Source organism: Limosilactobacillus ingluviei DSM 15946 (assembly GCF_001435775.1).
Taxonomy (GTDB): domain Bacteria; phylum Bacillota; class Bacilli; order Lactobacillales; family Lactobacillaceae; genus Limosilactobacillus; species Limosilactobacillus ingluviei.
Window position 1 is genome coordinate 1 of record NZ_AZFK01000052.1, and the last position, 53665, is coordinate 53665.

Annotated in this window: 55 protein-coding genes and 1 tRNA gene; 44 read left to right on the forward strand and 12 right to left on the reverse strand. The window is 54.2% G+C overall.

Going from position 1 to position 53665, the window contains the following annotated elements; translation table 11 throughout:
* Nucleotides 1-211: 211 nt before the first annotated feature.
* Nucleotides 212-592: a large-conductance mechanosensitive channel protein MscL gene (gene mscL, locus FC43_RS06655; RefSeq protein WP_056955075.1), complete on the reverse strand. Its 381-nt coding sequence runs from the start codon at nt 590-592 to the stop codon at nt 212-214.
* Between the two features lie 179 nt (nt 593-771).
* A complete protein-coding gene (locus FC43_RS06660; protein WP_019205776.1) occupies nt 772-1725 on the reverse strand; it encodes an L-lactate dehydrogenase in 954 nt (317 codons plus the stop codon).
* 550 nt (nt 1726-2275) lie between these two features.
* Between FC43_RS06660 and FC43_RS06670 the strand changes: the two genes are divergently transcribed.
* The 6 genes from FC43_RS06670 (at nt 2276) to dtd (ending at nt 7495) form a co-directional block, all read left to right on the forward strand.
* Nucleotides 2276-2596 (forward strand): hypothetical protein, encoded by a 321-nt coding sequence (locus FC43_RS06670; RefSeq protein ID WP_040469900.1) that lies wholly within the window; start codon nt 2276-2278, stop codon nt 2594-2596.
* Nucleotides 2597-2686: 90 nt separating this feature from the next.
* Complete coding sequence (gene prmA / locus FC43_RS06675; RefSeq protein WP_056955077.1) at nt 2687-3646, forward strand: 50S ribosomal protein L11 methyltransferase; 960 nt, start codon at nt 2687-2689, stop codon at nt 3644-3646.
* Nucleotides 3646-4395 (forward strand): 16S rRNA (uracil(1498)-N(3))-methyltransferase, encoded by a 750-nt coding sequence (locus FC43_RS06680; RefSeq protein WP_056955078.1) that lies wholly within the window; start codon nt 3646-3648, stop codon nt 4393-4395. Before prmA ends, FC43_RS06680 begins: the two co-directional genes overlap by 1 nt.
* A 65-nt stretch (nt 4396-4460) precedes the next feature.
* The gene (locus FC43_RS06685) at nt 4461-4790 is read left to right on the forward strand and encodes a diguanylate cyclase family protein (protein ID WP_019205771.1); all 330 of its coding nucleotides are present in this window, start codon (nt 4461-4463) and stop codon (nt 4788-4790) included.
* 12 nt (nt 4791-4802) lie between these two features.
* Nucleotides 4803-7034 (forward strand): RelA/SpoT family protein, encoded by a 2232-nt coding sequence (locus tag FC43_RS06690; RefSeq protein ID WP_056955080.1) that lies wholly within the window; start codon nt 4803-4805, stop codon nt 7032-7034.
* Nucleotides 7035-7057: 23 nt separating this feature from the next.
* On the forward strand, nt 7058-7495 hold the full coding sequence (gene dtd / locus FC43_RS06695) for a D-aminoacyl-tRNA deacylase (RefSeq protein ID WP_056955082.1): 438 nt from the start codon (nt 7058-7060) through the stop codon (nt 7493-7495).
* A gap of 136 nt (nt 7496-7631) precedes the next feature.
* On the opposite strand, the gene FC43_RS06700 is transcribed toward dtd, so the two are convergent.
* Entirely contained in the window at nt 7632-8474 is an 843-nt protein-coding gene (locus tag FC43_RS06700) for a fructosamine kinase family protein (RefSeq protein ID WP_056955084.1), read from the reverse strand.
* 15 nt (nt 8475-8489) lie between these two features.
* Nucleotides 8490-9356: an N-acetylmuramoyl-L-alanine amidase gene (locus tag FC43_RS06705; protein WP_056955086.1), complete on the reverse strand. Its 867-nt coding sequence runs from the start codon at nt 9354-9356 to the stop codon at nt 8490-8492.
* Between the two features lie 386 nt (nt 9357-9742).
* Here FC43_RS06705 and hisS point away from each other — a divergent pair, with 386 nt between their 5' ends.
* From hisS to rpoD, 14 genes are all read left to right on the forward strand, one after another.
* Entirely contained in the window at nt 9743-11035 is a 1293-nt protein-coding gene (gene hisS / locus FC43_RS06710; RefSeq protein WP_056955088.1) for a histidine--tRNA ligase, read from the forward strand.
* A gap of 4 nt (nt 11036-11039) precedes the next feature.
* Nucleotides 11040-12818, forward strand: coding sequence for an aspartate--tRNA ligase (aspS, locus tag FC43_RS06715; protein ID WP_056955090.1), 1779 nt, complete (start codon nt 11040-11042; stop codon nt 12816-12818).
* Nucleotides 12819-12915: 97 nt separating this feature from the next.
* Nucleotides 12916-13395: a GNAT family N-acetyltransferase gene (locus FC43_RS06720; protein WP_056955092.1), complete on the forward strand. Its 480-nt coding sequence runs from the start codon at nt 12916-12918 to the stop codon at nt 13393-13395.
* A gap of 142 nt (nt 13396-13537) precedes the next feature.
* The gene (gene rpsU, locus FC43_RS06725) at nt 13538-13726 is read left to right on the forward strand and encodes a 30S ribosomal protein S21 (RefSeq protein ID WP_019205763.1); all 189 of its coding nucleotides are present in this window, start codon (nt 13538-13540) and stop codon (nt 13724-13726) included.
* Nucleotides 13727-13786: 60 nt separating this feature from the next.
* On the forward strand, nt 13787-14236 hold the full coding sequence (locus FC43_RS06730) for a GatB/YqeY domain-containing protein (RefSeq protein ID WP_019205762.1): 450 nt from the start codon (nt 13787-13789) through the stop codon (nt 14234-14236).
* 136 nt (nt 14237-14372) lie between these two features.
* On the forward strand, nt 14373-15320 hold the full coding sequence (locus FC43_RS06735; RefSeq protein ID WP_040469897.1) for a PhoH family protein: 948 nt from the start codon (nt 14373-14375) through the stop codon (nt 15318-15320).
* On the forward strand, nt 15320-15790 hold the full coding sequence (gene ybeY, locus FC43_RS06740) for an rRNA maturation RNase YbeY (RefSeq protein ID WP_056955094.1): 471 nt from the start codon (nt 15320-15322) through the stop codon (nt 15788-15790). The genes FC43_RS06735 and ybeY overlap by 1 nt, the downstream gene beginning before the upstream one ends.
* Nucleotides 15774-16169: a diacylglycerol kinase family protein gene (locus FC43_RS06745; protein ID WP_056955096.1), complete on the forward strand. Its 396-nt coding sequence runs from the start codon at nt 15774-15776 to the stop codon at nt 16167-16169. The genes ybeY and FC43_RS06745 overlap by 17 nt, the downstream gene beginning before the upstream one ends.
* Nucleotides 16170-16184: 15 nt before the next feature.
* Entirely contained in the window at nt 16185-17090 is a 906-nt protein-coding gene (gene era / locus FC43_RS06750; RefSeq protein ID WP_056955098.1) for a GTPase Era, read from the forward strand.
* 63 nt (nt 17091-17153) lie between these two features.
* Complete coding sequence (gene recO, locus FC43_RS06755; protein ID WP_019205757.1) at nt 17154-17942, forward strand: DNA repair protein RecO; 789 nt, start codon at nt 17154-17156, stop codon at nt 17940-17942.
* A 291-nt stretch (nt 17943-18233) separates the two neighbouring features.
* Nucleotides 18234-19208 (forward strand): glycine--tRNA ligase subunit alpha, encoded by a 975-nt coding sequence (glyQ, locus tag FC43_RS06760; RefSeq protein ID WP_056955100.1) that lies wholly within the window; start codon nt 18234-18236, stop codon nt 19206-19208.
* Nucleotides 19208-21277 carry a glycine--tRNA ligase subunit beta gene (gene glyS / locus FC43_RS06765; RefSeq protein WP_056955102.1) on the forward strand — a complete coding sequence of 690 codons (2070 nt, stop codon included), beginning with the start codon at nt 19208-19210 and terminating at the stop codon, nt 21275-21277. The genes glyQ and glyS overlap by 1 nt, the downstream gene beginning before the upstream one ends.
* A gap of 137 nt (nt 21278-21414) precedes the next feature.
* A complete protein-coding gene (gene dnaG / locus FC43_RS06770) occupies nt 21415-23310 on the forward strand; it encodes a DNA primase (protein WP_056955104.1) in 1896 nt (631 codons plus the stop codon).
* 2 nt (nt 23311-23312) lie between these two features.
* Nucleotides 23313-24455, forward strand: a complete 1143-nt coding sequence (gene rpoD, locus FC43_RS06775) for an RNA polymerase sigma factor RpoD (protein WP_019205753.1) — start codon at nt 23313-23315, stop codon at nt 24453-24455.
* 445 nt (nt 24456-24900) lie between these two features.
* Here the strand turns inward: rpoD and FC43_RS06780 are convergent, their stop codons facing one another.
* The 4 genes from FC43_RS06780 to FC43_RS06795 all read right to left on the reverse strand — a co-directional run bounded on the left by FC43_RS06780 (nt 24901) and on the right by FC43_RS06795 (nt 26547).
* The gene (locus FC43_RS06780) at nt 24901-25719 is read right to left on the reverse strand and encodes an IS66 family transposase (protein ID WP_056955107.1); all 819 of its coding nucleotides are present in this window, start codon (nt 25717-25719) and stop codon (nt 24901-24903) included.
* 32 nt (nt 25720-25751) lie between these two features.
* Entirely contained in the window at nt 25752-25940 is a 189-nt protein-coding gene (locus tag FC43_RS06785; protein WP_019205751.1) for a hypothetical protein, read from the reverse strand.
* A gap of 69 nt (nt 25941-26009) precedes the next feature.
* Nucleotides 26010-26366: an IS66 family insertion sequence element accessory protein TnpB gene (gene tnpB / locus FC43_RS06790; RefSeq protein WP_056955108.1), complete on the reverse strand. Its 357-nt coding sequence runs from the start codon at nt 26364-26366 to the stop codon at nt 26010-26012.
* A complete protein-coding gene (locus FC43_RS06795) occupies nt 26356-26547 on the reverse strand; it encodes a hypothetical protein (protein WP_056955110.1) in 192 nt (63 codons plus the stop codon). Before FC43_RS06795 ends, tnpB begins: the two co-directional genes overlap by 11 nt.
* Nucleotides 26548-26725: 178 nt before the next feature.
* Here FC43_RS06795 and FC43_RS06800 point away from each other — a divergent pair, with 178 nt between their 5' ends.
* Genes FC43_RS06800 through menH form a run of 3 tightly spaced genes read left to right on the forward strand, consistent with a single transcriptional unit; the run spans nt 26726 to nt 30523 of the window.
* The gene (locus FC43_RS06800) at nt 26726-28081 is read left to right on the forward strand and encodes an isochorismate synthase (RefSeq protein ID WP_056955113.1); all 1356 of its coding nucleotides are present in this window, start codon (nt 26726-26728) and stop codon (nt 28079-28081) included.
* On the forward strand, nt 28060-29733 hold the full coding sequence (gene menD, locus FC43_RS06805) for a 2-succinyl-5-enolpyruvyl-6-hydroxy-3-cyclohexene-1-carboxylic-acid synthase (RefSeq protein ID WP_056955115.1): 1674 nt from the start codon (nt 28060-28062) through the stop codon (nt 29731-29733). Before FC43_RS06800 ends, menD begins: the two co-directional genes overlap by 22 nt.
* Nucleotides 29726-30523, forward strand: a complete 798-nt coding sequence (menH, locus tag FC43_RS06810; protein WP_056955117.1) for a 2-succinyl-6-hydroxy-2,4-cyclohexadiene-1-carboxylate synthase — start codon at nt 29726-29728, stop codon at nt 30521-30523. Before menD ends, menH begins: the two co-directional genes overlap by 8 nt.
* A 42-nt stretch (nt 30524-30565) precedes the next feature.
* Here the strand turns inward: menH and FC43_RS06815 are convergent, their stop codons facing one another.
* Nucleotides 30566-31426 (reverse strand): NAD(P)H-hydrate dehydratase, encoded by an 861-nt coding sequence (locus FC43_RS06815; protein ID WP_056955119.1) that lies wholly within the window; start codon nt 31424-31426, stop codon nt 30566-30568.
* Nucleotides 31427-31441: 15 nt separating this feature from the next.
* The gene (locus FC43_RS06820; protein ID WP_056955121.1) at nt 31442-32257 is read right to left on the reverse strand and encodes a Cof-type HAD-IIB family hydrolase; all 816 of its coding nucleotides are present in this window, start codon (nt 32255-32257) and stop codon (nt 31442-31444) included.
* A 135-nt stretch (nt 32258-32392) separates the two neighbouring features.
* Here FC43_RS06820 and pepV point away from each other — a divergent pair, with 135 nt between their 5' ends.
* The 5 genes from pepV to FC43_RS06845 all read left to right on the forward strand — a co-directional run bounded on the left by pepV (nt 32393) and on the right by FC43_RS06845 (nt 38180).
* Nucleotides 32393-33793: a dipeptidase PepV gene (gene pepV, locus FC43_RS06825; RefSeq protein WP_056955123.1), complete on the forward strand. Its 1401-nt coding sequence runs from the start codon at nt 32393-32395 to the stop codon at nt 33791-33793.
* 56 nt (nt 33794-33849) lie between these two features.
* The gene (locus FC43_RS06830) at nt 33850-34347 is read left to right on the forward strand and encodes a universal stress protein (RefSeq protein WP_056955125.1); all 498 of its coding nucleotides are present in this window, start codon (nt 33850-33852) and stop codon (nt 34345-34347) included.
* Nucleotides 34348-34427: 80 nt separating this feature from the next.
* A complete protein-coding gene (locus tag FC43_RS06835; protein ID WP_235807599.1) occupies nt 34428-35447 on the forward strand; it encodes a glycosyltransferase family 2 protein in 1020 nt (339 codons plus the stop codon).
* A gap of 87 nt (nt 35448-35534) precedes the next feature.
* Nucleotides 35535-36923, forward strand: coding sequence for a L,D-transpeptidase family protein (locus FC43_RS06840; RefSeq protein ID WP_056955127.1), 1389 nt, complete (start codon nt 35535-35537; stop codon nt 36921-36923).
* 120 nt (nt 36924-37043) lie between these two features.
* Nucleotides 37044-38180: a glycoside hydrolase family 73 protein gene (locus tag FC43_RS06845; protein WP_056955128.1), complete on the forward strand. Its 1137-nt coding sequence runs from the start codon at nt 37044-37046 to the stop codon at nt 38178-38180.
* A gap of 44 nt (nt 38181-38224) precedes the next feature.
* On the opposite strand, the gene FC43_RS06850 is transcribed toward FC43_RS06845, so the two are convergent.
* Complete coding sequence (locus FC43_RS06850) at nt 38225-38857, reverse strand: deoxynucleoside kinase (protein WP_056955130.1); 633 nt, start codon at nt 38855-38857, stop codon at nt 38225-38227.
* A 162-nt stretch (nt 38858-39019) separates the two neighbouring features.
* On the opposite strand from FC43_RS06850, the gene FC43_RS06855 reads away from it, so the two are divergent.
* From FC43_RS06855 to folP, 9 genes are all read left to right on the forward strand, one after another.
* A complete protein-coding gene (locus FC43_RS06855) occupies nt 39020-39619 on the forward strand; it encodes a hypothetical protein (RefSeq protein ID WP_019205738.1) in 600 nt (199 codons plus the stop codon).
* Between the two features lie 118 nt (nt 39620-39737).
* On the forward strand, nt 39738-40766 hold the full coding sequence (gene rbsR, locus FC43_RS06860) for a ribose utilization transcriptional repressor RbsR (protein WP_338086420.1): 1029 nt from the start codon (nt 39738-39740) through the stop codon (nt 40764-40766).
* Nucleotides 40766-41464, forward strand: a complete 699-nt coding sequence (locus FC43_RS06865) for a CPBP family intramembrane glutamic endopeptidase (protein ID WP_056955135.1) — start codon at nt 40766-40768, stop codon at nt 41462-41464. The genes rbsR and FC43_RS06865 overlap by 1 nt, the downstream gene beginning before the upstream one ends.
* Before the next feature lie 21 nt (nt 41465-41485).
* Complete coding sequence (gene folB / locus FC43_RS06870) at nt 41486-41845, forward strand: dihydroneopterin aldolase (RefSeq protein WP_082611479.1); 360 nt, start codon at nt 41486-41488, stop codon at nt 41843-41845.
* A complete protein-coding gene (gene folK, locus FC43_RS06875) occupies nt 41845-42348 on the forward strand; it encodes a 2-amino-4-hydroxy-6-hydroxymethyldihydropteridine diphosphokinase (protein WP_056955161.1) in 504 nt (167 codons plus the stop codon). Before folB ends, folK begins: the two co-directional genes overlap by 1 nt.
* Nucleotides 42339-42914, forward strand: coding sequence for a GTP cyclohydrolase I FolE (folE, locus tag FC43_RS06880; protein WP_056955137.1), 576 nt, complete (start codon nt 42339-42341; stop codon nt 42912-42914). The genes folK and folE overlap by 10 nt, the downstream gene beginning before the upstream one ends.
* Complete coding sequence (locus FC43_RS06885) at nt 42901-44187, forward strand: bifunctional folylpolyglutamate synthase/dihydrofolate synthase (protein ID WP_056955140.1); 1287 nt, start codon at nt 42901-42903, stop codon at nt 44185-44187. Before folE ends, FC43_RS06885 begins: the two co-directional genes overlap by 14 nt.
* Nucleotides 44153-44752 carry a non-canonical purine NTP pyrophosphatase gene (locus FC43_RS06890; protein WP_019205731.1) on the forward strand — a complete coding sequence of 200 codons (600 nt, stop codon included), beginning with the start codon at nt 44153-44155 and terminating at the stop codon, nt 44750-44752. The genes FC43_RS06885 and FC43_RS06890 overlap by 35 nt, the downstream gene beginning before the upstream one ends.
* Nucleotides 44742-45896, forward strand: a complete 1155-nt coding sequence (gene folP, locus FC43_RS06895) for a dihydropteroate synthase (protein WP_056955142.1) — start codon at nt 44742-44744, stop codon at nt 45894-45896. Before FC43_RS06890 ends, folP begins: the two co-directional genes overlap by 11 nt.
* Here the strand turns inward: folP and FC43_RS06900 are convergent.
* On the reverse strand, nt 45870-46202 hold the full coding sequence (locus tag FC43_RS06900; RefSeq protein WP_056955143.1) for a hypothetical protein: 333 nt from the start codon (nt 46200-46202) through the stop codon (nt 45870-45872). The genes folP and FC43_RS06900 overlap by 27 nt on opposite strands.
* A 166-nt stretch (nt 46203-46368) precedes the next feature.
* Here FC43_RS06900 and FC43_RS06905 point away from each other — a divergent pair, with 166 nt between their 5' ends.
* The 7 genes from FC43_RS06905 (at nt 46369) to FC43_RS06935 (ending at nt 53567) form a co-directional block, all read left to right on the forward strand.
* Nucleotides 46369-46698 carry a hypothetical protein gene (locus FC43_RS06905; protein WP_056955145.1) on the forward strand — a complete coding sequence of 110 codons (330 nt, stop codon included), beginning with the start codon at nt 46369-46371 and terminating at the stop codon, nt 46696-46698.
* 46 nt (nt 46699-46744) lie between these two features.
* Nucleotides 46745-46815 (forward strand) — tRNA-Gly (locus tag FC43_RS06910).
* Nucleotides 46816-47090: 275 nt separating this feature from the next.
* The gene (gene argS, locus FC43_RS06915; RefSeq protein WP_056955148.1) at nt 47091-48779 is read left to right on the forward strand and encodes an arginine--tRNA ligase; all 1689 of its coding nucleotides are present in this window, start codon (nt 47091-47093) and stop codon (nt 48777-48779) included.
* A gap of 127 nt (nt 48780-48906) precedes the next feature.
* Entirely contained in the window at nt 48907-51012 is a 2106-nt protein-coding gene (locus FC43_RS06920; protein ID WP_156648326.1) for a PBP1A family penicillin-binding protein, read from the forward strand.
* Nucleotides 51013-51115: 103 nt separating this feature from the next.
* Nucleotides 51116-51481 carry a YlbF family regulator gene (locus FC43_RS06925; protein ID WP_056955151.1) on the forward strand — a complete coding sequence of 122 codons (366 nt, stop codon included), beginning with the start codon at nt 51116-51118 and terminating at the stop codon, nt 51479-51481.
* 118 nt (nt 51482-51599) lie between these two features.
* Nucleotides 51600-52529, forward strand: coding sequence for a 3'-5' exoribonuclease YhaM family protein (locus FC43_RS06930; RefSeq protein WP_056955153.1), 930 nt, complete (start codon nt 51600-51602; stop codon nt 52527-52529).
* Between the two features lie 117 nt (nt 52530-52646).
* On the forward strand, nt 52647-53567 hold the full coding sequence (locus FC43_RS06935) for a peptidylprolyl isomerase (protein WP_056955155.1): 921 nt from the start codon (nt 52647-52649) through the stop codon (nt 53565-53567).
* The last annotated feature ends 98 nt before the right edge of the window (nt 53568-53665 follow it).

Genomic DNA, 53665 nt, shown 5'->3' on the forward strand with positions numbered 1-53665 from the left:
GGGGTACTTTTTGTCAAATATTTGGTGTCAAGAGCTTAACTTAATGACATTAATCTGTAAATATGTCGTGTGTTAAAATTGGAATTAGCGGATTTTTGAGTGTTGCTATCACTACTATGTCCAAGTCTATTAAGCAAAAGTTGTGGCAGCCTAGTTTAAATACAGGGATAAGAAAAGGGACCAGCGAGTGATTTCGTTGGTCCCTTTAAACTTACTTTTGCTTTTGGTCTTCGAGCATTTGCACGATCTTTTCCAATGATTCTTCGGCGCTGGCGTGAGCCGGTGCTTCGGGTTCTTCTTCCTTCTTTGGCATTGCCTTGTTAATGGCTTTCACCAGTAAGAAGACAACGAAGGCGATGATCAAGAAGTTAATGACCGAGTTCAAGAAGAGCCCGTATTTGAAGTGGGCGTCGCCAACGGAGAGAACCAAGTTTGACAGGTCGATCTTCCCCAGGAAAATCCCGATCAACGGGTTGATCAAGTTCGCTACCAAGGATTTTACGATCGCCGTGAAGGCCGAACCAATGATAACCCCAACGGCCAGGTCCATCACATTCCCGCGACTGATAAATTCTTTGAATTCTTTGATCACAATATAAACGTCCTTTCTTCCAGTTTGCTAAACAGTCATTAACCATTATACGGGAAAAAGCGCGCTTGAAAAGATAAATTTTCTGATCATTTGATTAATAAGGGACAAAATTTAAAAAATTTATTAAAAAAAGACGGTTCCCCGTAGGGTTCCGTCTTTTTAAAGTTTTTTTAAGCAAATTAGCCTTGCAGCTTGGCCATCCCGGCCGTGGCGATTTCCTTTAAGGTCTTAGCTGAAGCGGCCATGGCCTTGGTTTCCCGTTCGTCCAGTGGCACTTCGATTACCCGGTCGATCCCTTGGGCGTTGATAACGGCTGGCGTCCCGATGTAGATGTCGTCTAAGCCGTATTCACCGTTCATTGGGGCCGCAATTGGCAGCACGGCGTTTTCGTCCCGCAAGATGGCCCGGGAAATCCGCATCAGGGCCGTAGCAACCCCGTAGTAGGTTGCGCCCTTGCGGTTGATGATTTCGTAAGCCTTGTGGCGCACTTCGTCTTCGATTTGGAGCAGTTCGTCCATCGAAACGCCGGCTTCCTTGGCCATGTCCAAGAGCGGCTTGCCACCGATCGTCGCGCTGGAGTAAGCGGCGAATTCCGTGTCACCGTGTTCACCCAAGATGTTGGCCATCACGTCAACTGGGCTGACGTTGAACTTCTTGGCCAAAGCAACTCGCAGCCGGGCGGAGTCTAAGGACGTCCCGGAGCTGATTACCTTGTGCTTCGGGAAGCCGGAGAACTTTTGCGCGGCGTATGTCAAGATGTCCACTGGGTTCGCCGCCACCAGGATGATCCCGTCAAAGCCCGAAGCCTTGATTGGTTCGATGATTGACTTCATGATCTTCATGTTCTTGTCAACCAGGTCCAACCGGGTTTCACCCGGCTTTTGTGGGGCCCCGGCCGTAATTACGACCAGGTCGGCATCCTTGCAAGTGTCGTAATCAGCGGCGTAAACTAACTTAGGCGCCGTAAATGGCGTAGCGTCTTCGAGGTCTAAGGCGTCCCCTTCCGTGCGTTCCTTGGACAGGTCGATGATGGCAAATTCTTCGGCCAACCCTTGTTGCACCATGGCGTAAGCGTAACTGGAACCAACGGCTCCGTCACCGACTAAGACAACTTTTTGGTGATTCTTAGACATAAGATAATACACTCTCTTTCTGTGTGACTTTTGCGGAGGTCCTCCTCCATCGCGAAAACTATTATATCATGCTCCTTCTCACAATGTTAGAAAAATCGCGAATTTTTTCACAAGTTTGAAAGCGCTTTTTTCTTGTTCTTTTGCAAATGAAAGGGGTTGGTCTTTTAATTTTTCACAATATTAAGTTTGTGATATCGTTAGCGACCCAGTCCACCGATTCCGCAGACGACAATTAATCCCAACAGTAAAACCGGCCATAACAGCACTTTGAATAGGATCGCCGCAATTATCAAGAACAAAAACACCCCACAGAGCCAGAGCGAAAATTTAAAGAGTTTCCAGAGCAGCCACAATCCGAGTAGTAAAAAAAGCAGGGTCATTGCAAAAACCACCTTTCAGCAGACTAAAATTATGGTAAAATACTAGCTTAAACTACGCATAGTCTTTGGCACGTTGCCAAGGGTATGGTAAAATTAACACATTGTAAGGGCGCAGTGCCCTGGAATCAGTTGAGGAGGTGATTACCATTTTAAATCGGACCAAACAGTTTATGCGGGATAACGATCTGACGTATAAGAAGGAATATATTCGCCCGATGATGACACCGGAACACGTCTACATCTTCCGGTTTGGTAAGCATAAACTTAACAACCGGGTAATCATTCGATACTCCCATACGTGGACGGGTCGATTGAAGATTAATGAGATTGACGTCCGACTCCACCACCAGCACCACCCGCGGATTTTTAAGACCGAGCGCGATTTGATCATTTACTTGACCAATCATTTGGAAAAGAAGCGCCAACAAGCGGGGGATGCCAAGCAGAATGAGGCCCCAGCCACGCCAGCTGAACACCCGGCGTCGGAATAAGGCCATCATACTAAATTTCAGGGGCCGCGGCAAAGCGATTTGTCGGGGTCTTTTCGTTTTTTTAAGAACTGTGACAGCGGAGGAAATAAGATGGAGCAGTGGACAGAAATTATCGTTGAAACCAGTACGGCGGCCGTGGAAGCCGTCGCTTACCAACTAACCAACCACGGGGCGGCCGGGGTGAAGATTGATGACGCCGCCGATTTTGCGCAGCTGACCAGCCAACCCGACCAGTATGGGGCGATCATTGATCCCTTCAGCCTGCCCCACCGGCAAAGCGGTGCGGCGGTAACGGGGTACTTTGCGCCGACGACCTTTGTGCCGGAAATCCTGCCGGAAATTGAAGCGGCCGTGCGGCAATTAGCCGACTTTGGCTTGGATCCGGCGCCGGGGACGGTCACGGTGCACCAATTGGAAAATGACGATTGGGCCTTGGCCTGGCAAAAGTATTACCACCCGATCCGGCTCAGCCGCCAGCTGACGATCGTGCCGGCCTGGGCCGAGTATCAACCAACCAGCCCGGATGAAAAATTGCTGGTCTTGGATCCGGGGATGGCCTTTGGGACCGGGACCCACCCGACGACCAAGCTGATGTTGCAAGCCCTGGAAATGACGCTGCGCGGGGGCGAAAGCTTGCTGGATGTCGGCACCGGTTCGGGGGTCTTGAGTATTGCCGCCAAGCAATTAGGGGCCGGGGCGGTGCAAGCCTTTGACCTGGATCCGGTGGCGGTGGCCTCAGCTAAAAAGAACCTGGCCTTAAATCCGGTGGCCGCGGACGTGCAAGTGGCGCAAAACAGCCTCTTAGACGGGATCAACACCCAAGTGGACGTGGTGGTCGCCAACATTTTGGCAGAAATCATCCTGCCCTTGATTCCCCAAGCGCTGGCCAACCTTAAGCCGGGCGGGGCCTTTTTGACCTCCGGCATTATTAAGGATAAGTTTGAAACGGTCAAACAAGCCCAAGAGGCCGCGGGCTTTGTGATTGATGAAACCTTGCGGATCAAGGATTGGTATGGGATCATTGCCCACAAGAAGGGGGAAGACGAGTAGTGCAACGTTATTTTTTACCTGAACAAACCGCGACGGACACGCCGCTGGTTCTCCCCGCCACGGTGGCCCACCACTTGGTAACGGTCTTGCGGGCGCAAGTCGGGACGGCCGTAGAAGTCGTGCTGGCGGATCACCAGGCTTACCAAGCCGAGGTCGTCGCCCTGACCCCGGCGACCATCACGCTGAGGGCCCCGCTGACCAGCCAGGTTGAATTACCAGTGACGGTGACTTTGGCCTGTGGTTTACCTAAGACCAAGGAAAAGCCGGAATTGATCGTCCAAAAGGGGACGGAACTGGGCGCCCATCACTTTATCTTCTTTGAAAGTGAACGCTCGGTCAGCCACTGGGACACCAAAAAGGTCGCGAAGAAATTGGACCGGCTGCAAAAGATTGCCCTGGGGGCGGCGGAACAGTCGCACCGGACCTGGTTGCCAACGGTTGAATACCGGCCTAACCTGGCCGCCGTTTTACAGGAACCTGCTGATCAGCGCCTGGTCGCCTGGGAAGAGTCGGCAAAGCAAGGCGAAGCCGCGGCCTTGACGCAAAGTTTGACCAGCTTGCAAGCGGGTCAACGCATCTTGGCCCTCTTTGGGCCGGAAGGCGGGTTGACCAGCCAGGAAGTCGCGGCGATGACGGCGGCGGGTTTTCAAGCAGTTGGCTTGGGGCCCCGGATCTTGCGCACGGAGACGGCCCCACTGTACTTTTTGGCGGCGACTTCCTACCAATTAGAACTGCAGGGCAATCTGTGATTTACCGGCGGGGAACCTGTGCTAAAATAAGAATTATCTAATCGGGCAGATTTGAGGGAATGCGAATGCAAAGAATAAAACAATGGTGGCAAGCAAGTGATCGCCTTGCCATCGTGATCAGTCTGGTAATGGGAATCCTGGTGACGGGGCTGGCAGCGCGCAGTGGGCTCATCAGCCGGGTGCTGATGGTCGGCGGTTTGCTCTTGATCATCAACAGCGGGCTCAGCATTTGGCTGGGTAAGCGCTTGGTAACCAGAAAAAGCGGGATGCTGTTCTGGTTTCCGGGGGCCTACTTGTTAGGGGCGTATCAGTTTGCGCCGCGTTACATGTGGCCCTTTGCCTTAGTGTACTTGGGAATCAGTTACCTGGCTTGGTCAATGTCAAAACCGGACTAAGGGGGGATTGGGATGTCGAAGGTGAAAGAATTAACGCATCAAGATGTCAAAGCGATGGTCGCTGCTTACATGAATGAGGATCACGTGGCCTTGGTTGAGCGGGCCTATCACTTTGCGGCCGTGGCCCATGCCAATCAGGTGCGCAAATCGGGGGAACCCTACATTATTCACCCGATTCAAGTTGCGGGGATCTTAGCCGAGTTGCGGATGGATCCGGAGACGGTGTGTGCGGGCTACATGCACGATATTGTCGAAGATACCGGGGCCACCTTAGGCGACATCCAAGAGCTCTTCGGGCCGACGATTGCGCTAATCGTTGATGGCGATACCAAGATCAGCAAGATTCACTATAAGTCCAATAAGGAACAAATGGCCGAGACTCACCGGAAATTGCTCTTGGCGATGAGCAAGGACATCCGGGTGATGATCGTCAAATTGGCCGACCGGTTGCACAACATGCGCACCTTGCAGCATTTGCGCCCGGACAAGCAACGCCGGATTTCCAACGAAACCTTGGAGATTTACGCCCCGATTGCCGACCGGCTGGGGATCAGCACGATCAAGTGGGAATTAGAGGACCTGTCCTTGCGCTACTTAAACCCGCAACAATACTACCGGATCGTCCACCTGATGAATTCACGGCGCGATCAGCGGGTCAGCTACATTAACGCGGCGATCGACCAGGTCAAACAATCAATCAGTGACCTGGCCTTAAGCGGGGAAATTGAGATCTACGGGCGGCCCAAGCACATTTACTCGGTCTACCGCAAGATGGTGACCCAACACAAACAATTCAGCGAAATCTATGACCTCTTGGCAATTCGGGTCGTGGTGGATTCGATCCGCGATTGTTACGCCGTCCTAGGGGCGATCCACACCAGTTGGAAGCCGATGCCGGGGCGGTTTAAGGATTACATCGCCATGCCGAAAGCCAATGGTTACCAATCCTTGCACACGACGGTGATTGGACCCGAAGGACGGCCGTTGGAAATCCAAATCCGGACCCACCAAATGCACGAGGTGGCCGAATACGGGGTGGCCGCCCACTGGGCCTACAAGGAAGGCAAGACGGCCGGCGTGGATCAGACCAGCCGGGATTCCCAAAAGCTCAACATCGTTAAAGAAATCCTGGAACTGCGCCAAGAAAGCAACGGGACCGACGAGTTTATGCAGGGGGTCCAAAGCGACATCTTTGCCGATAAAGTCTACGCCTTTACCCCGAAGGGTGATGCGATCGAAATGCCGAAGGGGGCCGGGCCGCTGGATATGGCCTACCAGATCCACACCGAAGTGGGGAACCATACCACGGGGGCGAAGGTTAACGGGCGGATCGTGCCACTGAATTACGAGATCAAAAACGGGGATATTGTCGATATTTTGACCTCGACGTCTTCGGCTGGCCCGAGCCGCGATTGGCTGGATCTGGTGTCGACCCGGCGGGCCCGCAATAAGATTCGCCAGTTCTTCCGCGCCCACAACCGGGAAGAAAACGTGGAGGAAGGTCACCGGATCATCGAAACCGAGTTGCGGGACAATGGCTTTAATCCGGCCCAATTCATGGTCCCAGACCTGGAGCGCAAGGTCGCCGAGCAGATGCACTACAATTCGATCGATGACCTCTACGCCGCCGTTGGCTTTGGGGATGTCCCACCGTTGGGGGTGTGCAACCGGTTCACTGAAGATGTCCGGAAACAACAAAAAAAGGACCGCCAGCGCCAGGCCGAAAAGGAATTGCTGGAAGAACACAAGACCTTTGATGCCAAACCCGAAAAGAAGAAGCTGCCGACGTCCAATGACCGGATCATTGTCGAAGGGGTCGATAACCTCTTAACCCGGCTCAGCCATTGTTGCAGCCCGATCCCGGGCGATGACATCGTCGGCTACATTACCAAGGGGCGCGGGGTGTCCGTCCACCGGCGGGATTGTCCGAACGTCAAGGCCAGCGAAGCCAGCGGCCAACGGTTAGTATCTGTTTACTGGTCGGATCCGCAGGGCGACCGGACCAACTATAACGCGGATATCGAAGTCCAAGGCTACAACCGCAATGGTTTGTTAAACGATGTGATTCGGGTGGTCAACAATAAGACCCGCTACTTGAATTCGATCAATGGGAAGGTTGACCACAACCGGATGGTCACGATCTCCTTGACCGTAGGGGTGCGGAATTTAAACCACCTGCAATTGATCGAGGATGCCTTGAAGAACGTAGCGGATGTTTACGTGGTCAAGCGAGTCATTCACTAAGCCAAAATAACGGAGGATAAGAGATGCGAGTAGTATTGCAACGGGTCAACCACGCCCAGGTCACGATTGACGGTCAAGTGGTCGGCAAGATCGGCAAGGGTTACCTCTTGCTAGTCGGCTTTGGACCGCAAGACACGCCGGCGACCTTGGAATACTTGGCCCACAAGATTGTTAATCTGCGGGTCTTTGAAAGTGAACCCGGCAAGATGAACTTGGGCCTCAAGGACGTCGGTGGGGAAATTTTATCGATCTCCCAGTTTACCCTGTATGCGGACGTGAAAAAGGGCAACCGCCCGGGCTTTTCCAATGCTGCCAAGCCAGCGGTCGCCGAGCCCTTATACCACCAATTTAATGATCTTTTGACCGCCGCCGGCATTCACGTTGAAACCGGCCAGTTTGGAGCCGACATGAAAGTCGAGCTGGAAAATGATGGGCCGGTGACGATTATTTACGAAAAATAAGTAAATTAAAGCGGCCGGAAAAAAGTTTTAAAAATTCAAAAGCGCTAGCAACCACGTTACTGAAAACGTTGATTGCTAGCGCTTTTTGTTGTTGCTACTTACAGTTCTAGCCGAAAAAATGGTTTCTTCTCAGCCGCTAGTATTGCTGTAAAATCTGATCGACGCTTGGCCCGTAACTTTCGCCAAACAAGATCAGGTGCATGGTCAGGTAGTAGAATTGGTACCACGGCAGGCGGGTTTCAAAGCCCGGTGCTAAGGGCCAGACGCTTTGGTAGCCCTGATAAAAGGCCGGCTCAAAGCCGCCAAAAATCGTCGTCATCGCCAAGTCAAACTCGCGGTCGCCAAACAGGGCGTCCGGATCGATGAGGGTTGGCGTCCCCGTGCTAGTAAACAAGAAGTTACCGGCCCAAAGATCGCCGTGTAAGAGGCTGGGCTGGACCGAGTGGATCTGATAATAGTGAGCAAAGGCGGCCACCATCCGCTGGTAGTGCTGGTCGCGCCAGTCATTCCAAACGCCCTGGGCCTTGGCGGCCGCGACTTCCGGGGCCAGGCGTTGGTGGCGGTAAAAATCGCCCCAGTCGGCATTCCAATGATTGTTTTTGGTTAAGACCTTGGTGGTGTGGTCGGTCGCAAAGCCGAACTGGTCGTTGGTGATTTGGTGGAGCCGAGCGACCGCTTGGCCGAGGGCAAACTGATCGCCCGCGCCTTGGTCCAGCCAATTTAAAATCAAGTAGGCGTGATCGGCCACCACCCCACTGGCCAACGGCTGGGGGACATTAACCGCCTGACTGAGGGTTAACAACCCCGCTTGTTCGTGGGCAAAATAGCTGGCCGGCTGGTGGGGTTGGACCTTGATGAAGTAGGTTTGGGTGGCCGTTTCCAGCCGAAAGGCCAGGTTGATGTCACCGCCGCGCACCGGGACCACCCGCTGGAAGGGGGCGAAGGGCAATTTTTCAAACCAACTCAACGGTAATTCCATGGCAAGACTTCCTTTCTATTTCCCAGTCCGCACCTGGCAGAAGCGGTTGACCCCTTTGACGATTTGGGTCGCCGCTTGGTCTTGGTAGCGGGCAGATTTAATTTGCTTAAAATCGCGCTTGGTATTAATGTAGCCCATCTCACAGAGAATCGCCGGCTGGGTGTTATCGCGGATCACTAAGAAGTCACCAAAGTCAGTCCCGAGGTTGGCCAAGGGCAGGGGCGTAAGTTCATGGTTGACCAAGGTGGCCAGGGTTTTGCTGGCGCCTTGGTGGTAATAGTAGGTGGTCATCCCGCTTCCCTCGTTGGCGTGGGGGGAAGAATCAAAGTGAAAGCTGATGAAAGCATCGGCTTTGACCCGCTCGGCGACTTGCGGGCGCGGCTTGAGATCTACGAAGTGATCATCGGTCCGCGTCATAATCACCCGCGCCCCCTGGGCCCGCAGCTTGGCGGCGACGCGCTGCGCCATTTGCAGGGTGTAAGTCTTTTCCATGTATTTGGCTTGTTTACTGTCAGCGACGTGTTCGGCCCCCACGTCGGTCCCCCCGTGGCCGGCGTCGATGACGATCGTGGCTTCACTTAAGGCATTCCCAGAGGCGACTTTGGTTTGGTGGTTGACCCGCCAGGCCGGCGCCCAGACGACCTGGTGATCGCCTAGGAGTAATTTGTACCAGTTATGACTTTGCCCAATCAAGCGGACCTTTTCGGTAGCCGCTTGGTGCTTGAGGGGCTGGTAAGTCAGCCCCGGGCCCATCCGTAAGGTCACCGCTTCTTTATGGATGGTAAGCCGATTTTGGGTTGCGATGATGGCAATCAGCAGCAAAGCAAGGCCGATGGGGAGCAAAGTGCTCCACCAGCGGCGGTATTTAATCAATTTCTCCACACGAAATCGCCCCTTTTTGTTTCCTTAAAAATAAGTATGACCGGCTAAAGAAAAAAAGCAACCTTTTTCAAGGCTGCGGCTGGGAAATGTCGGGGAAAAACTTGACTCGGCGCGGGGGAACGAGTAAGGTAAATGAGAATTAAAAATTTTCAGCCACCAGTGAGAAAGCCTGATCGATCCTGCGGGAGTTCAGCGAGCCGGGATGGGTGCAAGCCCGGTATCCACGCAGATCGAGTGACCCTTTTGAGGTGGGCTGCGTCGCCTGGCGACGTTATCCGTGAGTGATACCAAGGTGGTACCGTGCTAAAAAGCACCCTTGTGAAAGCAGGGGTGCTTTTTCTTTAGGCCGGGGGCTTGCGGAGCTGTAATAATAGGAGGGAAAAATAATGCGTTACCAACGTCCAAAGGGGACGGCCGACATTTTGCCAACGGACACGGTTAAGTGGCAATACGTGGAAGGCGTCGCCCGGGAATTGTTTAAGACTTACGACTACCAAGAAATCCGGACGCCATTGTTTGAAAGCTATGAGGTCTTTTCACGCTCCGCTGGGGATACGTCCGACGTGGTCACCAAGGAAATGTACGATTTCAACGACAAGGGGGATCGCCACATCGCCTTGCGGCCAGAAGGGACGGCCGGGGTCGTGCGGGCCTTTAACGAAAACAAGCTGTACGGACCGGAATTCCAAAAGCCCTACAAGGTTTACTACCTGGGGCCAATGTTTCGTTACGAACGGCCGCAATCCGGGCGGCAACGCCAATTCCACCAGATCGGGGTGGAAGCCTTTGGCGCCGATAATCCGGCGATCGACGTGGAAGTCATCGCGATGGCCTGCCAATTATTTGCCAAGCTGGGGTTGACCAACCTGCGGGTCGCCATCAATTCCCTGGGGGACCAAACCAGCCGGGCCAACTACCGGCAAGCCCTGATTGATTACTTAAAGCCGCACTATGCGGAATTAAGTGAAGACTCCCAAGCCCGTTTGGAAAAGAACCCGCTGCGGGTCTTGGATTCCAAGGATCCGCGCGACCAGCAGTTCGTGGCTGACGCGCCATCGATTCTGGATTACTTGACGCCGGAAGCCCACGACCGCTTTGAAGCCGTCAAGCAAATGCTCGACGCCTTAGGGATTGATTACGTGGTCGACGCTACGATGGTCCGCGGGCTGGATTACTACAACCACACGATCTTTGAAGTGATGGTTCAAGCCAAAGCGCTGGGCCACGGTTACACCACGATCTGTGGTGGGGGCCGTTACAGTGGCCTCGTCGAACAACTTGGGGGCCCTGACTTGGCCGGGGTCGGCTTTGGGATCGGCCTGGAACGGCTGCTCTTATTGTTGGAAGAAGAAGGGGCGGCCCTGCCGACCTTGCCAACGCTGGACCTGTACGTGGTCGGGATTGGCCAAGCAACGAACCTGGTCAGCTTGCAGCTAGTGCAAGCCGCCCGGGCTGCTGGTTTGATTGCCGAACGCGACTACCTGGACCGCAAACCAAAGGCCCAGTTTAAGACGGCGGCTAAGGCCGGGGCCAAGGCGGTCTTAACGGTCGGCGAACGCGAACTGGCCGCCGGCAATGTCCACTTTAAGAATATGGCAACGCAAGAAGAAGTGACCCTGAAGTTAGCGGATGTTTTAGCGGACTTCAAGGGCGTCTACACGGCACAATTGGGGGAATAAACAAATGAAACGGACAAACTACGCTGGCCGGACCAGCGAAGCACAAATCGGCCAAGAAGTCGTCTTAAAGGGCTGGGTCGCTAAGCGGCGCAACCTCGGGGGCCTGATCTTTATTGACCTGCGCGACCGCGAAGGGATCGTGCAATTGGTATTTAACGAAGAAGACGACCGGGTGGCGTTTGAAGTAGCCAACGAATGTCGCAATGAATACATCATTGAAGTCCGCGGGCTGGTACGGGCCCGGGCCCAAGCCAACCCGGAACTGGCGACGGGGAAGATCGAAGTCGAAGTCAAGGAAGCCAACATCCTGGCCCGCTCCAAGACGCCGGCCTTCGAAATCAAAGATGACGTCGAAGCGGCGGAAGACCTGCGCTTAAAGTACCGCTACTTAGACTTGCGGCGGCCGCAAATGATGAAGAACATGAAGTTGCGCAGCAAGGTGGCCGCGATCGTTCACAGCTATTACGACAGCCACGACTTCATGGACGTGGAAACGCCAAACTTGACCCGCTCAACGCCGGAAGGGGCGCGGGACTTCTTGGTGCCATCCCGCTTGTATGACGGGCACTTCTACGCCCTGCCCCAATCACCGCAATTGTTTAAGCAATTGTTGATGGCCGCCGGGGTGGATCGTTACTACCAAATGGCGCGTTGCTTCCGGGACGAAGACTTGCGGGGGGACCGCCAACCGGAATTTACCCAGATTGACACGGAAATGAGCTTCGCCACGGCCGAAGAAATCCAGGAAATGACCGAAGGCTTGATCAAGCAAGTCATGAAGGAAGCCCTGGGGGTCGATGTGCCAACGCCATTCCCCCGTTTGGACTGGCAAGAAGCGATGGACCGCTTTGGTTCCGACAAGCCGGACACCCGCTTTGGGATGGAAATTCACGACCTGTCCGATTTAGTTAAGGACAGCAGCTTTAAGGTCTTTTCTGGCACCGTGGCGGCCGGCAATTACGTCCGCGCGATTGCGGTCCCGGGTGGGGCCGACCACTACTCCCGTAAGGACATTACCAAAAAGGAAGAATACATCAAGCGTTACGGCGCCAAGGGGCTGGCCTGGGTAAAGGTTACGGCCGACGGTTACAACGGGCCGATTGCCAAGTTCTTAACGGACCTGGCCGACCCGATCAACGAACGCTTGGGAGCCAAGGAAGGCGACTTGATTCTTTTCGTGGCTGATACCTTCCACGTGGTTTGTGATGCCCTGGGTTACCTGCGGGAAGCCATCGCCAAGGAAATGGATTTGATTGCGCCAAACCAATGGAACTACCTGTGGGTGGTCAACTGGCCGATGTTTGAATACGACGAAGGCTTTGGCAAGTGGATTGCCGCTCACCACCCCTTCACGATGCTCAAGGAAGAAGACCTTCACTACTTGGAAGAAGGGGAAGACCCACACCAAGCTCACGCCCAATCCTACGATATCATTTTGAACGGGAACGAAATTGGCGGGGGCTCGATCCGGATTCACGATCCAAAGGTCCAAGAAAAAGTCCTAAAGGCACTGGGCTACAGCAAGGAAGAAGCCAACGCCCGCTTTGGCTTCCTCTTGCGGGGGCTGGAAAACGGGATGCCGCCGGAAGGGGGCCTGGCCTTTGGCTTTGACCGCTGGGTAATGCTGTTGGCCGGAGCTGACAACATTCGGGACGTGATTCCGTTCCCGAAGAACTCCAAGGGGATTGAACCAATGACGGCTGCTCCTGGGATGGTTGATCCAGAACAGTTGGAGGAATTGCATCTGACGGTCGCTGCTGAAGCACCCGCGGATGAAGACTAATGCTTAACGAAAACGCCAATCGGTTTGAAACGGATTGGCGTTTTTGTTTCAGGTTTGTTAGAATGAGACCCAACCAGAACGGACGGGAGGAAATACAATGCTGATGCGAGAAATTGAAGCCCAAGACGATGCCGCCCTGGCCCAAATTATTCGCCAGGCGCTGGAGGCTGCAAACCTAGCCCGGCCGGGAACGGCCTATTTCGATCCGGAATTGGAGCATTTGAGTCGCTACTACCAAGCGGCTCCGGACCGGGGCTACGTGGTGGCGGTCAGCGACGACGGGGTCGTGTTAGGGGGCGCCGGGTATGCGCCCTACGCCCCGGCCCAGCAAGTGGCGGAATTGCAAAAAGTGTATCTAACCCCCGCCGCCCGCGGGCGCGGCCTCAGCTACCAATTGCTGCAAGCCGTGGAACAGCGTGCCAAGCAGGCGGGCTTTCGCCACTTGTACTTGGAAACGCACCATACCCTTACGGCCGCGCGCCACGTGTACGAAAAAATGGGCTTCCAAGAATTGCCGGGCCCGATGCAAACGGCCAACCACCAGACGATGGACCGCTTTATGATTAAGGACCTCTAAATTTGGGCGGTTAGTCCCCAAGAAAATTTCAAAAATTTGTTGACTTTCGGGGAGAGGATGCCTAAAATATAGTGCGTAGTGGATAAACCAGAATGATCTGGTATAACAGTACGATTTTAAGCTCGGAGGGAGGGAATTCAATATGTCCAAGACTATCGTTCGGAAGAATGAATCGTTAGACGATGCTCTTCGGCGCTTTAAACGTACGGTTTCACGGAACGGAACGCTTCAAGAATACCGCAAGCGTGAATACTATGAAAAGCCAAGTGTAAAACGCAAGTTGAAGTCTGAAGCGGCACGAAAGCGTAAGAACAAGCGCCGTCGTTACTAATGGCTAAAAGCTCCGGTTCTTTGACCGGGGCTTTTTTCGTATCGAAAGGAAGGCAAGACAATGAGTTTATTAGAGCAATTAACCAAGGATATGGTCGCGGCCATGAAGGCCAAGGATAAGGCAACCTTGAGCGTGGTCCGGATGTTAAAGGCGGCGGTGGCCAACGAAAAGATCAAGCTGGGCCACGATTTAACGCCCGATGAAGCCAACGGGGTCTTGGCGCGTGAATTCAAGCAACGCAAGGAGTCTTTGGCCGAGTTTGAAAAGGCCGGGCGCCAAGACTTGATTGATCAGGTCAAGCACGAATTGGCCGTGGTCGAAAAGTACCTGCCCAAGCAATTAACGCCGGCGGAAGTCGCCCAAGTCGTCAAGGACACGATTGCCCAGGTCCAAGCCACGAGCATGAAGGACTTTGGCAAGGTGATGGGGGCGATCATGCCGAAGGTTAAGGGCAAGGCCGACGGTAAGGTCGTCAACGAAACCGTGAAGAAGTTCTTACAAGGTAAATAAATTTCCCAGCGATCGGGTCTGCCGGTCGCTTTTTTGATCACTGTCGTTTTGGCGGTCAATTGTGCTATAATTTTTTCAGATAATTTAGTAAAAAAGGGGAAAGCTTTTTTTGGCAGCAGCAGAAAAAATAATTGAAATGCAATATGAAATCGATAACCCGCGGGTGCAAATTGCCCTCCTCGGGACGCAGGATCAATACGTCAGCCTGCTCGAAGAGGGGATGGGCATCACGATTCACCCGTTTGGCAATCAATTGAAGCTCAGCGGGCCTGATGAAGCCGTGCATTTAACGCGGGCGATTTTAGACCAGCTGGTGGCCTTGATCGAGCAGGGGATTACGATTGCCAGTACCGATATCATCAGCGCCATGAAGATGGCCCACAAGGGGACGTTAGAATACTTTGCCGACCTGTACCAAGAAAAAATCATCAATGACCGTAAGGGGCGGCCGATTCGGGTGAAGAACTTCGGCCAGCGCCAGTACGTCCACGCGATGAAAAATCACGACGTTACCTTTGGGATCGGCCCGGCCGGGACCGGGAAGACTTACTTGGCCGTAGCGATGGCGGTAGCCGCCCTCAAGCGCGGGGAAGTTGAACGGATTATTTTGACCCGCCCGGCCGTGGAAGCCGGCGAAAGCTTAGGGTTCTTACCCGGTGATTTAAAGGAAAAGGTCGATCCGTACCTGCGGCCAATCTATGATGCCTTAAACTCAATTTTTGGCGCCGACCACACCGAACGCCTGATGGAGCGGGGCGTGATTGAAATTGCCCCGTTGGCCTACATGCGGGGCCGGACCTTGGACAACGCCTTTGTGATCCTCGATGAAGCCCAAAACACCACCAAGGCCCAAATGAAGATGTTCTTAACCCGGTTGGGCTTTGGCGCCAAGATGGTCGTCAATGGCGACGTCTCGCAAATCGACCTGCCGCGGGGGGCCAAGAGTGGCCTCTTGTCGGCCGAACAAATTTTAAAGGACGTCGCGGCGGTCGAGTTTGTCTACTTTCAGGCCGATGACGTGGTTCGCCACCCCGTCGTTGCCAAGATTATCGCGGCTTATGACCGCGCAGAGGGGAAGAATTAATGGAACTGACAATTTATGACCACAGCCAGGGGATGCTGACGGAGCACCAAACGGCCCTGGCCGAAGAACTGTTGGCCCAAGCGGCGGCCAAGTTGGCCTTGCCAGCCAACGCGGAGTTGTCCTTGACCCTGGTCCGCAATCCGGAAATGAAGGAGCTCAACGCCAAGTATCGCGGCGTGGATCGGGCAACGGACGTGATTTCCTTTGCGATCAACGACGAGGAGGATTTAACCTTGCCGGCGGAATTGCAAGCCGAGTTGCCACTGGACTTAGGAGATTTGTTTATTTCCCTGGATAAGGTCAAGGAACAGGCGCTGTTTTTAGGCCATTCGGCGGACCGCGAATTCGGCTTTTTGCTGGTGCACGGCTTTTTGCACCTTAACGGCTACGACCACGAGACGCCCGCCGATGAAGCGGCAATGTTCAGCCTCCAAGAGGCGATCTTAACGGCTTATGGGCTCACCCGCTAAAGCCCCTCAGACCGGCAAAAATCGCCACTTTAGCCAGGCGTTGCGCCACGCGGGGGCCGGGATTTGGGCGGTAATTAAAAATGAGCGCAACATGCGCAGCCACTTAGTGTCCGCGGGGGTGGTCGTCGTGGTGGGGCTGAGCTTGCACGTGGATTTGAACACCTGGTGCTGGTTGGCCCTGGCGATTGCGTTGGTCTGGTTTGCAGAATTTTTAAATACGGTGATTGAGGCCCTGGTTAATTTAATTGTTGGGCAACGTTATGATGAAAATGCCAAACTGGCCAAGGATGTGGCTGCGGGGTTGGTCCTGTTAGCCGCGGGCTTGGCGGTGGTAATTGGCCTCTTGGTCTTGGCACCGTACCTCACTGATTTAATATGATAAAGGATGGAAAAGATGACGGAAGCAAAATTTCACTCGGGCTTTGTGGCCCTGATCGGGCGGCCCAACGCCGGAAAGTCGACCTTGATGAACTACGTGGTCGGCCAAAAAGTGGCGATCATGAGCAATGTCGCCCAAACGACGCGCAATAAGATTCAGGGGATCTACACGACCGATCATGCCCAGATCGTCTTTATTGACACCCCCGGGATTCACAAGCCAGTGACCAAGCTGGGTGACTTCATGGAACGTTCGGCGTTGTCGGCCTTGGATGAAGTCGATGCGGTCTTGTTTGTCGTCCCGGCCGACAGTAAAAAGGGGCCGGGGGATGAATTTATCATCGAACGCTTAAAGAAGGTCCACAAGCCGATCTACTTGGTCGTCAATAAGATCGACCTGGTCAACCCCAACGACCTGCCAGACATTGTGGCCCAGTACGAAGGAACTTTAGATTTCAAGGGGATCATCCCGATTTCAGCCTTGCAGGGTAATAACGTCAACCAATTGATCAATGATTTAGTTGCCCAACTGCCGGAAGGTCCGCAATACTACCCGAGTGATCAGATTTCGGACCACCCGGAACGGTTTGTGATTGCCGAAATGATTCGCGAAAAGGTCTTTCATTTGACCCGCCAAGAAGTTCCGCACTCCGTGGCAATTGACGTGACCAGCGTGAAGCGCGAAAGTGAAGACACCGTCCACATCAGCGCCAACATCGTGGTCGAGCGGCCGGGTCAAAAGGGGATTATTATCGGCAAGAAGGGGGCGATGCTCAAGCAAATTGGGCAAAGCGCCCGCCAGGACATCGAACACCTCTTGGGCGATCACGTCTACTTGCAGCTGTGGGTCAAGGTGGTGCCAGGCTGGCGCGACAAGGCTGCCATGCTCAAAGACTACGGCTACCGTAATACCGATTACTAATGATGAGCTGCTAAAGCCGGGGCGCACCCCGGTTTTTCTTATGAATTGAAAGGGGGCGCCGCAATGGCCCGGGTAAATACTGATTTTGAAGGTTTGATTTTATTTCGGCGCGACTACCGCGAACACGATCTGCTGGTAAAATTTTTGACCCGTAACCTGGGACCGACGATGTTCTTTGTCCGCGGGGCGCGGCGCAAGGGTTCCAAGTTGGCGGCGCCGCTCTTGCCCTTTACGTATGGGACCTACGTCGGCTGGCTGGAAGGGGGCAACTTATCCTACCTGGTCGCCGCGAAAGAAACCCACCAGCTCAAGCACTTGGGGCCAGATCTGACCGCGAATGCTTATGCGACCTACCTGCTCGATTTGGTCGGGGTGGCCTTTGAAGAGGGGCAGGGGATCGGGGCCTGGTATGACCAAATTTTAACTGCGTTGCAGCTCCTCGATGCCGGCAAGGCGCCCCAAGTGATCGTCAATGTTTTAGAAGTTCAACTGTTGGGGCGCTTCGGGGTGGCCCCGCGTTGGGATGGCTGCGTAATCTGTGGGCGGCGGGATTTACCACTGGATTACTCGGAGGCGTTTGGGGGCGTCTTATGTCGCGATCACTGGGACCAAGACGAACACCGCTTGCATCTGCAGCCGAAGGTGGTCAATTACCTGCGCTTGTTTGCCCACTTAAATCTGCAAACGGTCGGGGACGTGAACGTTGACGCGCCAACCCAGCGGGCCCTGCGCTGGGCGCTGGATAAGATTTACGCTGATCAGGTCGGCTTGCACTTAAAGAGCAAGCACTTTCTGGATTCGTTAGCCAGCTGGCAGGATCAATTGACTTTGCCGCCGCGCGAAAATTCGTGAAATCACCCTGGACGATTGACTTTTGGCGGGTAGGCGGGTACTATTAACAACGTATATTTTTGAATATCTGCTGGCGATGACGGGAAGAAGAGATCCATTTCACAGCGAGCGGGAGATTGGTGCAAGCCCGCCGGATTTTCGGAGCACCCCCGAGCTGGAATAATGAAGCTGTTTTGCATAGTGCAAAAAAGCAGGGTGGAACCGCGAGTAATCGTCCCTGCAGCCACGGGCTAACCGTCGCTGCGGGGCTTTTTTACTTTCCATCGGCAGCAGAGTGAAAGGAGAAACAGCATGGCCAAGAAAATGACGGTCCAAGAGATCATCTTTACCCTGGAAAAATACTGGGCAGACCAAGGATGTATGTTGATGCAAGCGTATGACAACGAGAAGGGGGCCGGGACGATGAGTCCGTACACCTTCTTGCGGGCAATCGGGCCCGAACCGTGGAACGCCGCTTACGTCGAACCATCCCGGCGGCCGGCGGACGGGCGTTACGGGGAAAATCCGAACCGGCTCTACCAACACCACCAATTCCAAGTCCTGATGAAGCCTTCGCCGGCCAACATCCAGGAATTATACCTGGGCAGTCTGCGCGAACTGGGAATTGAACCGCTCGAACACGATATCCGCTTCGTGGAAGACAACTGGGAAAATCCTTCCATGGGGTGTGCCGGGGTCGGCTGGGAAGTCTGGCTCGACGGGATGGAAGTGACCCAATTTACCTACTTCCAAGTTGTCGGGGAATTGCAAATGGATCCGGTGGCCGCGGAAGTTACTTACGGCTTGGAACGGCTGGCGGAATACATCCAAAACGTCAACTCCGTTTATGATTTGGAATGGTCCGACGGTGTCTTGTACGGTGACATCTTTAAAGAACCCGAATACGAACACTCCAAGTACGCCTTTGAAGAAAGCAACCAAGACATGCTCTTGGCTGACTTTGACAACTTTGAAAGTGAAGCTAAGCGCTTGATTAAGCTCGGGTTGATCCACCCGGCTTACGACTATGTGCTGAAGTGCAGCCACACCTTTAACCTTTTGGATGCCCGCGGGGCCGTGTCCGTCACGGAACGGGCCGGCTACTTGCACCGGATCCGGATCATGGCCAAGATGATTGCCAAGGCCTTTGTCGAAGAACGGCGCAAGCTCGGCTTCCCGCTGATTCACGACGAACAACAGCGCCAGGCAACGGTTGAAAAGTACACTCAGGCGGCCGAAAAAGCGGCGGCCCGGGCTGCCAAGCAAGCCAAGAAAGGGGAAAAGTAATGACGCACTCATACTTGTTAGAAGTCGGCGTAGAAGAAATGCCGGCCCACGTGGTAACCAAGAGTATCGCCCAATTGCACCAACGGGTGGCCAACTTCTTAAAGGAAGAACGGATTGACTTTGCGCAAATCCAAGAGTTTGCGACGCCGCGGCGCTTGGCCTTGCTGATCTCCGGGTTAGCAGACAAGCAACCGGACGTAGATGAAGAAGTTAAGGGCCCGGCCAAAAAGATCGCCTTAGATGCTGATGGCAACTGGACCAAGGCCGCCCAAGGCTTTACCCGCGGCCAAGGGGTCAGCGTCGATGACATTGAATTTAAGGCCGTCAAAGGGGTCGAATACGTCTTTGTCAACAAGCACGTCGCGGGGCAACCAGTGGCCAAAGTCTTGGCCAAGTTGCCGGATGTGATCACGGCGATGAACTTCCCAACCTTGATGAAGTGGGGCAGTTTCAACCTCCAATTTATCCGGCCGATTCGCTGGCTGGTCTCCTTGTTGGATGATCAAGTGGTGCCGTTTAGCATTTTAAACGTGACGGCCGGTCGGACCACCCAGGGGCACCGCTTCCTGGGCCACGCCATTGACATCGCCACGGCGACCGATTACGAAGCCGCCCTCAAGGCCGACTTTGTGATTGCCGACCAAGCCAAGCGCAAGGCCCTGATCCAAGAACAAATTCACGCCTTAGTGGCCGAACACGACTGGGTCCTAGACGAAGACTTGGAACTGCTGGAAGAAGTCAACAACCTGGTGGAATGGCCAACCGCCTTTGCCGGGGCCTTTGATGAAAAGTACCTTGTCTTGCCCGAAGAAGTCCTGATTACTTCCATGCGTGACAACCAACGCTTCTTCTGCGTCCGGGATCACGCTGGCAAGCTCTTGCCGCACTTTATTTCCGTGCGGAACGGGAACCGCGACCACTTGGATAACGTGATCAAGGGGAACGAACGGGTCTTGGTTCCCCGCTTGGAAGACGCAAAATTCTTTTATGAAGAAGACCAAAAGCTCAGCATTGACCAATACGTGGCCCGCTTGAGCAAGGTCAGCTTCCACGATCAAATCAGCTCGATGGCCGAAAAGATGGCCCGGACCGGCGCCTTGGCCCAAGCCCTCGGGCACCAATTAGGCTTGAGTGAAGCCGAATTGGCGGACCTGCAGCGGGCCAGTGCGATCTACAAGTTCGACCTGACGACGCAAATGGTTGGTGAATTTGCCGAACTGCAGGGGATCATGGGCGAAATTTACGCCAACTTAGCCGGGGAAAAGCCGGCCGTGGCCGCCGCGGTGCGGGAACACTATCTGCCAATTGCGGCGGAAGGGGACCTGCCGACGACCAAGCTCGGCGCCCTGCTGGCGATTGCCGACAAGCTGGACTCAATTTACAGCTTCTTTGCCGTGGGCTTGATCCCATCTGGTTCCAACGACCCGTACGCCCTGCGGCGCCAGGCGGCCGGGATCATGCGGATTTTGGTGGCCCAAGGCTGGCACTTGCCAATCTTGACCTTCCAAGCCCAAGCGGCCCAAGCCGTTGCCAACCTGGACTTGCGCTACGACTACACGAAGAATGCCGCCCAAGTGCGGACTTTCTTGCTCGACCGGATTAAGCAATTCCTGAGTGATGAGCACCTGCGGCACGACGTAATTGACGCGGCGACTGACACCAAGGTCGCCGATCCGGTCAACATTGTCGCTGCAGCCCAACTGCTGGCGGACCACCAAGCGGACGCGGGCTTCAAGGACCAAATTGAAGCCCTGACCCGGGTCATCCGGATCGCCCAAAAGGCCCCAGCCGACCTGCCAACGACGGTGGACCCAGCCAAGTTTGTTAACCCATCGGAAACGGCGCTGCACACGGCCGTGGCTGCTTTGGCCAAGCAAGCGGACCAATTGAGCCTGGCGGACCTGTTTGCCAAGTTAACGGCGCTGGCGGACGTGATCACGGCTTACTTCACGGAAAACATGATTATGGACAAGGACGAAGCCGTCAAGAACAACCGGCTGGCCCAACTGACTCTGCTAGCGGACTTAACGGGCCGCTTGGGGAACTTGGACCAATTAATTGTGAAATAAGCCGGCCCCTTGGCAAGCCCCGGGCCTTGTGCTAGAATATAAAATAGTATTATTAGGTAGTATTTTGATGAAAGGTCGCATTCCGTTTTCAGGGGGCGACCTTTCGTAACTATGCATGCACGAGCGGGGGGTTGTGAATGGCGAAGATCCCGGAGGAGGTCTTAGACCGGCTCCGTAATGCGGTTGATATTGCGGATGTGATCGGTCAAGATGTGCAGCTGAAAAAGCAGGGGAAAAACCTGATGGGGCACTGTCCCTTTCACCAGGATGATACCCCCTCGTTTTCGGTCAACCAGGAAAAGCAATTCTTCTACTGCTTTTCCTGTCACCGGAGCGGGAATGTCTTTAGTTTTTTGATGCAATTACATGACATGTCCTTTCCCCAGGCGGTCGAAGCCGTGGCGGAGTTTGCCGACCTGGAGTTGCCCAGCCAGTATACGGCGGCCGCGCCGTCCAATCCAAATAGCCAGGGGGGCCAGTTGGGGCGCTTGCACGAACAAGCGGCCAAGCTCTATCATCACATCCTGGTCAATACGCCGGCTGGGCAGCCAGCCTTAAAGTACCTTTTGGACCGGGGGATGACGCGGGAATTGATCGATCAGTTCAACCTCGGTTTTGCGCCCGAACCCACCAATGGGCAGCCGGTCTTATACCAGTACGCCCAGCAACAAGAGCTGGATTACCAGCTTTTGCGCAAGTCCGGCCTGTTTGTCGAGCGGGCGGATGGGCAGTTGCAGGACCGCTTCCACGGGCGGGTGATGTACCCGATCAAAAATGCCAACGGCCAGGTGATCGCCTTTTCCGGGCGCATCCTGGCTAAAAAGGCCCCAGCCAACACCCCCAAGTACCTCAACAGTCCGGAAACGCCCCTGTTTAATAAGCGCCAGACCCTCTTTAACCTGGATTTGGCCAAGCAGGCGGCGCGCAAGGCGGGGCACTTGACCCTGCTTGAAGGCTTTATGGACGTTATTGCGGCGTACGGGGCCGGGATCAAGACCGGGATTGCCTCGATGGGGACCAGTTTTACCAGCGAACAGGTCCAAGCCATCGCGCGCCTGACCAGCCAGCTGACGATTGCCTACGATGGGGACGAGCCGGGACAAGCGGCGATTGATCGTTCCTTAAAGCTGGTCGAAGATACCGCCCCGGATTTAACCTTACGGGTGGTCCAACTGCCGGCGGGTCTGGACCCGGATGAATACGTCCAAAAGTACGGCAACCTCAAATTTCAGGAGTATATGACCCATGGCGAAGAGACGGCGGTTGATTTTCGCTTAGCTTACTTGCGCAAGGATTTGAACTTGCAAAAGCAAAGCGAATTGATTAACTACTTGAATGCGGCCTTGGAAGTAATTGCGACCGTGCCGACGCCGGTGGGGCAAAGTGTCTACCTGAAAAAATTAGCGGGGGAATTTGGCCTGGACCTGGGCAGTTTGGAGCGGCAATTGGCCAGTATCCCCGCGCCGCGGGCCGTCCCGGCGGCGCCGATGGGGACCGTCCCGCCGCCAGAAGAAGAAGCGGGGCTGGTTCCCCCGCCAGCTGAAGATCCTGACTGGACGGTGCCGGCGGCTAATCAGCCGACGACCTTGTCGCGCGGCGAACGGGCGGCGCAAATCCTGTTAAAATACTACTGTTATGATGCGGAAGTGCGCTACCGCCTGGATGCTTTGGCGGATTTTCAGTTTCCCCAGCCCGCCTACCAGCAGTTGTACACGGTCATTAAGCACTACCTGGCGGATCATTCGGACTTTGTCCCCGCGGCGGTGATGGATCACCTCACCCCCGGGGCGCAAAGTCTGCTCAGTCAGGTTGAAACCCAAATCATCGCTGAAGAAGAAAAAGCGCAGGTCGTGACCGATTGTCTACGGGTCCTGACGACGGAGCTGCCGCTCACGGCCCAGATTGAACAAACCCAAGCGGCCCTAAACGAGGCCAGCATGCTGGGCGACAGCGACCAAATCCTGCACTTAACCACTCAATTGGTGCAACTCTATCAACGTCAGCAAGCAATGAAGACGGAGGAGATTAATTAATAATGGCAAAGAATGCAAAAAAAGACCTGGTAATTTCAAACTTGGAAAACTTTGATCAAGCGGCTTACGACAAGGCCGTCGGTAAGTTGATTCGGACCTACAAGCAACAAAAGGAAATCGAATACAACGAATTAACTGATCAAATTGCAACTCCGTTTGGGCTGAACGCAGAAGGGATGGACAATTTGATGCAAAACGTCGAAGATGCCGGGATCAGCGTCGTCGACGAAAACGGTGACCCGGACCCACGGGCCTTGCGGGCGACCGAAAAGCTGTCCGATAAGGCGGTCAAGGATACCTCGGCGCCCACCGGGGTTAAGATCAACGACCCGGTCCGGATGTACTTAAAGGAAATCGGTCGGGTCAACCTGCTGACGGCCGACGAAGAAGTCGCCTTGGCCCTGCGGATCGAAAAGGGCGATGAAGTCGCCAAGCAGGAACTGGCCGAAGCCAACCTGCGGCTGGTGGTTTCGATCGCCAAGCGCTACGTTGGGCGGGGGATGCAATTCCTCGATCTGATTCAAGAAGGGAACATGGGTCTAATGAAGGCAGTCGAAAAGTTCGACTACCGCAAAGGGTTCAAGTTCTCTACTTACGCAACCTGGTGGATTCGCCAGGCGATTACGCGGGCAATTGCCGATCAGGCCCGGACGATTCGGATTCCGGTCCACATGGTTGAAACGATCAACAAGCTGATCCGGATCCAACGCCAACTCCTCCAAGACCTCGGCCGTGAGCCGCTGCCGGAAGAAATTGGGGCGGAAATGGATATGCCAACCAAGAAGGTCCGTGACATCTTGAAGATCGCTCAAGAACCAGTTTCCTTAGAAACGCCAATTGGGGAAGAAGACGACTCCCACTTGGGCGACTTTATCGAAGACCACGATGCCACCAGCCCGGCGGACCACGCGGCTTACGAGATGATGAAAAAGCAACTCGAAAATGTCTTGGACACTCTGACCGACCGGGAAGAAAACGTCTTGCGGCTCCGCTTTGGCCTGGATGACGGGCGGACGCGGACCTTGGAAGAAGTCGGTAAGGTCTTTGGCGTGACCCGGGAACGGATTCGGCAAATCGAAGCGAAAGCGTTGCGAAAATTACGGCACCCTTCGCGGTCCAAACAATTGAAAGACTTTTTAGAATAGACCAAACCAACTACCAAACGGTTTTGTGCCTCCAAGATGAGGTGCAAAACCGTTTTTTTGTGTTTTTAGCGTCAAACAGACAGTTTAGTTGGATAATAAAACGAATTATCAAACTTGTTTCGTAAACACGGCATAATAAACCGTATTTAGCAGAATAGCGCTCAGAATTATCCTTGAAGGAAGGACAACTTCTGAGCGCTATTTGCGTCTATTGAGTTCCAAATTTACGTTGAATTTCTGGATCCCACGGTAAATAAGCCTCCCAGACTGGACTTTCAGTCCATGTGAAGGCTGATAGGAGATGTTCTAAGTACTCACGTACCTTGAGCTGATTTAATTTAGCCGTTTGAATGAAGGTATACCAAATGGCGTTCGCTTCAGCCCCAGCTTCGGTTTTCGCAAATAAGTAATTTTTGCGTCCGATGGTTGTTGGCCGAATCAGTTGTTAATCATGATTGTTGTCTAATGGCAGCTCGCCATGTTCAAAAATCTGATAGACTCGCTCCTTCTGATTCAAGGCATAGTTAATTGCCACCCACAGTTTACCAATTGGGTGCTTAATCTCACCAATAAATCGGTAAAATTCGTCCAACAGTGGTTTAAGACGTAAGCGCCGCTTCGCTGCTTTTTCTTCTCTGGTGGTATAACTTAAGTCATGCTCGGTATGAAAGATCTCGCCTAACTTGGTTGCCGCTTCGGCGGCTTTGGAATGTTGAAGAATCTTCGCTCCCTTGCCAATTTTGACGATTTCTTTGAACTTCCGGGTAATGTGAATCAAACAAGCTTCGAGCGTCCCGTTTGGCAGTCGCTCTTGTTGATAGGCGCTATGTCCATCACACATCAAACAGCCTCGATAATCCGGGCCAATGATTTGAGGGATTACCTCGCCACCACGGGAGGCGGCGTAGAAAAAGTAGGCGATATTATGTTGATTAAACTCTTTCGCACTACTTGTAGCCCAAAAGTAACACTTGCTTCGTTCACTTTTAACAACTTGCACATAGAAGTTTTCGCAGTAAAACTCCATTGGTTTACACTTAATTTTACGATGAGCGAGATGCTTACCAATAATTTTCAATTCTTCTCCACAAGCATCACAAAAACGCTTTTTACCTTTAAGTTCATAGACCTTGTCCACTTGTGGTAAGGCATCCAAATTGGCTTGCCGGACACCTCGCTTCTTTTTGCGGCGACGAACCACGTACTCTTCAACTGCCGGTTCAGTTGAAACATTCGGATCAGTGCTGTTTTCTTCTTCCTTCACTGAATCCTCAAAAAGCGAAGTTTGACCTGGCGTCAAAATTTCACTTTTTTTCCGTAGGTCCGAACGCCAAAGAGCTTAATCGTTTCTGATAGCTCCAAGACCTTGGTTTCCAGTTCTTCGAACTTAGCAGCTTGCTTTGCAATTATGGCTTCTTGTTTATGTATAATCACTAAAGCCTCTTCTAAGCTTTGCGGTTCACGGACTTTCTTATGCTTAGCCATGGTTCATCACCTCCTTTTCTGATTTTTGTAAGCATATCAGAAATAGAGGCCCGTGAACATCCTTTTTGACTAATAAATTGTTCCTTTAATTGCTGGTTTGATATGTTTAACAGGCAACGGAGCGATACCTTGTAATAATTGTTTGATTTGACGTGGTGTTAAGTTAACGGCATCGTTACGATACCGTGGCCAACGCAAATTACCATTTTCAAACCGCTTATACAGTAAGACGAATCCTTCCCCATCCCAATATAAGCCCTTAAAGCGATCAGTACGACTACCGCAAAAGAGAAAAAGTGAATCATTGTCTAATTGAAGACCATAATTTTCTTCAACTATTAGAACTAAGCCATCAATTCCTTTCCGCAAGTCAGTTTTCCCGCAAACGATATAGACATGCCGCGGCGCGGCCCAGTTAATCAACATGATTCATCATCACAGTTAGTAATTTGGCAGCTAAGTCAGGATCAGCACCTTGATAGAGGTTTACTCGTAGTTTATTTAAGGTAACCGAGGTGGCTAACGTTTTTGCCGGATGACGCTTGTTGAAAATCGGCGCAACTGCCTTGGTCGTTGGCGTGCCCACCTCTACAACATCATGAATCATAAATAAAGACCTCCTATAGTTAAGTTTTCCCTAAGTATAGAAGGTCTCGATTGTGGTTTAAATCCGGTCAGTTATGCCGTGCTCACATTCCTCAGGTGAGGGGGGCAGCGCCTTTTTTGGTTGCCTAGGGGGACCAGTGCTATAATGGGAGCCGTGATTTTACGAAGGGGTGAACAACGTGAAAATAAGCTTAACACCAGCGGCATTAAAGCGTGCCGCAAGCTTTGCCTACGCGGCTTATACCATCTCGCTGCCGGCCGGGTCTTTGGGAGACTTGGTGGCGTGCAGTGCCGCCTATGTCGGGGGTCGGGCGGTCTTTGCGGCGGCCGACCAATCGCTGACCCTGTTTGGCGCTAAGCCGCTGCGGGTTTGGCGAGAGCTAACTCCGGCGCGCTTGCGCCAAATTCAACAGGAACTCCAGGTTCAGTGGGTTGATCTGACGCCCGGGGGTGGGGTGGCGCCTTGCCTCATGGGCGGGCTACCCTTTGATTTAGCCGGCCAGCCGGCTGAATTTTGGGCTGATTTGGCGACCGGCTATGTGATCTTGCCCCAGCTGCTGTTTAAGCAAACCCCGGCGGGCAAGACGGTGACCCTCCTGGCCCCGGTCAGTGCCCACTTGGCGGCGGACCTGCAGGAATTAGCGGATCAAGTCAGTGCCCTGCTGGTAGCTGACCCGCCGACGCCGGCGGCCACGCCAGCGGTGACCGGTACGGAGCTTGCGGTCGCTGACTGGATGCAGCTGGTCGACCGCAGCGTGGCGGCGATCCAGGCGGGGCAGTTGCGCAAGGTTGTCTTGGCCCGGCAACTGGCCGTTACCACTGGAGCGCACTTTGATCCGGTCGCCATCTTGCACCGGCTGGCCGCCCAGCAGGTCAATACCTACCGTTTCTTGGTGGAAAGCCCGCAGCGGGCCTTTATCGGAGCGACGCCGGAACGCCTGGTGAAAGCGACGGCGACTGAGTATTTGACCGCCAGCGTGGCCGGCTCAGCGCCGCGGGGGGCGACGCCAGCGGCGGATCAGCAGTTGGGCGCCGCCCTGTTGGCCGACCCGAAAAATCAAGTTGAGCACCAGATTGTCGTGCAACGGATTGCGAAATTGCTGGCGCCGTATACAACTGCCGTGACAATCGGGGCGCGCCAACTCTTAAAGAACCGGGATATTCAACACATTTACCACCCCTTGGCGGGGCCCCGGCAAGCCGGCAGCTACTTGCTGGACGTCGTCGCTGCCCTGCACCCGACCCCGGCCTTAGGTGGGGAGCCCCGGGCGGCTGCCTTGGCCTGGCTGCGCGAGCATGAAGCCGGGCGCGGGCTCTACGGCGCGCCGGTCGGCTGGCTCAGCCTCGGCGCAGACGAAGGCGAGTTTGTCGTTGGTCTGCGGTCTGGGGTCTTTAGCGCCCAGGCCGGCCGTCTGTATGCAGGGTGCGGAATCGTCGCCGCGTCGCACGCCGCCACGGAGCGGGCCGAGACCCGTTTGAAATTTCAACCAATGTTAAGGGGGATCAGTGATTCATGGACCATCAAGCGCAATTAACTCAGTATTTAGCCGCTTTTTTACGGGGACTCAGTGAGGCCGGCGTCCGGCAGGTGGTCATCAGCCCCGGTTCCCGTTCGACCCCGCTGGCCTTAATGTTGCACCGCCACCCGGCCTTTCAGACCTACTTGGACGTCGATGAACGGTCCGCGGCCTTTTTTGCTCTGGGCTTAAGCAAGGCCACGGGGGCTGCGGTTGGCTTGGTCTGCACCTCAGGCAGTGCGGCGGCCAACTACCTGCCGGCGATTTGCGAGGCCGAGGCAACCAATTTGCCCTTAGTGGTGATGACCACGGACCGCCCGGCTGAATTGCAAGGGGTCGGTGCCCCCCAGGCGATGGATCAACACGCTTTATACGGGGACCACGTCAAAGCAATGGTTGATTTGGCCCTGCCGGAAGCAACGCCGGCGCTGCTCAATTATGCCCACTGGCAAGCCTTCAAGCTGACCAGCCTGGCCTTGACCCGGCCCCGGGGCCCCGTCCACTTGAATCTTCCCCTGCGCGAACCCCTCTTGCCCAGCGCGGCCCTGCCATCGCCGAGCGGGCCAAGTAGCCAGGTTTTGCCGGTTACCCATCACGTCGACCTGACTCCGCTGCGCGCCGTGTTGCAACAACGGGGGCTGATCATCGTCGGCGAAGAACGGACGCCAGCCGAAGCGACCCAGTTGGCGCACTTGGCGGAAACGTTGGGCTGGCCGGTGGTCGGCGATCCGCTGACCAATTTGGCGGCCACTGCGACCCCAAATTATCTCGGTCAGGCCGACTTGCTCTTTCAAGCCGCCCTGCCGATGCCAGAAGTAATCTTGCGCTTTGGCCGCCTGCCGGTTACCAAGCCGGTGATGCAGTGGCTGCGGGCCCACCCGCTGCCGACGATCTTGGTCGAAAATGGGGCCAAATACCAGGACCAATTGCACCAGGCCACCTGGGTGCTGGACCAAACGGTGACCGAATTTGTCGCTGCCGTGGCCAATTTAAATCTGACCGCTCCGGCACCAGACTGGTTGATCCAATGGCAAGCGTGCCAAAAGCAAGCGGCCCAATTGGTGGCCAGTGTGGCTGATCAAGGACTGAATCACTCCACTGTTGCCCAGGGGTTACCTGCTTGGTTGCACGATCAGGATTTGTTTGTTGCTAATAGCAATGCCATTCGACTGGTTGATCGGCTGGCATTGACACAAACAGCCAATGTCCGCATCTTTGGCAACCGCGGCGTCAACGGGATCGACGGCTTGGTCTCGACGGTCGCTGGCCTGGCGGCTGGCCGCCAGCGCCCCGTGACCCTATTGATCGGCGACTTGGCCCTCTTTCACGACATGAATGGGTTGGCGATGCTGCGCCGGTATCAACTACCGGTCACGATCGTCCTCTTGAACAACAACGGCGGGGGGATCTTTAATTTCTTAGCCCAGCGGCACCTACCGGCAGCTGACTTTACCGCTCTGTTCCAGACGCCCCAGGACCTCGATTTTGCCCGGGTGGCGGCTTTATACGACTTTACTTACCACCACCCGCAGACGCCGGCCGCCTTGCAAGCCTGCTTGAATCAGCCCGGTCAACACCTGATTGAAGTGACGGATGCGCCGACGGGACCGGTGACGACTTGGGAAGCCCTGGTGGCAGCCTACCAAACGGCGGTGACCGCTCATGACTGAGGCGGCTTATTTCGCCAAGTGGCTGACCCCGTATCAGCCGGAGCAGCCGACCTTGGTTTGTCTGCACGGTTTTACCGGGACCGGGGCGACTTGGCAGTCCCTGGCGTGGCCCGCAACGGTCAACGTCTTAGCGGTCGATTTAATTGGGCACGGGCGCTCGCCGGTCTTTGTCCACCCGACCCGTTACCGGATGGCCCAGGTGGTGGCCGAGCTGCAGGCCCTGCTGGCGGCCAAACAAATCCTGGCCTACCACCTCTTGGGCTATTCGATGGGGGCGCGGGTGGCCTTGGCCTGGGCCTTAGCTGATCCCCACGTGGTCAGCGTAATTTTGGAAAGCGGGCGGCCGGGGTTGGCTGATCCGACCCAGCGACTGGCACGGCAGCAGCAGGACAACGCCCTGGCAGCGAAGCTCTTGACGGCCCCCTTAGTCGAATTTGTGAATGACTGGGAAAAACTCCCGCTCTTTGCCAGCCAGCGGGCCCTGCCGGCGGCGGTCCAAGCGCGGGTACGGGCCGAGCGACTCAGCCAGCAACCTTTTGGCTTGGCGATGAGCCTGATGATGATGGGGACCGGCCAGCAGCCCAACTACTGGCCCCAATTGGCCCAATTGCCACCGGGGCTGTTGCTTGTGGGCGAACAGGACGCTAAGTTTCAACGCCTTAACTTGGCGATGCAGGCCCAGGCCCCGCAGTTGGACTACCAGGTCCTGCCGGGGGGCCACTGTGTGCACTTGGAGCACCCTACCGAATTTTTAGCCGCCGTAATCACCTGGTTAAAACAATCTGCATAAAGAAACCCCCGCTGAGCGCTTGGCACCCAACGGGGGTTTGTGTTAGTTCATAAAGCCAATTTGGTGATCCGGCCCGCTTTGGGCGACCTTCTTCATAAAGGCCGGCAGGGCGTGGCTGATCTGGTGGGGTAAGACGACGTATTGATTTTCCGCCAGTTGATCGGCGATCGCGCTATGGGCGTAGGTCGCTGCCAACGCCGCTTGGGTGACGTCGGTGCGGAACTGGGCGCAAAAGCCCCCGATCATCCCAGCCAGGGTGTCCCCCATCCCGCCGACGGCTTGGGCCGCCGAGCCGATTGGCAAGCGCCAACTGCCGGTGGAAGCGTAGATTTCGGTGTGGTGTTTTTTGACCAGGACCATCCCGCCGAGCTTGGCCTGAGCGGCTTGGTTGGCCGCTGGGGTTTGGTCGGCAATGGCCAGCCCACTGAGTCGTTGCCATTCCATCTGGTGGGGCGTAAAGATCAGCTGGCCCGCTGGCAGCGGCAGGCGGTGCTCAGCCAATAAGGTAATGGCCGAGCCGTCAATCACCACCGTTTGGGCGGCCTTGGTCTGGGCAAAAACGGTTTGCAAGACCGCCAGGCTGGCCGCTTCCGTCCCCAGCCCGGGGCCAATCACGACCGTGTCAACCTGGGCGACGAGATTTGTGAGCGCCGCTTGATCGTGAAAATCAATCACCATCGCTTCGGGCAGCTGGGTGTGCAGGGCGGTGACATTCAGTGGGTCACAGGCCACGGTGACCAGGCCGGCCCCGGCGTAAACCGCGGCGGTAGCGGCCATAATGATCGCGCCGCCGTACTGGTGGTTGCCCCCGACGAGCAAGACTTTCCCAAAGGTCCCCTTAAAGCTTTCCTGGGGGCGGGGTTTGATTACCTGGCGCAAAATTTTTTCATCTAATTCTTGCATGTGCAACGCTTCTTTCTATTGGTATTCCTGTAAGTATTGGTCTAAAACGACTAAGACGCCATCGTGATTGTTATCGACCGGGACGCTAAAGCGGGCCAACCGCTTGATTTCCGGGCGGCCGTTGGGCATCGCGTAGGAATAGCGGGCCAGTTTAAGCATACTTTCGTCGTTGCCCCCGTCCCCAAAGGCGATCAGGTCATCACCACTTAACTGCCAGCGGGCCAAGACCTTGCTTAGGGCCCAGCCCTTGTTGATGCCGGGGATGGTCAGGTCCATCGAGCCATTGCCACTGGGGGTGACGGTCAGCTGGCCGGCAAAGCGGGCATCCAATTGGGCCTTGACGTTGGCGACGTCTTGATCGGCTATTAAAAAGGACAGTTGAAAAAAGTCATCGTCCGGCAGGGGCAGGAGTTGGTCTAAAATCGTGTGCTGGGGGTAGTAGCGGGTCATGTGCGCCAAGAGGGCGGCTGAGGGGTGGGGTGGAAAGTAGCCTTGCTTGACCCCGGCCAAGGTCGGTTCAATTTGTAATTCATCATGCAAAAAGGCCACGACCTGAGCGGCCAAGGTCCGCTCCAAGGTGGTCGTCATCAGTTCGTGCCCCTGGTCAATCACTTGGGCGCCGTTTTCGGCGATCACGGTCAAAGCTTCACACTGGTCGCCAAAGTGGGGCAACAGAAATTGGGCGGGGTCCCCACTGGCTACGATCACGTGACACCCTTGGGCCAAGAGCGCTTCTAAAATCCGTGCAAAGCGGGGGCGGTCAAAACTTTTATCGTCGCGCAAAAAGGTCCCATCCATATCAAAGGCAACGGCAGCAAACGGCAGTGGCATCTTATCGCATCCTTTCCAACGTCGTGTGCAGCAAGCAGGGTCACCGCTTGCGCACGAAAAACCATTAAAAATTAAAATAACTTTGCCTATATGGTATCATTAAATATAAGCAAACAGTTTATGGAGGCAGAAAAAATGACGGATTGGCTGCAAAAAGCAACGGAACAAAAAGAAAACTATTTAAACGACTTGATCGCCCTGATCAAGATTCCGAGTGTCCGCGACGACACCCAGGCCAGTGAAAAATACCCGCTGGGCCCAGCCCCGGCTCAAGCCCTGAGCGCCTTTTTGGAAATGGCGGAGCAAGATGGCTTTAAGACCAAGAATATCGATAACCTGGTCGGCTATGCCGAATGGGGGGAAGGCGATGAAACCCTGGCGATCCTGGCCCACTTAGACGTGATGCCGGCGGGCAACGGTTGGGACAGTGATCCCTTTGATCCGATCATCAAGGATGGCAACCTGATTGGGCGGGGGGCTTCGGATGACAAGGGCCCTGGGATGGCGGCTTACTACGCCATGAAGACCTTAAAGGACATGGGCGTTGTGCCCAACAAGAAGGTCCGCTTTATTGTCGGGACCGATGAAGAAAGCAATTGGACGGGGATGAAGCGCTACTTTGAAGTCGAACCCGAACCAACCTACGGCTTTTCACCCGACGCGGAATTCCCGGTGATCAACGGGGAAAAGGGGCAAGTGTCCCTGCTTTTGGACTACCCAGGGGGTAATACCGGCGACGACTTGTTGCGCTCCTTTAAGGCCGGTTTGCGCTTTAACATGGTACCGCGCGAAGCGGATGCGATCGTCGAAGTCGGTGATAATGAAGCGGTTGCTACGGCCTTTACCGCCTTTTTGGATGCCAACCCAGTGGAAGGGGAATGCGTGCTGGAAGCCGATGGGTTGCACCTGCAAGTGATTGGGAAAGCGGCCCACGGGATGGAACCCGAAAAGGGGATCAATGCGGCCACTTACCTGGCGACCTTCTTGCAACAATTGCACTTGGGTGGGCAGGCCAAGCAGTTTGTTGACCTGGTAGCCAACTACTTGCACTTAGATACCCGGTTCCACAACTTCATGGGTGCCTACACCGATCCGGTGATGGGGGACTTGACGGTCAACGTCGGCTTGTTAAGTTTTGATGCCGCTCAGGGGGGCCAAATTGACATGAACTTCCGCTACCCGAAGGGCGTCACGCCGGACGGCCTGCAAGCCAAAGTCGCGGCCGTGGCTAAGGATCACGGGATGACGGTCCACTATGAAAAATTTGAAGTGCCACACTACGTTCCCGCTGATGATCCGCTGGTCCAAACCCTGATGAAGGCATACATTGACCAAACGGGCGAAACTGACGCTAAGCCAGAAGTGGTCGGCGGGGGGACCTATGGCCGCTTGATGGCCCGCGGGGTGGCCTTTGGGGCCTTGATGCCAAGCACGCCGAACACCATGCACCAGGCCAATGAATACCAACCGGTTGCCGACCTGCTGAAGTCAATGGCAATTTACATGGAAGCGATTAATGATTTAGTAACCAAGTAGGCAAAAAGTGTTAAAATAAAAGGGTAAAGTAGACAATTTTGCTGGAGGTGGGAAAAATGGCTGAATATCAAAATATTTTAGTCGGGATCGATGGGTCCAAGCAATCACTGTTGGCCTTTAAAAAGGCGGTCGCAATTGCCCAACGCAATGGGGCCCGCTTGCACCTGTTAAGCGTGGTTAATGGAGAACCTTACCCAAGTGCGATTACGACCTTTGGAATTTCCGATAAGGGCTTGTACGACAAAGTAGTTGATAAGATGAAGCACCTGTTGGCTGACTTGACGACCCAAGCCCAAGAGGCCGGCGTCCAAGACGTAAAAACTTCCGTGGTGGTGGGCAACGCCAAGGTGATCTTGACGGATACCTATCCGAAGGATGAAGACATTGACCTGATTTTGGTCGGGGCCACGGGGCTCAATACGATCGGCCGGATGATCGTTGGTTCGACCTCGGCTTACATCGTGCGCCAAGCACCATGTGATGTGGTCGTGGTCAAGACCGATGAGGACAACCAGCCGGTGACCTTTAAGCAAGCTACCTACCCAGAAATTTAAATTGACGCGTGTCGAAAAACCGTCCAACCATGGGGCTGGGCGGTTTTCTTACGATTAGCGGCCCCAGAAAGGAAGATTCTTTGTTAAAGCCACTCCTCTCAATTATTGTCCCTTGTTACAACGCCCAGCCTTACTTGGCACGGTGCTTGGCCCCTTTGTTGGCGGTTGAGCGAGGCCTGGAAGTAATTCTGGTTGATGACGGCTCCACCGATCAGACTGGGGCCATGATTGACCAATCCGCGGCCGCCCACCCGACTTTGATCCGGGCGCTCCACCAAGCCAACGGGGGGCACGGGGCTGCGATCATGGCGGGAATTCAAGCGGCCGGTGGTGACTACTTGAAGGTGGTTGATGCCGATGATTGGCTGGACCAGGCCGCCCTCTTGCGGGTGTTGGCCTTTTTGCAAGAGCTCCGGGAGCAAGGCGAGCAAATTGATATGCTGGTCAGCAATTATACTTACGATAAGGTTAATGCGCCACGGAAAAAGACGGTTCGCTATCCGCACTTGCCCACCCACCAGGTCTTTTCCTGGGAAGCCGTCCACTTGCCGCTTGGGGAATACTTGCTGATGCACGCGGTCATTTACCGGACAGCAATGCTGGTGAATGAGGCCCACCTGGCTTTGCCGCGCCATACCTTTTACGTCGACAACCTCTACGTCTTTCAACCCTTGCCCTTTGTCAAACGGCTCTACTACCTCGACGTGGATCTCTACCATTACTTCATTGGCCGCGCCGATCAGTCGGTCAATGAAGCGGTGATGCTCAAACGAATCGACCAGCAACTCTTGGTCAACCGGCTGATGATTCGCTACTACACCCAGGTGACCAGCCTGGACAGTGGCTTGGGCAAGTACATGGCCCATTACTTAGAAATTATTACCACGATTTCGTCGGTCCTTTTGCTCAAAGATGGTCGCCCGGCGGCCCTGGCGAAAAAGCAGGCCCTCTGGCATGATCTGGCCCAGTTTGATCCAGCTTTGCACAATTTGCTTCGCCACCATTGGCTTGGCCTGGGAGTGAATTTACCCGGTAAAATCGGCCGGCGCGTGGCCGTGCAAGGTTACCAGCTGGCGCAAAAATGGTATGGCTTTAATTAGTCTTTGCGTAATGTTAAACAAAGGTTACAATTTTGCAATCAAATGGTAAAATAAGGGTTAAAGAATGCGGAAAGTGGGGAAGACATTATGCAGCGCAAAAAGCTTTTGATCAGTGTGGGGATCGCTGCCGTGGCCTTGCTGGGGGTATCCCTGGGCAGCCGGCACTATTTCCAGACTCATTTTAACCGCCACGTGACGATTAATGGGATCAACGTGGGCGGCTTAACGGCGGCCCAGGCTTACGAAAAGGTGAGTCAGACCAAGCTGACCAACCGGGTCTATTTAAACGGTAAGCTGGTCTTTGACGGGCACGACCAACAACCGGTCTTTGCCAAGGATGCTAAGCAAACCGTTGCCCGGCAGTTGCAAAAGCAAGCGACCTGGTTCCCGAGTCGGCAACCGCACGCCTACACCTTGCCCTTGCAAATGGATCAAGCGGCCTTGCGGGCGGATATGAAGGCGACTTTGCACCACCAGTTAGGACAGTTAAATGGCAACAAGCGCCTGCCAGTGGATGCCAAGGCGGTGTGGCACGCGAACCGGGTGACGGTAACCCCCGCCAAGCACGGGACAGCGTATGATGAAGCCAAAGTCATGGCGGCTCTGCTTCGCCACCAGAATGAACCGACGATCAAGCTGACGGCTAAGGTCCAACAACCCTTAGAAGCGGACAGTCCGACGGTGAAAAAAGCGGTGGCCGCGTTAAAGAAGCTTAACAATGGGCAAGTGACTTACCAAGTCGCGGGGCACCCGGTGAAGGTTAAAGCCAGCCAGGTGATTGATAAGGCGACTTATCAAGCCGGCAAGTACCACTTTACCCCCGTCAAAGAGGCGGCGGTGATCAAGCAGTTGAACGCCAAGTACGCTACTTTGGGCAAGAAGTTCAAGTTTACCACCCACGCGGGCAATACGATTACGACCACGGCGGATGGGGATTACGGCTGGAAAATCATGGCCAGCCGGGCGGCCACCACGATTGGGCAGGCGATCGTGACTGGGCGGACCCAAGTCGATGCCAAGGCCGACATTTACGGGCAAGGCTATGATACGCGCGGGTTGGGCTATGGAGTGACTAAAAACGACGGCTTAGGGGATACCTACGCCGAAGTTTCGATCGCTGACCAACACGCTTGGTTCTACCGGGATGGTAAGTTGGTCGCTTCAGCCGACGTGGTGACCGGGAAGCACAGTAGTGGTGATGATACCCCCAAGGGAGTCTGGTACGTGATGTATCAACAAATGCATACGACCTTACGCGGGACTGGCGATGACGGCAAGCCGTACGCGTCACCGGTAACGTACTGGACGCCGTTTACCTTGAGCGGGTGTGGGTTCCACGATGCCAGCTGGCGGAAGAACTGGTCCAAGACTGCTTACTTAACTGATGGTTCCAATGGCTGTGTCAATATGCACCCGGCTGATGCGGGGGTGGCCTTTAAAGCCTTGTCCAATAAGGAACCCGTGATTGTGTATTAATCAAATTTAACCTCTTAAAAAATTGTTGCTCCGGCGGGGCAGCAATTTTTTTTGACTTTTTTGCGTTTTGAAAATAATTTTACGCTTTCATGACGTATATAAAAGTAAAGGGGGAATTTCATGATGCACTTAAAAACAACTTTAACAACGGCAATTGCAATTACGACGCTCACGTTCAGTCCACTGGGCCAGGCGGCAAATCAGCTGCCGCCCGCCGCGTGCCAACAACTGGCCAGCGCAGTGGTCTTAAAGACTCGCCAACCACTGACGACCGCCGAATTGGCCGCCCTGGCACCAGACAGTCAGCAAACTTATCAGCATTGGTTGACGGAATACCAAGCCCAGTACCAAACCGCCTTTGCCCAGGGGGTCGCCGACGGGTGTCAAGGGACTTGGCAGCGGCCAACGGAGTGGCAGGATCCCGTCCAGCCGGCGGGGTACCAAGCCGGGTTTGACCTGGCTTGCACCCACCAACCGGCACCCGCAACGGAAAAGCCAGCGGCAACGGCGCCGCAGCCGGCCCCGTCATCAGCGCCGCAGCCGGGGGCCCCAGCGGAGGTCCCGCCGACGGCAGCCCCGCCGGCGCCAACGGGAGCGGTCGATCAACAGACCTACCCGGCCCGGCCGCTGACGCCGCACCAACGGGCCTTCATTGAACAATTGGTCCCGGCGGCCCAGGCGATTGGGCAGGCCCACGATTTATACCCGTCCGTTTTGTTGGCCCAAGCCGCCCTGGAAAGCAACTTTGGGACCAGTGATCTGGCGGTCAACCATCACAATTACTTCGGCATCAAGGGCCAGTACCGCGCCCAAGGGGTGACGCTGCCCACGGTCGAGCACTTAAACGGTCAGGATGTGACGGTGCTGGGGACCTTTCGCCACTACCCGGATGAACAAGCCGCGTTAGCCGATTACGCGCAGGTTCTGGCGCAACCGACCTATGCGGGGGTACACCGGCACGTGGCCACCACGTATCGGCAAGCCACCCAGGCCTTGCGGGGAACCTATGCGACCGATCCCAATTATGATCGGAAACTCAACCAGTTGATTGATACCTACCAACTGACCCAATACGACCGGGCCACCCCACCGGCGGATTCGGCCGCGCCACCAACGCACCGAGCGCGGCCAACGGTGCCCCAAACCAGTCCTTCGCCAACCGTTGCGACAGCATTGAAAGCGAATTGGACGTGGTCCGTCTTGGGTGGGGCCGGCTCGGTGGGGATCATTGAAGTCCTGCGCCGCTTGTGGCATTGACAATGAAAAAAAGCAGTTGCCAGCGCAACTGCTTTTTTGCTCATTTAACGGATTGTCGCTAGGCGTTCGTCAATCATGCCTAAGACGATTTCGACGTTCTTGGGGTCATCGAGGTTGTAGCGATCCAAGTCAATTTTCATTTTCGGGCTGGCATCGTATTCCCGGTACCAATCCTTGTAGGCCGACCACATCTTGTAGTAGTAGTCCTTTAATTCGGGGTTGTGATCGATCTGTTCGTAATCCCGCCCCCGTTTTTTGATCCGGTAGAGGATCGTTTCAAAGGTCGTTTCCGAGTAGACCATCAAATCCGGTGCCTTTTTTGGCAGGTGGTTTAAATCTTGCATCATATTGTCGAGCAGCTGCAAGTAAACGGCCAGTTCGGTATCGGAGATATTGCCTTCGGCGTTGTTTTCCTTGGTAAACAGGGCGTCTTCATAAATTGAGCGGTCCAACACGTTGTTATCATCGGACAGGGCCTGCTTGATCATTGAAAACCGCTTGTTTAAAAAGTAGATTTGTAAAAGGAAACCGTACTGCTTTGGGTTCTTATAGTACAATGGAAGCACTGGGTTTTCGCCCACCGGTTCAAAAAATGCCTGGGTATTCAAGTGTTCTGCAATTTTGCCGGTGAGGGTCGTCTTGCCCACACCGATCATACCAGCTGTAATAATCACCATAATTGCCCCTCTTTATCTTTTTTTCGCAACGATCACTATCTTACTACAAACCGCGCGCAGACAAAAGCGCTGGGTACTGGAATTCGGGGCGAAAAAGCGGCAAACGACCGTAGCAGAAGGGACCAACCCCAGCATAAAAAATTAACAGCGGAGGAAAATGAAATGAGCCCAACAGAAATTAAGGAAGCCCTCTTGCTCAGCCAGCAAAATGGGACCCTGGTAGAGGTTTATAATTTTGCGGATGATGACACCTTTAACGTCGGCTTTGTCTTGGCGACCGACCAGTCGTTTACCTTGTTGTTGACCCTGGATTGGGACGCGAAGATCAACGGTTTAACCGCGATTCGCTTAACAAGTATTCGCCAGGTGCGGGCCCAGACCGACTATTTGACGACGGTCGCTTACAAGAGCCAGGTCGCCCAAGCCCACGGTTACTTTGACATCTGGGGACTGGAAGCGTATGTAGCCACCCAAGATTATCAGCACAAACCTTTGTTGTTGACCCTGTTGCACGATGCCGTCGACCATCACCTGCCGGTGGTCATCGGGACGGCCAAGTACAAGGGGCGGGATGACTTTGAAGGGATCATTCACCAGTTGGGGACAATCAAACTTACCCTCCACTACTATAATGAACATGACCTGTCGTCCTTGTGGGAATACGAAATTCTCTTGGCCCAAATTGATTATTTACGGTTGCGGGGCAGCCAGGGGGCGACGACGGCAGCAATTCTGCGCGGGATCTTTGCCACCTCGGTCTAGCGTCCTTACTGAAAATAAGGTAAAATGTTTACCAAACTAGCGGTCAAGTGCGGGGCGCTAAAATATCAGCGCCCCAATGGCTTAAGAGGGGCCCGGTTGCGCGGGCCTTTGGAGGAGAATTATGGCAAAAAAAGTGACGATTAAGGATTTGGCCAAGGCGGCCGGGGTGTCAGTAACGACCGTCTCACAAATTTTGAACGGCAAGGGGGCCCGGTTTAGCCAGGCGACGCAAGACCGGGTTCACGCGCTCAAAAAGCAGTTGAATTACGTTCCGGATTTCAACGCCCGCAATTTAATTTTGCATTCGTCCAAAACGGTGGGGGTCTTGGTGCCGAATATCGGCAATCCCTTCTTCTCGTCCTTTGTCCGGGGGATTCAAGAAGTGTGCCGTCAAAAGGAATACATGCCGCTGGTCTTTAGTGCCAGCCATGAAGTGGAGTTGGAACGCTACTACCTGAGTCGGTTGGTCGAACGATCGGTCGACGGACTGATCATCGCCTCGTCGTCGATTACGGCCGAAACGATTGACGAGATTTTAAAGCCCAACGCGATTCCCTATCTCCTGTTTGACCAAAACCAAACTCATGACCACGAAGACCGGGTTTCGGTCGATGACTACGCGGGTGGGCAGTTAGCCGCGGCCCACTTGGCCCAATTAGGGCACCGGCGGATCGTGATGTACATGCCGACGGCGCCAACGGAAAACGTCCAAAACCGGTTGGCAGGTTTTAAGGCGGGACTGGCCGCGGCGGGGATTGCTTTTGATGAGGAAGCCATCGTCAAGACGACCTTGAGTAAGCGGGGCGGCTATGAACAAACCGCGGCGGTTTTGGCCCACCAGCCCACGGCGGTCTTTTGTGCCAACGACGAATTGGCGATTGGCCTGTACCGGGGCCTGCAAGAACGCGGGGTGCGGGTGCCAGCGGACTTGTCGGTGGTGGGCTTTGATGATATTGATTTAGCCGAATACGTGACTCCCCAATTAACGACGGTTCACCAACCGATCAATCAGTTGGGCCAACAAGCGGCAACCCTGCTCTTTAACCGGATGACGGCCAAGGAGCAATCATTAGAACAACAATTGGTCAAGATGCCGGTTCACTTAGTGGAACGGCAGAGTACGGCCAAAGTAAGTGAGGATCAGTAATGCGAACAAGAATCGATTTAACGCAGCAACCCCTGTGGCAACGGGTGCTGGTGATGGTGGGCCTGGCCTTGGTGATTCAAGTGCCACCCCTGTTTTTATTTGCCGTGCGCCAGGCCGGGAGCCAGGGGGCCCGCTGGGGCTGGTTGGCCGGGTATTTTGGCGTTTTTATTGCCATTATTGCCCTGGCCCTGGCCGTCTACCAGCGGACCGGCTTTGGTTTAAAGCGCGCCTTATCCTGGCGCCAGGCCCGCGATTGGATCTTTGGTGGGTGGCTGGTGCTGTTGTGTTGCCAGCTGGCCTTAAGCTATTTTAATCGCTTGTGGTACCACCAAACGGAAACGGCGAATAACCAAGCGATTGCCGAGTTGATGGGGCATGACCCGTTGGTGATTGTGGCGATGAGTATCGGGGCGATCCTATTGAGTCCCGTCGCTGAAGAGGTGATCTTCCGCGGCATTTTAATTGATCTGTTTTTCAGCCGCTTTCAGTTGATTGGGCCCATTTTAGTGTCGGGGTTGGTCTTTTCGGCTGAGCACGCCAGTACCAATCCGATCAGCTTTTTGATTTACTTCATGTTGGGTGGGGTCTTGGCCTATGTCTACCAACGGACCGGCCACTTAGAGTATACGATTGCCATCCACGCCCTGAATAATTTGCTCGCGACCGGCGCCTTGGTGGTACCATTGTTGTTACATTAAGAAAAAGAGAGATGAGAAGTGATGGGATACATTAATTTGAATAATATGGCCTTTCATACCTATAACGGGGTGTTTGGCGAAGAAAAAAAGCTCGGCCAGCGGTTAGAAATCGACGCGAAGCTGGGCTACCCGATTGAACAAAAGGTCCGTCATGACGACTTAAGCGAAACGGTCAGTTATGCCGACGTTTACGAAACCATCCGTCAGTTTGTGACGACCAATTCCTTTGATCTGATTGAAACGGTGGCCAACCGCTTACTGGATGAAATTTTGGCCGCTTACCCGGCGTTGACTAGCGTTCACCTTAAGGTCCGCAAGTACGCGGTACCGATTGCCGGGATTTTTGACAATGTCGAAATTGAGGTCGAACGGCAACGATGATGACCCCAGTATCGCTCAGTATCGGTAGCAACATCGGTGATCGGGCCGCTAATTTACGGCTCGCGGTGCACTTGTTAACGCTCCGACCGGAAATTAAGGTGGTGGCCGTATCCCCGGTGTATGAAACGGAGCCGGTGGGCAGGGTGGTCCAACGCAGTTTTTATAACTTGGCCGTCCAACTGGAAACCCGCCTGACGGCCAGCGACTTGTTGCACTACTTGCACGTCATTGAGCAATCTTTGCACCGGCGGCGTTTAGTGCACTGGGGGCCGCGGACAATTGACCTGGATATTATCTATTACGGGAACCGGCAGTTTAAGACGGCGACGCTTAAGGTGCCGCACCCGGAAATGGCCAACCGCCGGTTTGTGTTGGTCCCCTTATTGACGGTCCTGCCGGCCGGGGATCAACGCCAACAGGTGGCGGCATTGTTGGCCCAGACGCCTGATCACAATTGGTTAACGGAAATTATTGGAAAAGAGGAAGTTCAAGGATGGATTTAGCACGAATTGAAGCGGCGGTGCGGGAAATCTTGCTGGCCGTTGGGGAAGATCCCACGCGCGAAGGGCTGCAAGAAACTCCCGCCCGCGTTGCCCGCATGTACAGTGAAGTCTTTGCTTCATTAGGTAAGCAAGCCGAAGAAGTGGCCAATTACAAGGCCTTTCACGTTGAAGAACGCCCCGAAATGGTTTTGGTGCAAGACATTCCCTTTTACTCAATGTGTGAGCACCACCTCTTGCCCTTTTTTGGGGTAATCAGTTTAGCTTACGTCCCCAACGACCGGGTAATTGGCTTAAGTAAGATTCCGCGTTTGGTGGACTACGTGACCAAAAAGCCGGGGATGCAAGAACGGGTGACGACGGAATTATTGACAGAATTGGACCGGCTGTTAGCGCCCGCCGGGGTCGCCGTGAGCGTGGCGGCTCGCCACATGTGCATGGAAATGCGCGGTGTGCATAAGACGGGTCAGTTTACTTACACCAGCAAGTTTAGTGGGCAGTTTGCCACTCAGGAGGCCTTGCGGCAGGAATTCCTGCAACAAGTGCGGACGCATCATGACCAGCTATAAGGCGGCCCTGGCGGCCTTTGCGCCTGCCATGAAGGGGGATCAGGCCGACCGGGTGCCGCTTTTGCGCCAAATCTTGGCCAACCTCGGGCATCCGGACCAACGGTTTCAGATCGTCCATGTGGCGGGCACCAATGGCAAGGGCTCGACCGGTCAAATCATCGCGGAAGCCTTACTGGCCAAAGGCTTCCGGGTCGGCCACTTTGCTAGTCCGGCCCTCTTGGACGAACGTGAACAGGTCCAAATCAACCACCAATTAATCACACCCGCTCAGGTGGTGGCCGCGGTGGCCCAAATCAAGGCCCATTTGCCGGCCGGCGTGACCTTGGGGAAGCTGACCATTTTTGAAGGGTGGACCTTGATTGCCCTGGTCACCTTTGCCCGTCAGCAAGTTGATTGGGCGGTGATTGAAGTCGGCCTGGGTGGCCGGTTGGATGCCACCAATGCGATCAGTGCCCCGGCCTTAGCCGTAATTACCCACCTGGCCTTAGACCATACCCGGATTTTGGGTCCAACGCTGACGGCGGTGGCCCACGCCAAAGCGGGGATCATTAAGGCTGGTACGCGGGCGGTTGTCTTGGCGCCGGAGCAAGCCCCGGCGGCCCGGGCCGTCATTGCCCAGGCGGCTAAGCAAGCGCAGGTTCCCCTGATAGACAGTGCCACCGTAGTTCAGGTCCACCCCGCGCCGGCCGGACAGGTGGCAATTCAAGTGGGGGCTGAACCAGGCTGGCAAAGTCCCTTTGGCTTAAGCGGCCAGTTTCAGCGGCTCAACTTGGTGACCGCTTTGGCGGCCTTACGTCAGTTGCCGCTAGCTTGGTCCGTGGCTGAACTGCAAGTAGCCTTGGGCCGGGTCCGCTTGCCGGGCCGCTTTGAACAAATCAACGCCCAGCCACCGGTGATTTTAGACGGGGCCCACAATCCCGACGGGACGCGTCATTTGTTAGCGGCGTTGCAAGAGCGTTACCCCGCAGCGCAACCAACCTTTATTCTGGGGTTCTTGGCTGATAAAGCCGTGGCCACGTTGGCCCAGCAGTATCAAGCCCTCGGGGCGACTTATTACCTGGTGACACCCAACCACCCGACCCGGGCCCTCCCGGCAGAAAAGCTAAAGGACTACTTGCCCACCGGTCAGGTGATGCCTTCGGTGGCGACGGCGTTAACGGCGGCTCTGGATGCGGCTACGCCGAAGACGGTGATTGTAATTACGGGTTCATTTTATGTAGTGAAGGAGGGAAAGCGACTTGCCGCAACTAAATTTTATTCTGGCAACCAATAATGATTTTAAAATTAGTGAATTAACGCGGGAATTGGCCTTTTTTGGCGCGACCGGTCAGGGTTACCAAGCGGTCTTAGGTCGGCGGGTGGCCTTTCCGCCGGAAGGAACGACCAGTTATGCAGCCAATGCGACGCAAAAAGCGCAGTTTATCAGTCAGCTTCTGCCGGATGCGCTGGTGATTGCCGATGATTCCGGGATTGAATTAGCTCACCGGCCAGGAGAACTCGGGGTACAAACGGCCCGCGAACTGCACGCTAAATTTGGCACCCCGGCCGTGAACCAAGCGCTGATCGAGCGGGCGGTCGATCCTGACCGGGGGTTTACGATGCAAACGGTAATTGCCTTAGCTCGCGGCGGTGAATTGATGGCGCTCTACCACGGCCAGTTGACCGGCCAAATCGCTCGAACTCCGTGGCCCACGGGGCATGGGCTGGATCAGATCTTAATCCCGGCGGGCTTGACCCGCCCCTTGGCAGCCTTACCCCTGCCAGAATTTGTAAAGTATGATCACCGCAGTCAAGCGGTGGCCGCCCTCGTGAAAGGAATGACGCAAGATGAAGCTTGAAAATTGGCACTTAGCAAAGGAAGCGCCGGCCTTCGCCCCGCTTTTTAATGACATATTAGTGACCCACCGTTCCTTAGCTTTGAAGTGGACTTTTCCGGCCCCGGCGCAAACCGCGGTCCGGGATTTATTGGCCGGTTTTGATCTAGCAGTGGTGGATTTACCAGCCGGCCTCGGCTTTGTTTTGCCACAAAGTGCTTGGCCGACCTTTGCCAAGCGGGTGGGCGAACGCTTTGCTAGTGATGCGCCCTTGCAAGCTGACTTAGCTGCCTTACAAGCCGAACAAGCCGTCTGGTGGCAAGCGGGGGCCTTTCGCTATGATCTGACCACGACCCCCTTAGTCTACGGAATTTTAAACGTGACCCCGGATTCCTTTTATGATGGGGGCCGGTATGCGCAAACTGATGCAATGATCGCCCAGATCGAAAAAATGGTGGCGGCCGGCGCCGACATAATTGAGCCGGGGGGCCAAACCACTAAGCCGGGGGGCTTTGTGGAAGTCGAGCCGGACGAGGAGTGGCGGCGAATTGAACCGGCAATTAAGTTGATCAAGGCCCGTTACCCGCAGGTGGCCGTAGCCGTAGATACCTATAAACTGCCGGTCATGGAGCGGGCCTTAGCGGCCGGCGTTGACATTATTAATGACGTTAATGGTTTTGAGACGGCCGCCAAGCGCCACTTGCTCAGCCAGTATCACCACGTCGGGTTGGTAACCATGCACTCCAGCCGGGGACATGAGTACCACAACTTAACGGCGGGAATGGTGGATTTCTTCCGCGCCAACCTCCAAGCCCTGCAGGCAGCGGGGATTGCAGCCGAGCGGATCTGTTTGGATCAGGGGATCGGCTATGCCAAAGTGGCGGATGGCTACCAAGACTTTGCCATGATGAACAACGTGGCAGCCTTAAATCAATTCCACCGGCCGATTATGGTGGCAATTTCGCGTAAGGGCTTCGGCCAACGTTTGTTTAACCTGCCGAAGGATGAACGCTTAGGCGTCACCTTGATTGCCGAAGCGGCCATGTACTTAGCGGGGGGCCGGGTGCTGCGGGTCCACGATGTGAAAGCCACCCGCCAGTTGGTCAAACTCCTGGATACGATTAAGCAAAGTTACTGGACCCTACCAGGGCATGGCGAGCAACAGTAAGCCGACGCTAACTTGCGACCACCGCGCTAAGCGGGGACTGCCAAAGGTCAGGCGTTTGCGGCGAAAGCTGAGTTCGATGATGATTAAAATGGCAAAGAGGAGGGCGACTTGCCAGCTGTGCCAAAGCAGCCGGTAGGGCCAAGTTACGATCAAAATCCCAATCCGCACGCTCAAGAGGCTGGCTAATAAGAGCCGGGTCCAACCGCCAAAAAAGGACAGCTGCTTTTCTGCCGGGGCGTGCAGACCGCGGTGGTAGGTCCAAAAAATTGCGAAAACGAGCAACCAGTTCACGGTTAAGATAATCATATTTTTTCTCCCAAAGTGGTAAGCAACGAGCCGAGGGCGCGTTGCTTTTTTTATTTTGCAGTTTACTTCTATTTTAGCATGGTCGAAGCGGGGGACTTGAAAAATTGCCAAAAGTGTGTAAACTAGTCCTTATTGCAATTAATGGCGAAATAATGAGGTGAACTGAATGACGTTTTATAAAATTGGCGATGAAGTCAAAGCTGGTAAGTTTGGTCCCTTAGAACACGATTTTGGCGGGATCGTGGAAAAGGTTTACGAAAATTCCATCATGATTGCGATCAAGCAGTTTGATCCTTCCGATAAGACCAGTGTCAACGAATTGAACGGTCGGGCGGTTATTCGCAAGGATGAAGCCAAAATGGTCAAGGCGGTTGAACGGACGGCCGAAGACAAGGAATTAGCCGCCAAGGAAGAAAAGGAAAAGGGCGAAAAAGCGGCAAAGCCAGCCCGTAAGAAGCGGACCACGAAAAAATCCGAAAAAAAGGGTGACAAATAACGGATTTATGGTAAGATATAAAAGGTGATTGATTCACCTAGTTATTGCGGGTATAGTTCAGTGGTAAAACATAACCTTCCCAAGGTTAAGTCGCGAGTTCGATTCTCGTTACCCGCTTGTTGAACATCGTGTTGACGGTGTTCTTTTTTATAACATTTCGCATATGTTATAACAGTTAACTTTTAACCACAGTAAGAAGGCAGTTGCCACTTAGCGAATCCGGGATGGTGCAAGCCGGAGGGGGAGCCCTTCTGAAGCGGGGTTAAAGGAGAATTGAATATTCAACATTAATGAGTGGAATGGAAATTCAAGTAGAGTGGTACCACGGGAAATCTCGTCTCTAATCAACAGTTGTTGGTTAGAGACTTTTTTATTAGCTCAGGAGGGAAATTATGGACGAAAAACAACAAGTAGTGGCGGCCTTAGCGGCAGCCTTGCCAGACTTAGACCAAGCGACCTTGGCCGAAAAAATTGAACGGCCCAAGGACAACAAAAATGGGGACTACGCTTTCCCAACCTTCTTTTTAGCCAAGACCTTGCACAAGGCGCCCCAACTGATTGCCCAAGAATTGGTGGCTAAGGTCGACCCAAGCGGTTTTGAAAAGGTTGAAGTGGCAGGTCCTTACATTAACTTCTTCTTGGACAAGGCCAAGGTCGGCGGCAATGTCTTGATGGAAATCTTGGCGGACCCAGCAAACTATGGTTCATCGGATCTCGGTCACGGCGGGAACGTGACGATTGACATGTCTTCACCAAACATTGCTAAGCCAATGGGGATGGGCCACCTGCGTTCAACTGTGATTGGGAATGCGATCGCCAACTTGATGACCAAGACGGGTTACCACCCCGTAAAAGTCAACCACTTAGGGGACTGGGGGACCCAATTCGGGAAGCTGATGGCCGCCTACAAGATGTGGGGGAACGAAGAAGAAGTCAAGGCTGACCCAATCAACACCTTGCAACGCTACTACGTTAAGATCAACACGGAAGCCGATGAACACCCCGAATACGCTGACATGGGCCGGGAATGGTTTAAGAAGCTGGAAGATGGCGACGAAGAAGCGTACCGGCTGTGGGTTTGGTTCCGGAAGGAATCATTGAAGCGGTTCATGAAGATTTACAAGCTGTTGGACGTGGACTTTGACTCTTACAACGGGGAAGCCTTCTACAACGACAAGATGGATGAAATCATCCAACTCTTAAAGGACAAGCACCTGTTGCAAGAAAGTCGGGGGGCCGGGATTGTCGACTTATCCAAGTACGACTTGAACCCTGCGATGGTGCTCAAGTCGGATGGATCAACCCTGTACATGACGCGGGACTTGACGACGGCCCTTTTCCGGAAGCGGATGTACGGGTTTGCTAAATCCCTGTACGTCGTGGGGGCGGAACAAGAATACTACTTTGGCCAATTAAAGGCGGTCCTGACGGAAATGGGCTTTGAATGGGCCAAGCAAATTCACTACATCAAGTTCGGGTTGATGAGCTTGAACGGGAAGAAGATGTCGACCCGGAAGGGGAACGTGGTGCAATTAGAAGACGTCTTGAACGATTCGATCAAGATGGCCCGCCAACAAATTGCCGAAAAGAACCCAACCCTGGCAAATGCCGATGAAGTAGCCGAACAAGTTGGGGTCGGCGCCGTAATTTTCCATGATTTGAAGAACGACCGGCGTAACCGGGTCGACTTCCGCCTGGAAGACGTGGTGAAGTTTGAAGGGGAAACCGGGCCGTACGTCCAATATGCCCACGCGCGGGCCGAATCGATCCTGCGCAAGGCTGGTAAGCCATCCTTTGATGGGGTTGAATTAGCCTTACATGATGAAAAGGCATGGCCAATTGTCAAGCGCCTGAGTCAATACGGCGAAACGGTTGAGCGGGCGGCGGCTAACTACGACCCATCCCTGATTGGGAAGTACGCGCTGGCCCTGGCCAAGGACTTTAACCAATACTACGCGCACACCCGGATCCTGGTGGACGACGACCAAAAACTGGAACGTTTGGCCTTGGTTCAAGCCGTCTCCTACGTGCTGAAGTCTGCTTTGGCCATCTTAGGGGTGAAGGCACCTGACGAAATGTAAGCTTGAAATTAAAAGGGAGCAGCCAGCTGGCTAATTGCTAAGAAAGCGTTAGAAAGGGCGGTTGCTCTTTTTCTTTTGCCCAATAATTATGCTAAAATTTGGCAGAGACAGAGCAGAAAGGAAGTTGATGAATAATCTGATGAAGTTGAAAGATTGGCAGTCCCGGGTTGGCAACTGGGCCCGGGCCGCTTGGCAGACGGGGCGGGCAAACTTTCGTGCTTTTTGGCACCGGTTCCAGTTGACCCGGTGGCTGATTGTGATTGGGCTGACCCTGTTTTTAGCAGTCAGCATTTATCTGACGGTGGTGGCCAAGACCGCCAACGTCAAGAGTTTACAAGCCCGGTTGGAACACCCGACGATGGTTTATGATCGCCATGGTGACTCGGCGGGGAGTTTGTATTCGCAAAAGGGGACTTACGTTAAGTTAAAGCAGGTCTCACCCCACGTCGTTGATGCGGTGCTTTCCACGGAAGATCGCAATTTTTACCGCGAACACGGGTTTTCCGTTAAGGGCTTGGGGCGAGCGGCCTTCTTGTTGGTTAAAAACAAGGTCATGGGCCGCAACTACATTTCCGGTGGGGGAAGCACCTTGACCCAGCAACTGGTGAAAAACGCCTTCCTCAGTCAGGAACAAACCTTTTCCCGCAAGGCCAAGGAAATCTTTATTGCGATTGAAGTCGAAAATCAATACAGCAAGGCGGAAATTCTGACGATGTACCTGAACAACGCCTACTTTGGGCATGGCGTGTGGGGGATTCAGGATGCCGCCCAGCGCTACTTTGCCACTGACGCGGGCGATTTAACCGTGCCACAGGCCGCGACGTTGGCGGGGATGCTGACGGCGCCGGGAATTTATGATCCAATCGATCACCCCACGGCTACTAAGCAACGGCGCAATTTGGTGTTGGACTTGATGGTGGAAAATGGCAAATTGTCCCAGCGGCAAGCCACGGCCTACCAGCAGACCCCCCTGGTGGTTAAAAACGGCTACCGGGCCCCGAATACCTATAAGTACCCCTCCTTTTTTGATGCCGTAATTGCCGAGGCGATCAGCAAGTATGGCTTAGACGAAAAAGAGGTCATGAACAATGGCTACAAAATTTATACGACCTTGGACCAGGGGCAACAACGAGCGATGCAGCAAGTCTTTGATGACGATGATAATTTTCCGGCCGATTTGGCTGATGGCAGCATGGTTCAAGCCGCATCCGTGGCCATCGACCCTAAGACTGGTGGGGTTTTGGCGATGTTTGGGGGTCGGGGCCAACACGTTTTCCGGGGTTACAACCGGGTGACGCAGATGCGCCGCCAGCCAGGTTCAACGATCAAACCAATTGCGGTCTACCTCCCGGCTTTGCAGCACGGCTACTTTTACGATTCGACCCTCCAAGATGAAAAGACAACGTACGGGACGGGCAAGAAGAAGTACACGCCAAAGAATTATGATGATCAATACAGCGGCAAGGTCCCAATGTATAAAGCCCTGTACGAAAGTCTCAATGCGCCGGCGGTGTGGCTGCTGAATAAGATTGGGGTCACAACGGGCTACAAGATGGCCCAGGCCTTTGGCTTACCCGTGGAAAAGAGTGACCAAAACCTGGCCTTGGCCCTCGGGGGCTTGACCAAGGGGGTCTCACCTTTGCAGTTGGCGCGGGCGTACGCCGTTTTTGCCTCGGGCGGGCAGTTACCGACGACCCATTTGATTACCAAGGTGGTTGACTCGACCGGCCATGAGGTCAAGCGCAAAGATAAATTGACGACCAAGCGGATCATCAAGCGCGCCCAAGCTGATGAAATGACCAGTATGATGCTGGACGTCTTTAAGCTGGGGACGGCACAAAACGCTAAGCCTAGCGGTTATACCTTAGCCGGCAAGACCGGGACGACCAATTCCGGGCTCAAGGAGAATGACAGTGACCGTGATAAGTGGATTGTGGGCTATACGCCCGACGTTGTGGTCGCGACGTGGGAAGGTTATGACGATACGACCGTTACGCAGCAATTGTCGGATGTGGAAGAACGAGACCTAGCCAGTCTGTACCGGACGGAAATGGCCAGCCTCTTGCCACATACGGCCGGGACCACCTTTACGGTCAAAGATGCCCAGACCCGGGCGACGAGTGGAACCAAGTCGCCAAGTAAAAATCTCTGGCAACAAGCTGGTGAATTGGCTGACCAGGTCAAGCAAGGGTTGAGTCAAGCCTGGGATAATGTCCGGTCGCTTTTCCGTTAACCGGTGCGTTACAATAAAGTTAATTGTTGCCGTTAAAGGGTAACAGCGAAAACGAGTAATCGGGCGGAATTTATTACCGTCAGGTTCAGATGGAGGAACAAAAATGGTTGTAAATATTTACGATACAGCAAACGAATTGGAACGCCAAATGCGTGAAACCCAAGAATACCAAGACTTACAAGCGGCCTTTGACAAGCTAAAGGCTGATAGCGACGCCTTTGAACTGTTTAAGAAGTTCCAACAAAGCCAAATGCAAGCCCAACAAAAGCAAATGGCCGGTCAAGAACTGAGTGAAGACGAAATCAAGGCCGTCCAAGATTTGGCCAAGGAAGTCGGCCAAAAGCAATCCGTGATTGCTTTGATGGAAGTAGAACGGCGGGTTGACAACATGATGCAAGAATTGAACAAGGTCATCACCAAGCCAATTCAAGATATCTACCAAGACATCATGCCACAAAAGCAAAACTAACTTAGCGAAGCCGGGAAAAAATCCGTTTTTTCCGCGGCTTTCTTTTGTCTGGGATCCAGTTGTCGGAGGCCTGCTTGACGGCAACACAGCTGATTTTTATATGGAAGGGATAGGTAAAATGGGATTAAACGATTATCAAGATGGGGAAAACCTTCAGTTAGCGTGTCTGATTAAGGATGCACAAGCGAAGACTACCAAAACCAACAGTCAGTACCTGGCCCTGACCTTTAGCGACCAAAGTGGGGAGTTAAGTGGTAACTTGTGGGACGCCACGGCCGAACAGGTGGCGGCTTTCCAACCAGGAGTGGTGGTGGAGTTAACTGGGAAGCGCAGTTCGTACCAAGGGCGGCCGCAAGTTGAGATTCAAGCCCTGGCGCTAGCCCCAGAAAAGCGCCCGGAAGACTTTGTGCCCCAAGCACCGGAAAGTGTGGCCGACATGAAAGATGCCCTGCGCCCCTTCTTTACGGCCATTCAGGAACCGACCTGGCACCAAATTGTGGTCGCGTTGGTAGCCCAGCACGGGGAAAAGTTTTTCACCAGCCCGGCTGCCAAGACCAACCACCACGCTTTTGCGGGCGGGTTGGCCTACCATACCCTGTCGATTTTGCGTTTAGCTGAGGCCGTTTGTGATCTTTATCCGGCCCTGAACCGGGAATTACTGTATGCGGGAGCAATTTTGCACGACCTGGGAAAGACGCTCGAACTCTCGGGGGCGGTTGCAACGCAGTATACCTTAGCCGGGCAGTTGGTGGGGCACATTTCCTTGCTCGACGGGGAAATTGTGGCGACCTGCCAAGCCCAGCACCTTGATCCCAACAGTGAAGCCGTGGTGCTGTTGCGACATCTGATTTTAAGTCACCACGGCTTGCTGGAATACGGTTCCCCCGTTCGCCCGCAGGTTCGCGAAGCCGAAGTCTTGCACCAGTTGGATGAGTTGGATGCCAGCCTGTTAATGATGGATACCGCATTGGCAAAGACGACCCCTGGGGAATTTACCGACCGCTTATTTGCCATGGACCGGCGACAGTTCTACCGGCCCCAGGAATAGCTGTGGCCGAATCGTGAATGACTTTCAAAGAAAGCCTAAAAATTCGCTTTTGCCCGGGGGAGGCGGGCGGAATGTGGTATATTAGACTGGTAAGTTTTTAAAAGGATGTGAAGGAGTTTGAAAAAGAAGAAGTTATTGGCCTTAGTCGCGGGGGTAGCATTAATGCTGCCATTGGCGGCGTGTGGCAACAAGGCCGTCGCAACGACCAGCGGGGGCAAGATTACCGAAAGTGAATACTACAGCAGCATGAAGGAAACTTCGCAGGGGAAGGCTGTCTTGCAACAAATGATCTTGGATAAGGTCTTGCAGAAGCAATATGGCAAGAAGGTTTCCGATGCCGCCGTTAATAAAGAATACAACTCTTACAAGAGCCAATATGGTTCGTCTTTCTCCACGGTTTTGGCCCAACAGGGGTTGACGACCAAGAGCTTTAAGCAACAAATTCGCTCCCAACTGCTGTTAGAAGCCGCGGTGCGGGATCAGTCGACCTTTACCAATAAGAAGTTAAAGGCCCAATGGGAGAAGTACGAGCCAAAGGTGCAAACGGCCCAAATTTTGGTCAGCTCTAAGGAAACGGCCCAAGACGTGATTGACAAGTTGAATAGTCATGACGGTGATAAGCTGAAGTACTTTAAGAAGTTAGCCAAGAAGTACTCCACGGATACGTCCACCAAGAATTCCGGTGGGGTGGTGGCCGCCTTTGACAACACCAGTGCTTCGGTTGACAGTGACTACATGAAGGCGGCCTTTGCCTTGAAGACGGGTGAATACACGACCGAACCAGTCAAAACTGAAAATGGCTACCAGGTCATCTACATGATCAAGCACCCGGCTAAGGGAAAGATGGCCAACCACATCAACGACTTAAAGACGCAGATCGTGGAAACTAATATGAATGATTCTACCTTTATGAAGAAAGTGATCTCCAAGGTCTTAAAGAAGGGGAACGTTTCGATTAAGGATAAGGATTTGACCAACATTTTAGATGACTACTTGACGACGGGGGCAACGACCAACACCACTAGCAGTAGCAAGTAGTTTGTCAGCGCTCGGATAAAAAAGATCACCATCCCCGCTTGGGTGAACTGGACCCTGTCAAGTGGAAAGTTGAATTATGTAAATGATTAGGCAGCTAG

Coding starts and splice junctions, on each gene's coding strand:
- argS (WP_056955148.1), top strand. CDS start 47,091: ATGGACGAAAAACAACAAGTAGTGGCGGCCTTAGCGGCAGCCTTGCCA.
- menH (WP_056955117.1), top strand. CDS start 29,726: ATGACTGAGGCGGCTTATTTCGCCAAGTGGCTGACCCCGTATCAGCCG.
- FC43_RS06670 (WP_040469900.1), top strand. CDS start 2,276: ATGCGGGATAACGATCTGACGTATAAGAAGGAATATATTCGCCCGATG.
- folE (WP_056955137.1), top strand. CDS start 42,339: ATGGATTTAGCACGAATTGAAGCGGCGGTGCGGGAAATCTTGCTGGCC.
- FC43_RS06930 (WP_056955153.1), top strand. CDS start 51,600: ATGGGATTAAACGATTATCAAGATGGGGAAAACCTTCAGTTAGCGTGT.
- FC43_RS06920 (WP_156648326.1), top strand. CDS start 48,907: ATGAATAATCTGATGAAGTTGAAAGATTGGCAGTCCCGGGTTGGCAAC.
- FC43_RS06660 (WP_019205776.1), bottom strand. CDS start 1,725: ATGTCTAAGAATCACCAAAAAGTTGTCTTAGTCGGTGACGGAGCCGTT.
- dnaG (WP_056955104.1), top strand. CDS start 21,415: ATGGCGAAGATCCCGGAGGAGGTCTTAGACCGGCTCCGTAATGCGGTT.
- hisS (WP_056955088.1), top strand. CDS start 9,743: ATGCGTTACCAACGTCCAAAGGGGACGGCCGACATTTTGCCAACGGAC.
- rpsU (WP_019205763.1), top strand. CDS start 13,538: ATGTCCAAGACTATCGTTCGGAAGAATGAATCGTTAGACGATGCTCTT.
- FC43_RS06745 (WP_056955096.1), top strand. CDS start 15,774: ATGGGCTCACCCGCTAAAGCCCCTCAGACCGGCAAAAATCGCCACTTT.
- era (WP_056955098.1), top strand. CDS start 16,185: ATGACGGAAGCAAAATTTCACTCGGGCTTTGTGGCCCTGATCGGGCGG.
- FC43_RS06700 (WP_056955084.1), bottom strand. CDS start 8,474: ATGGAATTACCGTTGAGTTGGTTTGAAAAATTGCCCTTCGCCCCCTTC.
- recO (WP_019205757.1), top strand. CDS start 17,154: ATGGCCCGGGTAAATACTGATTTTGAAGGTTTGATTTTATTTCGGCGC.
- FC43_RS06795 (WP_056955110.1), bottom strand. CDS start 26,547: ATGATTCATGATGTTGTAGAGGTGGGCACGCCAACGACCAAGGCAGTT.
- FC43_RS06720 (WP_056955092.1), top strand. CDS start 12,916: ATGCTGATGCGAGAAATTGAAGCCCAAGACGATGCCGCCCTGGCCCAA.
- folK (WP_056955161.1), top strand. CDS start 41,845: ATGACCCCAGTATCGCTCAGTATCGGTAGCAACATCGGTGATCGGGCC.
- pepV (WP_056955123.1), top strand. CDS start 32,393: ATGACGGATTGGCTGCAAAAAGCAACGGAACAAAAAGAAAACTATTTA.
- FC43_RS06840 (WP_056955127.1), top strand. CDS start 35,535: ATGCAGCGCAAAAAGCTTTTGATCAGTGTGGGGATCGCTGCCGTGGCC.
- tnpB (WP_056955108.1), bottom strand. CDS start 26,366: ATGTTGATTAACTGGGCCGCGCCGCGGCATGTCTATATCGTTTGCGGG.
- menD (WP_056955115.1), top strand. CDS start 28,060: ATGGACCATCAAGCGCAATTAACTCAGTATTTAGCCGCTTTTTTACGG.
- folP (WP_056955142.1), top strand. CDS start 44,742: ATGAAGCTTGAAAATTGGCACTTAGCAAAGGAAGCGCCGGCCTTCGCC.
- FC43_RS06925 (WP_056955151.1), top strand. CDS start 51,116: ATGGTTGTAAATATTTACGATACAGCAAACGAATTGGAACGCCAAATG.
- FC43_RS06885 (WP_056955140.1), top strand. CDS start 42,901: ATGACCAGCTATAAGGCGGCCCTGGCGGCCTTTGCGCCTGCCATGAAG.
- FC43_RS06830 (WP_056955125.1), top strand. CDS start 33,850: ATGGCTGAATATCAAAATATTTTAGTCGGGATCGATGGGTCCAAGCAA.
- FC43_RS06820 (WP_056955121.1), bottom strand. CDS start 32,257: ATGCCACTGCCGTTTGCTGCCGTTGCCTTTGATATGGATGGGACCTTT.
- prmA (WP_056955077.1), top strand. CDS start 2,687: ATGGAGCAGTGGACAGAAATTATCGTTGAAACCAGTACGGCGGCCGTG.
- FC43_RS06845 (WP_056955128.1), top strand. CDS start 37,044: ATGATGCACTTAAAAACAACTTTAACAACGGCAATTGCAATTACGACG.
- glyQ (WP_056955100.1), top strand. CDS start 18,234: ATGGCCAAGAAAATGACGGTCCAAGAGATCATCTTTACCCTGGAAAAA.
- ybeY (WP_056955094.1), top strand. CDS start 15,320: ATGGAACTGACAATTTATGACCACAGCCAGGGGATGCTGACGGAGCAC.
- rpoD (WP_019205753.1), top strand. CDS start 23,313: ATGGCAAAGAATGCAAAAAAAGACCTGGTAATTTCAAACTTGGAAAAC.
- FC43_RS06785 (WP_019205751.1), bottom strand. CDS start 25,940: ATGGCTAAGCATAAGAAAGTCCGTGAACCGCAAAGCTTAGAAGAGGCT.
- FC43_RS06900 (WP_056955143.1), bottom strand. CDS start 46,202: ATGATTATCTTAACCGTGAACTGGTTGCTCGTTTTCGCAATTTTTTGG.
- FC43_RS06905 (WP_056955145.1), top strand. CDS start 46,369: ATGACGTTTTATAAAATTGGCGATGAAGTCAAAGCTGGTAAGTTTGGT.
- dtd (WP_056955082.1), top strand. CDS start 7,058: ATGCGAGTAGTATTGCAACGGGTCAACCACGCCCAGGTCACGATTGAC.
- FC43_RS06850 (WP_056955130.1), bottom strand. CDS start 38,857: ATGGTGATTATTACAGCTGGTATGATCGGTGTGGGCAAGACGACCCTC.
- FC43_RS06865 (WP_056955135.1), top strand. CDS start 40,766: ATGCGAACAAGAATCGATTTAACGCAGCAACCCCTGTGGCAACGGGTG.
- FC43_RS06685 (WP_019205771.1), top strand. CDS start 4,461: ATGCAAAGAATAAAACAATGGTGGCAAGCAAGTGATCGCCTTGCCATC.
- FC43_RS06735 (WP_040469897.1), top strand. CDS start 14,373: ATGCAATATGAAATCGATAACCCGCGGGTGCAAATTGCCCTCCTCGGG.
- glyS (WP_056955102.1), top strand. CDS start 19,208: ATGACGCACTCATACTTGTTAGAAGTCGGCGTAGAAGAAATGCCGGCC.
- FC43_RS06855 (WP_019205738.1), top strand. CDS start 39,020: ATGAGCCCAACAGAAATTAAGGAAGCCCTCTTGCTCAGCCAGCAAAAT.
- FC43_RS06815 (WP_056955119.1), bottom strand. CDS start 31,426: ATGCAAGAATTAGATGAAAAAATTTTGCGCCAGGTAATCAAACCCCGC.
- aspS (WP_056955090.1), top strand. CDS start 11,040: ATGAAACGGACAAACTACGCTGGCCGGACCAGCGAAGCACAAATCGGC.
- FC43_RS06730 (WP_019205762.1), top strand. CDS start 13,787: ATGAGTTTATTAGAGCAATTAACCAAGGATATGGTCGCGGCCATGAAG.
- folB (WP_082611479.1), top strand. CDS start 41,486: ATGGGATACATTAATTTGAATAATATGGCCTTTCATACCTATAACGGG.
- FC43_RS06690 (WP_056955080.1), top strand. CDS start 4,803: ATGTCGAAGGTGAAAGAATTAACGCATCAAGATGTCAAAGCGATGGTC.